Source organism: Mesobacillus maritimus (genome assembly GCF_023715205.1).
Lineage (GTDB): Bacteria > Bacillota > Bacilli > Bacillales > Cytobacillaceae > Mesobacillus_B > Mesobacillus_B maritimus_C.
Genome location: NZ_JAMBNR010000008.1, coordinates 1 through 57,671, shown reverse-complemented (window position 1 = coordinate 57,671; position 57,671 = coordinate 1). Strand labels below are relative to the sequence as shown.

Annotated in this window: 45 protein-coding genes and 5 pseudogenes; 33 read left to right on the top strand and 17 right to left on the bottom strand. The window is 38.3% G+C overall.

Annotated features, from left to right (window positions below; genetic code table 11):
* Window positions 1-112: 112 nt before the first annotated feature.
* Entirely contained in the window at window positions 113-562 is a 450-nt protein-coding gene (locus tag M3182_RS12700) for a CBS domain-containing protein (RefSeq protein WP_251427496.1), read from the bottom strand.
* Between the two features lie 603 nt (window positions 563-1,165).
* Between M3182_RS12700 and M3182_RS12695 the strand changes: the two genes are divergently transcribed.
* The 5 genes from M3182_RS12695 (at window position 1,166) to M3182_RS12675 (ending at window position 8,653) form a co-directional block, all read left to right on the top strand.
* Window positions 1,166-2,917, top strand: coding sequence for a sigma 54-interacting transcriptional regulator (locus tag M3182_RS12695; protein ID WP_432806708.1), 1,752 nt, complete (start codon window positions 1,166-1,168; stop codon window positions 2,915-2,917).
* Window positions 2,918-3,093: 176 nt separating this feature from the next.
* Window positions 3,094-4,290 (top strand): iron-containing alcohol dehydrogenase, encoded by a 1,197-nt coding sequence (locus tag M3182_RS12690; RefSeq protein ID WP_251427504.1) that lies wholly within the window; start codon window positions 3,094-3,096, stop codon window positions 4,288-4,290.
* 30 nt (window positions 4,291-4,320) lie between these two features.
* Window positions 4,321-5,673, top strand: coding sequence for a GntP family permease (locus tag M3182_RS12685; RefSeq protein WP_251427507.1), 1,353 nt, complete (start codon window positions 4,321-4,323; stop codon window positions 5,671-5,673).
* A gap of 28 nt (window positions 5,674-5,701) precedes the next feature.
* Window positions 5,702-7,162: a CoA-acylating methylmalonate-semialdehyde dehydrogenase gene (locus tag M3182_RS12680; protein ID WP_251558306.1), complete on the top strand. Its 1,461-nt coding sequence runs from the start codon at window positions 5,702-5,704 to the stop codon at window positions 7,160-7,162.
* A 381-nt stretch (window positions 7,163-7,543) separates the two neighbouring features.
* Window positions 7,544-8,653, top strand: coding sequence for an SGNH/GDSL hydrolase family protein (locus M3182_RS12675; protein ID WP_251558304.1), 1,110 nt, complete (start codon window positions 7,544-7,546; stop codon window positions 8,651-8,653).
* 74 nt (window positions 8,654-8,727) lie between these two features.
* Here the strand turns inward: M3182_RS12675 and M3182_RS12670 are convergent, their stop codons facing one another.
* Window positions 8,728-9,252, bottom strand: a complete 525-nt coding sequence (locus tag M3182_RS12670) for a hypothetical protein (protein WP_251427516.1) — start codon at window positions 9,250-9,252, stop codon at window positions 8,728-8,730.
* A gap of 272 nt (window positions 9,253-9,524) precedes the next feature.
* Here M3182_RS12670 and M3182_RS12665 point away from each other — a divergent pair, with 272 nt between their 5' ends.
* On the top strand, window positions 9,525-10,493 hold the full coding sequence (locus M3182_RS12665; RefSeq protein ID WP_251558302.1) for an alpha/beta hydrolase: 969 nt from the start codon (window positions 9,525-9,527) through the stop codon (window positions 10,491-10,493).
* Between the two features lie 223 nt (window positions 10,494-10,716).
* Window positions 10,717-12,771 (top strand): catalase, encoded by a 2,055-nt coding sequence (locus M3182_RS12660; protein ID WP_251558300.1) that lies wholly within the window; start codon window positions 10,717-10,719, stop codon window positions 12,769-12,771.
* Window positions 12,772-12,930: 159 nt separating this feature from the next.
* Here the strand turns inward: M3182_RS12660 and M3182_RS12655 are convergent, their stop codons facing one another.
* From M3182_RS12655 to M3182_RS26390, 4 genes and pseudogenes are all read right to left on the bottom strand, one after another.
* The gene (locus M3182_RS12655) at window positions 12,931-13,236 is read right to left on the bottom strand and encodes a monooxygenase (protein ID WP_251558298.1); all 306 of its coding nucleotides are present in this window, start codon (window positions 13,234-13,236) and stop codon (window positions 12,931-12,933) included.
* A 137-nt stretch (window positions 13,237-13,373) separates the two neighbouring features.
* Window positions 13,374-14,596 (bottom strand): annotated as a pseudogene (locus M3182_RS12650) (IS110 family RNA-guided transposase).
* 284 nt (window positions 14,597-14,880) lie between these two features.
* On the bottom strand, window positions 14,881-15,330 hold the full coding sequence (locus tag M3182_RS26395; protein WP_349775452.1) for a hypothetical protein: 450 nt from the start codon (window positions 15,328-15,330) through the stop codon (window positions 14,881-14,883).
* Window positions 15,275-15,598 carry a DsbA family protein gene (locus M3182_RS26390; protein WP_349775451.1) on the bottom strand — a complete coding sequence of 108 codons (324 nt, stop codon included), beginning with the start codon at window positions 15,596-15,598 and terminating at the stop codon, window positions 15,275-15,277. The genes M3182_RS26395 and M3182_RS26390 overlap by 56 nt, the downstream gene beginning before the upstream one ends.
* A 462-nt stretch (window positions 15,599-16,060) precedes the next feature.
* On the opposite strand from M3182_RS26390, the gene M3182_RS12640 reads away from it, so the two are divergent.
* The 4 genes from M3182_RS12640 (at window position 16,061) to M3182_RS12625 (ending at window position 18,638) form a co-directional block, all read left to right on the top strand.
* Window positions 16,061-16,633: a TetR/AcrR family transcriptional regulator gene (locus M3182_RS12640; RefSeq protein WP_251558296.1), complete on the top strand. Its 573-nt coding sequence runs from the start codon at window positions 16,061-16,063 to the stop codon at window positions 16,631-16,633.
* 321 nt (window positions 16,634-16,954) lie between these two features.
* Entirely contained in the window at window positions 16,955-17,140 is a 186-nt protein-coding gene (locus M3182_RS12635) for a type Z 30S ribosomal protein S14 (RefSeq protein WP_251558294.1), read from the top strand.
* A 212-nt stretch (window positions 17,141-17,352) separates the two neighbouring features.
* The gene (locus tag M3182_RS12630; protein WP_251427534.1) at window positions 17,353-17,568 is read left to right on the top strand and encodes a hypothetical protein; all 216 of its coding nucleotides are present in this window, start codon (window positions 17,353-17,355) and stop codon (window positions 17,566-17,568) included.
* A 380-nt stretch (window positions 17,569-17,948) separates the two neighbouring features.
* Window positions 17,949-18,638 (top strand): YetF domain-containing protein, encoded by a 690-nt coding sequence (locus M3182_RS12625; RefSeq protein ID WP_251427537.1) that lies wholly within the window; start codon window positions 17,949-17,951, stop codon window positions 18,636-18,638.
* Between the two features lie 88 nt (window positions 18,639-18,726).
* On the opposite strand, the gene M3182_RS12620 is transcribed toward M3182_RS12625, so the two are convergent.
* On the bottom strand, window positions 18,727-20,220 hold the full coding sequence (locus M3182_RS12620) for a carboxylesterase/lipase family protein (RefSeq protein ID WP_251558292.1): 1,494 nt from the start codon (window positions 20,218-20,220) through the stop codon (window positions 18,727-18,729).
* Window positions 20,221-20,465: 245 nt separating this feature from the next.
* Between M3182_RS12620 and M3182_RS12615 the strand changes: the two genes are divergently transcribed.
* Window positions 20,466-20,849, top strand: a complete 384-nt coding sequence (locus tag M3182_RS12615) for a cupredoxin domain-containing protein (RefSeq protein WP_251558290.1) — start codon at window positions 20,466-20,468, stop codon at window positions 20,847-20,849.
* A 197-nt stretch (window positions 20,850-21,046) separates the two neighbouring features.
* Here M3182_RS12615 and M3182_RS12610 read toward each other — a convergent pair whose 3' ends face one another.
* Window positions 21,047-22,450 (bottom strand): PQQ-dependent sugar dehydrogenase, encoded by a 1,404-nt coding sequence (locus M3182_RS12610; protein ID WP_432806707.1) that lies wholly within the window; start codon window positions 22,448-22,450, stop codon window positions 21,047-21,049.
* Between the two features lie 438 nt (window positions 22,451-22,888).
* On the opposite strand from M3182_RS12610, the gene M3182_RS12605 reads away from it, so the two are divergent.
* From M3182_RS12605 to M3182_RS12560, 10 genes are all read left to right on the top strand, one after another.
* Window positions 22,889-23,035, top strand: coding sequence for a hypothetical protein (locus tag M3182_RS12605; RefSeq protein WP_251427547.1), 147 nt, complete (start codon window positions 22,889-22,891; stop codon window positions 23,033-23,035).
* Between the two features lie 817 nt (window positions 23,036-23,852).
* Entirely contained in the window at window positions 23,853-25,016 is a 1,164-nt protein-coding gene (locus tag M3182_RS12600) for a DUF4317 domain-containing protein (RefSeq protein ID WP_251558286.1), read from the top strand.
* A 310-nt stretch (window positions 25,017-25,326) separates the two neighbouring features.
* Window positions 25,327-25,971 (top strand): GntR family transcriptional regulator, encoded by a 645-nt coding sequence (locus M3182_RS12595; protein WP_251558284.1) that lies wholly within the window; start codon window positions 25,327-25,329, stop codon window positions 25,969-25,971.
* 94 nt (window positions 25,972-26,065) lie between these two features.
* The gene (locus M3182_RS12590) at window positions 26,066-26,830 is read left to right on the top strand and encodes an enoyl-CoA hydratase/isomerase family protein (protein ID WP_251558282.1); all 765 of its coding nucleotides are present in this window, start codon (window positions 26,066-26,068) and stop codon (window positions 26,828-26,830) included.
* A gap of 36 nt (window positions 26,831-26,866) precedes the next feature.
* A complete protein-coding gene (gene dctP, locus M3182_RS12585; RefSeq protein WP_251558280.1) occupies window positions 26,867-27,934 on the top strand; it encodes a TRAP transporter substrate-binding protein DctP in 1,068 nt (355 codons plus the stop codon).
* Between the two features lie 176 nt (window positions 27,935-28,110).
* Window positions 28,111-29,106: a LacI family DNA-binding transcriptional regulator gene (locus M3182_RS12580; protein WP_251427561.1), complete on the top strand. Its 996-nt coding sequence runs from the start codon at window positions 28,111-28,113 to the stop codon at window positions 29,104-29,106.
* A gap of 206 nt (window positions 29,107-29,312) precedes the next feature.
* Complete coding sequence (locus M3182_RS12575) at window positions 29,313-30,716, top strand: sucrose-specific PTS transporter subunit IIBC (RefSeq protein WP_251558278.1); 1,404 nt, start codon at window positions 29,313-29,315, stop codon at window positions 30,714-30,716.
* A 33-nt stretch (window positions 30,717-30,749) separates the two neighbouring features.
* Window positions 30,750-31,715, top strand: coding sequence for a carbohydrate kinase family protein (locus M3182_RS12570; protein ID WP_251558276.1), 966 nt, complete (start codon window positions 30,750-30,752; stop codon window positions 31,713-31,715).
* Entirely contained in the window at window positions 31,712-33,157 is a 1,446-nt protein-coding gene (locus tag M3182_RS12565) for a glycoside hydrolase family 32 protein (protein ID WP_251427570.1), read from the top strand. The genes M3182_RS12570 and M3182_RS12565 overlap by 4 nt, the downstream gene beginning before the upstream one ends.
* Before the next feature lie 813 nt (window positions 33,158-33,970).
* Window positions 33,971-35,743 carry a glycoside hydrolase family 30 protein gene (locus M3182_RS12560; protein ID WP_251558274.1) on the top strand — a complete coding sequence of 591 codons (1,773 nt, stop codon included), beginning with the start codon at window positions 33,971-33,973 and terminating at the stop codon, window positions 35,741-35,743.
* Between the two features lie 193 nt (window positions 35,744-35,936).
* Here M3182_RS12560 and M3182_RS12555 read toward each other — a convergent pair whose 3' ends face one another.
* Complete coding sequence (locus M3182_RS12555) at window positions 35,937-36,083, bottom strand: hypothetical protein (RefSeq protein ID WP_251558272.1); 147 nt, start codon at window positions 36,081-36,083, stop codon at window positions 35,937-35,939.
* 197 nt (window positions 36,084-36,280) lie between these two features.
* Here M3182_RS12555 and M3182_RS12550 point away from each other — a divergent pair, with 197 nt between their 5' ends.
* From M3182_RS12550 to M3182_RS12515, 7 genes and pseudogenes are all read left to right on the top strand, one after another.
* Window positions 36,281-37,885 (top strand): catalase, encoded by a 1,605-nt coding sequence (locus M3182_RS12550; RefSeq protein ID WP_251427579.1) that lies wholly within the window; start codon window positions 36,281-36,283, stop codon window positions 37,883-37,885.
* A 262-nt stretch (window positions 37,886-38,147) separates the two neighbouring features.
* Window positions 38,148-39,098 (top strand): annotated as a pseudogene (locus M3182_RS12545) (ABC transporter permease).
* Window positions 39,088-40,044, top strand: a pseudogene (locus M3182_RS12540) (iron chelate uptake ABC transporter family permease subunit). Before M3182_RS12545 ends, M3182_RS12540 begins: the two co-directional pseudogenes overlap by 11 nt.
* Window positions 40,041-40,820 (top strand): iron ABC transporter ATP-binding protein, encoded by a 780-nt coding sequence (locus M3182_RS12535; protein ID WP_251558270.1) that lies wholly within the window; start codon window positions 40,041-40,043, stop codon window positions 40,818-40,820. The pseudogene M3182_RS12540 and the gene M3182_RS12535 overlap by 4 nt, the downstream one beginning before the upstream one ends.
* 203 nt (window positions 40,821-41,023) lie before the next feature.
* Window positions 41,024-42,060 (top strand): annotated as a pseudogene (locus M3182_RS26500) (siderophore ABC transporter substrate-binding protein).
* 458 nt (window positions 42,061-42,518) lie between these two features.
* Window positions 42,519-43,763 (top strand): DUF418 domain-containing protein, encoded by a 1,245-nt coding sequence (locus M3182_RS12520; protein ID WP_251558263.1) that lies wholly within the window; start codon window positions 42,519-42,521, stop codon window positions 43,761-43,763.
* Window positions 43,764-43,811: 48 nt separating this feature from the next.
* On the top strand, window positions 43,812-44,540 hold the full coding sequence (locus tag M3182_RS12515; protein WP_251558261.1) for a CPBP family intramembrane glutamic endopeptidase: 729 nt from the start codon (window positions 43,812-43,814) through the stop codon (window positions 44,538-44,540).
* A gap of 339 nt (window positions 44,541-44,879) precedes the next feature.
* Here M3182_RS12515 and M3182_RS12510 read toward each other — a convergent pair whose 3' ends face one another.
* The 4 genes from M3182_RS12510 to M3182_RS12495 form a co-directional block, all read right to left on the bottom strand.
* Window positions 44,880-45,044 (bottom strand): hypothetical protein, encoded by a 165-nt coding sequence (locus tag M3182_RS12510; RefSeq protein ID WP_251427591.1) that lies wholly within the window; start codon window positions 45,042-45,044, stop codon window positions 44,880-44,882.
* Window positions 45,045-45,235: 191 nt separating this feature from the next.
* Window positions 45,236-46,405: a Ger(x)C family spore germination protein gene (locus M3182_RS12505; RefSeq protein WP_251558259.1), complete on the bottom strand. Its 1,170-nt coding sequence runs from the start codon at window positions 46,403-46,405 to the stop codon at window positions 45,236-45,238.
* A gap of 1 nt (window position 46,406) precedes the next feature.
* Window positions 46,407-47,837, bottom strand: coding sequence for a spore germination protein (locus M3182_RS12500; RefSeq protein ID WP_251558257.1), 1,431 nt, complete (start codon window positions 47,835-47,837; stop codon window positions 46,407-46,409).
* Window positions 47,834-48,919 (bottom strand): endospore germination permease, encoded by a 1,086-nt coding sequence (locus M3182_RS12495; RefSeq protein ID WP_251558256.1) that lies wholly within the window; start codon window positions 48,917-48,919, stop codon window positions 47,834-47,836. The genes M3182_RS12500 and M3182_RS12495 overlap by 4 nt, the downstream gene beginning before the upstream one ends.
* 260 nt (window positions 48,920-49,179) lie before the next feature.
* Between M3182_RS12495 and M3182_RS12490 the strand changes: the two genes are divergently transcribed.
* Window positions 49,180-49,854: a hypothetical protein gene (locus M3182_RS12490; protein ID WP_251558254.1), complete on the top strand. Its 675-nt coding sequence runs from the start codon at window positions 49,180-49,182 to the stop codon at window positions 49,852-49,854.
* 83 nt (window positions 49,855-49,937) lie between these two features.
* On the opposite strand, the gene M3182_RS12485 is transcribed toward M3182_RS12490, so the two are convergent.
* Window positions 49,938-51,080 (bottom strand): NADH-dependent flavin oxidoreductase, encoded by a 1,143-nt coding sequence (locus M3182_RS12485; protein ID WP_251427605.1) that lies wholly within the window; start codon window positions 51,078-51,080, stop codon window positions 49,938-49,940.
* A gap of 495 nt (window positions 51,081-51,575) precedes the next feature.
* On the opposite strand from M3182_RS12485, the gene M3182_RS12480 reads away from it, so the two are divergent.
* Together M3182_RS12480 and M3182_RS26165 are read left to right on the top strand one after the other, a co-directional pair.
* A complete protein-coding gene (locus tag M3182_RS12480; protein ID WP_251427607.1) occupies window positions 51,576-51,674 on the top strand; it encodes a YjcZ family sporulation protein in 99 nt (32 codons plus the stop codon).
* Between the two features lie 105 nt (window positions 51,675-51,779).
* Window positions 51,780-51,851 (top strand): annotated as a pseudogene (locus M3182_RS26165) (YjcZ family sporulation protein); the annotation flags it as partial.
* A 1,144-nt stretch (window positions 51,852-52,995) separates the two neighbouring features.
* Here the strand turns inward: M3182_RS26165 and M3182_RS12470 are convergent.
* The 3 genes from M3182_RS12470 to M3182_RS12460 form a co-directional block, all read right to left on the bottom strand.
* A complete protein-coding gene (locus M3182_RS12470; RefSeq protein WP_251427611.1) occupies window positions 52,996-53,166 on the bottom strand; it encodes a hypothetical protein in 171 nt (56 codons plus the stop codon).
* Window positions 53,167-53,283: 117 nt separating this feature from the next.
* On the bottom strand, window positions 53,284-54,714 hold the full coding sequence (locus tag M3182_RS12465) for a hypothetical protein (protein ID WP_251427613.1): 1,431 nt from the start codon (window positions 54,712-54,714) through the stop codon (window positions 53,284-53,286).
* A 372-nt stretch (window positions 54,715-55,086) separates the two neighbouring features.
* Complete coding sequence (locus M3182_RS12460) at window positions 55,087-55,896, bottom strand: N-acetylmuramoyl-L-alanine amidase (protein ID WP_251427616.1); 810 nt, start codon at window positions 55,894-55,896, stop codon at window positions 55,087-55,089.
* 562 nt (window positions 55,897-56,458) lie between these two features.
* On the opposite strand from M3182_RS12460, the gene M3182_RS12455 reads away from it, so the two are divergent.
* A complete protein-coding gene (locus M3182_RS12455) occupies window positions 56,459-57,442 on the top strand; it encodes a S8 family peptidase (RefSeq protein ID WP_251427619.1) in 984 nt (327 codons plus the stop codon).
* Window positions 57,443-57,671: the final 229 nt, after the last annotated feature.

Sequence of the window (57,671 nt, the reverse complement as noted above, 5' to 3'; positions counted from 1 at the left end):
TGTAATGGGTTGGTAGGGCGTCAATCACAGTGAAAAACTTTCAAAAACTAATTAAACGAAACACAATGAGACCATTCGTAAATGGAAGTTTACGAATGGTTTTTTATCACAATTAAACAATTATTTTTTTCGTGATATTGTCAATTAAATCTCCTCTGCTAAGCACACCGATGACACGTCCAGCACCATTAACTACAGGGAGCTTTTTATAACGGTGCATCGATAATAACCGCATAATTCTTTCAAAGTCTTCGTCAGGGTGCACGGAAAGAATGTTTCTTTTCGTCATAATCTCTTTAACTGGTGTCTTCATTTTATCTTGAATGACATCCTCCATATCTCCATCCTCAATAATATAAACTAGACCAGCAAAACCAACAGGCTTAGGAGTAAGATAGCGTAATACATCTCCATCAGATACCATACCAACTAAATTTCCGTTATCATCAACAACGGGTGTCCCACCAATTCGATTTGAGTTTAGAATTGTTAACAGTTCCTTAATCGTATTAGAAGGTTTTACCGTAAAAACTCTTGTAATCATGAAGTCTCTAACTTTCATAATCAATCCCTCTCTTCGTGTTGAAAACGTATACATATCTGTTTAATCATTATTTTACCATAAATTCTACCCTTATGTTGGTTAGGATTGTGTCTATATTTTTACTACTCCGAAACAGCGTGCGAAGTGATCTTGTTTGTTTAGGAAGTATGGCCGCTGACTTATCAAACCTCAACAGATAATTATATAAGAAGGATCTAGTGATTTTATCAGAGTAAAGTGACAAATGGAAAGTCCAATATAAAATCCCTAACTGAACAATAGTCTGGTACAATAAAGCTCAGTAATGAAGCGTGAAATAACAATGGCTAAAGAAAAGAAATGGATCATGGGTACGCCTGAAATGCTGCTTCTAGTGATGGTTAGAGTAGTGAGCTTGAACTGTATTTTAGGATAAACATAGAATATTGTTTACTGAATTCTTCCATGTCATATTAAAGCTATGCTTCCTTTGTTTTCGATTAGGTTCATTAAGAATGATTAAAAATAATATCAAAACTTATGATATTGCTAGCTAAAAAGGAGGAGACGACCTTGAATCGACTCTACTATTCAAAACAAAACTCGCAAGAAAAGCGGGAACTCTTACAAGTGAAATATTGGATGACACCGAGTCCATATTGTCTTTGGCAGGGAGATTCCCTTCGTAAAGCAGTTGAGAAAATGGAAGAGCTTCATGTTGAGGGGTTACCTGTAGTAGATGAAAATCATCGTTTTGTTGGTATGGTGAGCTTAAGAGGAATTGTAAAAAGATTAATTCACGCTAAAAACCCACAAGATATTGTTGGGAGTGCGCTGACTCGAAATGTTCATAGCGTTCACGGAGATGACTCGATTTTTGAAGTGGTGTCACAATCAGAAAATGCGATGCCTGTGTTGGATGGGCAGGGCAGATTAATTGGTTTGATTACAGTTCGTGATGTCTTTGATGGTTTATTTAAATATCTTTATAAATTGGAACAAAAACAAACGACAACAGATGCTTTGCATGCGATTTTAGAGAGCGCTTACGAGGGAATAGCCGTCGTTGATGAAAATGGTGTGGTGCTTGAATTTAATGAAGCTTATAGCCGGTTTACTGGGGTAAAACGGGAGGACGCACTCGGCCGCCATGTGACAGAGGTGATCGATAACACAAATCTGCATGTGACAGTTAAAACGGGTCTCCCAGAGCGGGGAGCTGTGCAAAGAATCCAGGGACAAGACATGGTGGTTCACCGCATCCCGATTTGGCGAGATGGAAAAGTTGCAGGAGCCATTGGGATGCTTATTTTTGAAGGGGTAACCGAGGTGTACCGGATCTATGAGCGTCTTCAAGAAAATCATCTCAAGGAACAACCAGTAAACGAATTGTTAACGTTGAAAAAAGAGAAAGATAGCCGAGTTACCATTGATCAAATTATTGGAGAGAGCAAAGAAATTTTAACCGTGAAACGAATGGCCCGTCGTTCGGCACGAACCCCAGCAACCGTCTTGATTACAGGGGAAAGTGGCACAGGAAAAGAGATGTTTGCGAAAAGCATCCACCATCTGAGTCCGTTTTCAACTGGACCTTTTATCAGTGTCAATTGTGGAGCAATCCCCGAAGCATTATTTGAATCAGAACTGTTTGGATATGAAGATGGAGCTTTTACGGGAGCAAGGAAAGGCGGGAAGCCTGGTAAATTTGAGTTGGCTCAGAATGGGACTATCTTTCTTGATGAAATTGGGGAAATGCCGCTTGTGATGCAAACGAAACTTCTCCGTGTTTTACAGGAAAGGGAAGTTGAGAGAGTAGGTGGAGTCGAAAAATACAAAATCAATGTTCGGGTGATTTGTGCGACGAATCGAGATTTAAAAGCAATGGTAAGCGATGGGGCTTTCCGTGAGGATTTATTTTATCGCTTAAATATTATTCAGCTTCACATACCACCATTACGAGAACGCAAGCTAGATATTCCAATCTTGATGTCTCATTATTTAAAAGAAGTCTGTGAAAAGTATCAGATGCCTGTCAAGAGGTTTACGTCAGATGTTGTGTCAGCTTTTGTCCAATATTCATGGCATGGAAATATTCGGGAGATGGTGAATACGATTGAAAGAATGGTGACATTAGTGGATGGGGATGTCATTGATGTAAATCACCTGCCACAAATGATGAGAAATGATAAGTCCGTTTTTAAAAGCAAGCAAACTCAACAAACAGCTGAACAATCGTTAATTGAAAAAGCAAGACATGAAGGTCAGCAAAAAGAAAAAGAAGTCATTCTTGAGGCATTGAAAAAAGCGGGCGGAAATAAATCGAAAGCTGCTGAAATTTTAGGCATTCACCGGACGACTTTGTATCAAAAGTTACGAAAATATGAAATAAACTAATTAAATTATTTTTAGAGTAGTTTTGTGTCTGTGATGTAGTGTATCCACTACACTTTTCCTACAGTTGTAGTGTAGTGAATACACTTTTTTATGGTGAAAATGTTTATTTTATCGCTTTTACAAGTTGGCACACTTCTTGCAATTAAAAAAGTGAAAATAAACAAGGGGTGAAACACATGGAGAAATTTGCAATTTTACGAACACCACAAACCACTTATTATGGTCGCAAGGCGTTTGATAATGTTGGTACAGAAGCGGCTCTAAAAGGAAAAAAAGCGCTTATTGTTAGCGACAAGATTATGGACAGCCTTGGCTATGTAAAAGAATGCCAATCTTTGTTGCAAAAACAAAAGATTCAAAGTGAGGTCTATCTTGGCGTTAATTCCGAGCCTACCGATCAATATGTGGCAGAAGCGCTAAATGTTTTAAAACGCGAACAATGTGACATAGTCATTTCTTTAGGTGGAGGAAGTTGCATTGACACTGCGAAAGCCATTGCTGTTCTTGCTACAAACGAAGGGTATATTGGCGACTATATGGGAGGCAATAAAATCGCCGCAAACGATCCGGTTTCGCATATTGCAATTCCAACAACAGCAGGGACTGGTTCTGAGGCAACGGATGTAACCGTTATTACGAATACGAAGAATGATGTCAAGATGATGATTAAACAGCCAGCGTTTATGCCAGATGTTGCGATTGTTGACCCACTCTTGACACTATCGTCGCCAAAGAATGTAACCGCTGCCACTGGAGTGGATGCCTTGAGCCACGCGATTGAAGCTTATTTATCGAAGAAGGCTCATCCAATGACAGATACACTTGCTTTATCAGCAATGAAATTAATTCTGGATAATTTGTTGATCGCTTACAATGACGGCGAAAATGTCGATGCGCGTGAGGCAATGTCATTAGGTTCTTATCAGGCAGGGATTGCGTTTTCAAATGCATCGGTTTGTCTTGTTCACGGAATGTCGAGACCCATAGGAGCTTTATTCCATGTTCCACACGGAATTTCAAATGCGATGCTGTTACCTGCGGTTCTTGAGTTTAGTAAAGAAGCTTGCATTGACCGCTTAGCGGATATCGGGCGAATTTTCAAACCTGAAAGCGAAAGACTTTCCAACGAAGAAGCAGCTGAAATTGCGGTCAAATCGGTTAAAGAACTTTGTCAGCAATTAAATATTCCAAACTTGAAAGGATGGGGAATCGACCAGCAAGCCTTTGAAACTGCGGTTGATAAAATGGCAGTAGACGCAATTGATAGTGGCAGTCCTGCGAATAATCCAAGAGTTCCGACATTTAGTGAATTAGTAGATTTATATCATGTTTGCTACGAGTACCAGTTCAGCACCGAAGAAACAGTCAGTTAATAGACATCAAAGGGGTATAGGGGGAATAGTATGTTAGGGATGCTTGGTTTGATTGCTTCACTAATCCTATTAATGTATTTAACGATGAAGGGAATCAATATTATTGTTGCCGCAATCATTAGTGCAGTGGTTGTTGCGATTACAGGCGGTTTAAATCTTGAAACGGCGTTAACAGACCATTATATGACAGGATTTACCGGATATTTTAAATCTTGGTTTCTGATTTTCCTCTTAGGGGCGATTTTCGGGAAAATTATGCAGGAAACGAAAGCAGCTGATAGTATTGCCAATTGGGTGAAAAATACGCTTGGACCTTCTCGTGCTGTTTTCGCTGTTGTAGCTGCTGCAGCGTTGATGACCTATGGCGGCGTAAGTCTTTTTGTTGTAGGTTTTGCGGTATATCCGATTGCCGTTTCTTTATTTAAAGTGGCAAACTTGCCGCATCGTTTTATTCCAGCAGCATTAGTATTTGGATCGATTTCTTTCACGATGACGGCACCAGGATCACCTGAAATCCAGAACCTGATCCCAACTGAATATTTTGGTACAAAACCAACTGCAGGTGGCATCATTGGGGTATTAATGGCTTTGATAATCATGGTAGTCGGTGGTTTAATGTTAGGAAGAATGGTGAAAAAGGCTGTGGCAAATGGAGAAACATTCAGCTTGCCCAATCAGCCAACCGCTTCAAATGAAACGGCTTCCGCTTTGGCTGCAGAAGAACTGGAAGCACAAAAGCCAAGTTCAACCGCAAAGGGGCAGGAATTGCCAAATGTAGTGTTTGCGGTTTTACCACTTATATCTGTAATTGTCATGTTAAATACATTTTCAAATTTCACGTCTTCAACAGGAGCCGCTTTAATTTCGTTAGGAAGTGGAATTTTACTCGCTTGTGTATTGATGTTTAAGTTTTTACAAGAATTCTGGGCTGCCTTGGCGAAAGGTGCTCAAGATGCCTTAGTAGCGGCAGCAAATACATGTGCAGTTGTAGGTTTTGGAAGTGTGGCCGCCCAAGTCGCTGCTTTTAATACGGTTGTTGATGGACTCGTCAATCTACCTGGACCACCATTAATGGGACTAGCTATTGCCGTAACGCTTATTTGTGGAATCACTGGATCCGCATCAGGCGGACTGGGTATTGCGTTACCAATTTTGTCACCAATGTATATGGCTCAAGGACTAGATCCAGGAGCGATGCACCGTATTTCTGCATTAGCATCGGGGGGTTTGGATTCATTGCCGCACAATGGTTATGTAGTCACAACGATTCGCGCCATCTGTGGAGAAACACATAAACGCGCTTACGGACCAATCTTTATGCTCAGCGTTGTCATGCCGACGATTGTTTTAGCACTAGCTGTACTTTTATATTCAATTTTCTAAAAATACATTGTGAAGGGGAAATATTATTATGGCTACAACTACTACACAAACACTTAAAAATTTTGTCAACGGTCAGTGGGTAGAATCAAAAACAGAAAAATATGATATCGTTCCAAACCCAGCAACGGGAGAAGAACTTGCACGAGTTCCAATTTCGACTCGTGAAGATTTAGATGAAGCGGTTCAAGTGGCGAAAGAAGCATTCAAAACATGGAGCAAAACACCGGTACCAAGACGTGCTCGTATTCTATTTAAATATCAACAATTATTAGTAGAAAACTGGGATGAACTAGCGACTTTAATTACAAAAGAAAACGGAAAGAGCTTTAAAGAAGCTTACGGTGAAGTTCAACGTGGAATTGAATGCGTCGAGTTTGCTGCTGGTGCGCCATCGCTTATGATGGGAAAACAACTTCCTGATATTGCAACTGGAATTGAGTCTGGTATGTACCGCTATCCTGTAGGGGTAGTGGGGGGCATCACACCATTTAACTTCCCAATGATGGTACCTTGTTGGATGTTCCCACTGGCGATTGCTTGTGGAAATACGTTTGTACTAAAGCCTTCTGAGCGAACACCGATTCTTGCTAATCGTTTAGCCGAATTATTTAAAGAAGCAGGGCTACCAGATGGTGTTTTCAACATTGTTCATGGTGCGCATGATATTGTGAACGGCTTATTAGACCATGAAGATGTTCCAGCGATTTCTTTCGTCGGGTCTCAGCCAGTCGCTGAGTATATCTATAAGTCTGCTGCTGCAAATGGCAAGCGCGTTCAAGCACTTGCTGGTGCGAAAAACCACAGCATTGTGATGCCGGATGCGGATATAGATGCAGCGGTAAAAGAAATTATTGGTGCGGCATATGGTTCTGCAGGTGAAAGATGTATGGCTTGCTCGGTTGTCGTTGCGGTTGGTGATGTAGCAGACAAACTAATTGCTAAATTAAATGAAACAGCCAACGAAATTAAAATTGGTAATGGATTAGATGAAGATGTGTTTTTAGGACCAGTTATCCGTCAAGAAAACAAAGATAGAACAGCGAAATACATTGAAATTGGGGAGCAAGAAGGAGCGAAGTTAATCCGTGACGGTCGTAAAGATGAAGCATACCATGCAAATGGCTATTTCATTGGACCAACTATTTTTGATAATGTTAATCCTTCGATGAAAATTTGGAAAGAAGAAATCTTTGCCCCAGTGCTTTCGATCGTACGTGTTGATAACTTAGAAGAAGCAATTGAGTTAACCAATAAATCTGATTTTGGAAACGGCGCTTGTCTGTTTACTGACAGTTCAAAAGCAGTCCGTTATTTCAGAGAAAACATTGAAGTAGGAATGCTTGGAGTGAATGTCGGCGTTCCAGCTCCAATGGCTTTCTTCCCATTCTCTGGATGGAAAAACTCCTTCTACGGTGATTTACATGCAAACGGGTCAGACGGAGTTGAATTTTATACAAGACGGAAAATGCTAACTGCACGCTATCAATAAAAAGCAAAAAATCAGGTTCGGGTTAAAGGCAATATTTGACCGAAATATCAAAGCCTTCATCCCTTCCATCATTATTCATAAAGAGAGTTTCAAAGATTTCAATAAAAGCACCGCCCCTTTCAATTGTACTGACAAGGGGCGGTGTTTTTCGTTGTTGTAGACGTAGAAACCCGTGGAACAATGTGTTGTGAAACAAGATTTTTCGGGGCGTCACAGTGACTTATATAGGAATATAATACTATAAGTATACGATGAAGGCTGTGAGTTTTTTTCTAGATTTTGTTGTTTTACGGCATGTTTTGAGTCGTGCTAAAATAGGTAGACTTATAGTATGATGGTTTTCTATGTTTGTTGGTAAATTAGATTAGGATTTTACGATAGATGGTGGTGAGGGATGAAGTGGATAGGAGGAAAGCAATTACCTTTATTGTGAGTCTACTAGGACTTTGCTTTCTTATCTTTTTCTTGTTTGTGAATCTGAATCAAAGGTCTGCGCCTGTTAGTGTGAACAGGGAGGCATTGGTTCCGGCTGAACAACTTTCACAGCAGGTTTCAAATGGGGAAGAGCCGTTACTTGAAGATCTTGTGGAGGAAATGGAAAAAGAAGAAAAAGAAGAAACAGAAGAGGAACTGGTAGAAGATGGGCCTGCTGCCGTTGCTGAGGATGACGAGCTGGATGGAGTTGACGCTGAAAAAGAACATTCAATTCGAACGGAGATAAAGGAAAAAGTAAGGGAAGTAATTGAAGGTACTTTAAATCTATTTAAAAAGGAATTGAAAATAGTAGCAATCGGGGACTCGTTGACTCAGGGAGTAGGCGACGAAACGGAAAGTGGTGGCTACGTTGGGATCTTGAATCACACATTTGAAGACAATCATGTCAATGTGAGAATCGAGAACTATGGAAAAAGAGGAAACCGAACAGATCAATTGCTTAAGCGCCTAGAGCAACAAGAAATTGAAGCGTCTATTCGTAAAGCAGATGTCGTACTGATTACGATTGGGTCCAATGATATTATGAAAGTCGTAAAAAATAATTTTATGAATTTGACGCTTGAGCCGTTTGAAGAAGAGCGGGTTGAATATCGAAAACGATTGAGAGCCATCTTTGATAAAATCAATGAAATTAATTCCAATACGCAAATTTATTTAGTTGGTTTTTATAATCCATTTGAGGGTCATTTTGGTGAGATTGAAGAATTAGGTATGATCATGACAAACTGGAATGATACTGGTAAATCAGTTACTGAAGAATATGAGAATGTTGAATATATCCCTGTTGCTGATTTATTTGTCCATTCCACTCAAGATTTGCTTGCAGAAGACTATTTCCATCCAAATACTCGAGGATATAAACTGATGGCCCAACGAGTGCTTTATTTTATGGAAGAAATTGATGTAGAAGCTGAAGTTTCTTCTGATAGCATCGGAAATGAACCACCTGATCAACAGGAAGAAGCCTCGCATGAAGTTGGATTCACAGATTCATAGTTAAGAACTTAAGAACCAAGAGCGCCGATCGTAGAAATCGGCGCTTTCAATCGTATACATATATTTTAAACCTGTTACTCTAAGGGAATCACTTGCGCAATTTGAAGAATTCCATGTTCAAAAAAGCAAGACAAATCCATTTTTCGTTCATGTAGCTGTATATTTCTTATTAAAAATCCGTCGTATTTCTGTCCAATTAAATGTTTGCGAAAGTTATGGTTGGCCTCTGGCTTGTTTAACAAAATGCCTGGATCCTTCCAAGTCTGTTTTCGAAAATAGTCGCAGTAGCGGTCACGTTCTGCCATAAACATTTCGTAGGTTTCATAAACTTTCATTTTCGGGTCATCAATATAAACTTTATAAATATACCCAGTAACAGGACGTTCAATTTGGACGACTTTCGGTTCACCGTCTTCCCAAAATTCTGATGCTGATTTTTCATAACTCGTCATTGTGCCGATTGCAAAAGGTTTGGCTGCCTCAATGTCAGAAGTAAACCAGTAACCAATACTATCGATGTCATTTGGTAATGGTTGTTGCGTAATCATATCACTTGTAAACTGATCAATTCGTCTGGTTGATCCATGAAATACAATCATCAAATCTACCTCCTATTATAGGATAGCCAAATCGGGGGAGGTTCAAAATCTTTGTTGGCGAAACGAAAGCCTGATGCAGGAGTGGATTCTAAAAAATGAACGGTATCCTTCCAAACAGTTTAGGATAAAAATAGGAAAATAGTAACGTTTGAATTTGCGAGGCAACTTCCTGTTAGGTAAAATTTATATATGGGGGTAATAGAAAAGGTCAATTAAGACCACTAAGGTTAAACAAAATTCTGTTCAAAACAAAAGAAATCAGGAGAGAATCTATGAAAAAGAAAATAATCATTTTGGGGGCTTCATTGGTTATCCTCCTTATCATCGCATATGGGTTTGTAGGGAATTATTTTTATAATTTTGCTTTAAATGCAGATCAAGAAAAAGAATTCTTGGAAGGTAATCCACATTTACAGGAAAGTGAGGCTGTGCTCGCCTCGGTTGCAGAAGAAGCGAAACTGGCAGATGATCGATTCAGTAAAGAGCACCCATCTATTCAAATGCAAGTGACCTCAACAGATGTCCTTCAGCTTAATTTAAATGCTTTTGTCTACGAAAATGATCCTGCTGAACACAAGTGGGCGATTGTTGTGCATGGATACACAAGTAAAGCTAAACATATGACAAGATATGTTCGGAACTTTTACGAACAAGGCTATCATGTATTAGCGCCTGACCTTCGAGGGCATGGGGAAAGTGAAGGAGACTATATTGGCATGGGGTGGCATGATCGAAAGGATATGTTGTTATGGATCGATCAAATTCTTCAAAAAGATCCAGAGGCAGAAATCGTTCTGTTTGGTGTTTCCATGGGTGGTGCTACTGTAATGATGAGTTCTGGGGAAGAGGACTTGCCGGAAAATGTGAAAGTGATTGTTGAGGACTGTGGATATGCATCCGTTAGTGATGTATTTATTTATCAACTTGATGATTTGTTTGGTTTACCTGAATTTCCAGTAATGAACGCAGCCAATACAGTAACCAAGCTGCGGGCCGGTTATGATTTGTATGAGGCAAGTGCAGTAGAGCAAGTTGCAAAAAGCACTACACCGATGTTGTTTATTCATGGAGATCAAGACACGTTTGTTCCGTTCGAAATGGTAGATGAGGTATATGAAGCAGCAAATGTTGAAAAAGAAAAACTGATCATACCAGAAGCAGGACATGGAGACGCTGAAAAGGTCGACCCCGAAACGTATTGGAATACAGTTTGGGAGTTCGTCGAGAAGTATATAGAATAGTGTAGAAGAAGAGTTATAGTCGGAGGGGACTATAACTCTTTTTTAATGAGAGTTTAAAGACCTTTGTTGATTTGAGCAAGTCAGTGAAGAAGAGATTTACAACAACGGATTTACATAGCCTATTTGTAAAAGAGCGGTTAATGTTGGCTATAACAGAAAACTGTACTTTTATGGATATCGAGTACTGAGAGTTCATATTATCTAACGTAAAGGAGGAGATCTTGTGAGTGATCAACGTAATGGCGATCGAAATCGGAAGGATGAACAACTTGAGCTTTTCCGAGTGAACGATAAAGGTAAAAAGTTGACAACCAATCAAGGGTTAAAAATGTCGGAAGATGAATTCTCGTTAAAAGCTGGTGAGCGTGGCCCAACACTAATGGAAGATTTTCATTTCAGAGAAAAATTAACCCATTTTGATCATGAACGGATACCTGAACGTGTCGTCCATGCCCGTGGCTTTTCAGCTCATGGAGAATTCCAAGTCTACGAAAATATGAAAAAATATACGAAGGCGAAATTTCTACAAGATCCTACAAAAAAAACACCGGTGTTTGTCCGCTTTTCAACAGTAGTCGGCTCCCGTGGATCCGCAGATACGGTACGGGATGTGCGTGGGATTGCAACAAAGTTTTATACGGAAGAAGGAAATTATGACTTAGTAGCCAACAATATGCCTGTTTTTTTTATACAAGATGGAATTAAATTTCCAGATGTGGTTCACGCAATTAAACCAGAACCGCATAACGAAATTCCGCAAGCTTCTTCTGCCCATGATACATTTTGGGACTTCGTGGCAAACAACCAAGAATCGGCACATATGGTCATGTGGTTAATGTCAGACCGAGCAATTCCAAGAAGTTTTAGGATGATGGAAGGGTTTGGTGTTCATACCTTTCGATTTGTCAATGAACGTGGAAAAGCCCATTTTGTCAAATTCCATTGGAAACCGAAACTAGGGGCTCATTCACTTATATGGGAGGAGGCACAAAAAATTTCTGGGGTAGACCCAGATTATCATCGCCGAGATTTATGGGAGAATATTGAAAAAGGAAATTACCCTGAATTTGAACTTGGGGTCCAGATCATTCGGGAAGAAGAAGAATTTAAATTTGGGTTTGATATTCTCGATTCGACAAAGATTTGGCCTGAGGAAGATGTTCCGGTCCATTTGATTGGGAAAATGACTTTAAATCGAAATGTCGATAATGTGTTTGCGGAAAATGAACAAGTGGCGTTTCATCCTGGTCATGTGGTACCAGGGATTGATTTTACCAATGACCCTCTTTTGCAAGCTCGTCTATTTTCCTATACAGATACCCAATTAATTCGGTTAGGTGGACCGAATTTTCACGAAATCCCTATTAATCGACCTGTTTGTCCTTTTCATAATAATCAGCGCGATGGCTATCATCGCCAAACCATCAATGTAGGGAAAGTTAGTTATCACAAAAACTCTCTAGCTGGAAACACTCCAACTCCTGCAAGTGTAGAGGAAGGTGGATTTGAGCATTATCAAGAAAAGGTAGAAGGCAAAAAAGTTCGCGCAAGAAGCGAAAGTTTTAAAGATCATTTCTCACAAGCTACATTATTTTGGAACAGCATGAGTCAACCTGAAAAACAACATATTATCGATGCCTTTAGCTTTGAACTACAAAAAGTAAAAAACAGATGGGTAAGACAGCAAGTCGTTGAAATGTTTGCAAATGTTAGTCTTGAATTAGCGACCACTTTTGCTAAAAATATCGGTGCAGCTCCTCCAAAGGGAGGCGGTTCAAACGTAGTGAAGTCCTCGCCAGCGCTTAGCCAAATGAATACGAACAAAACTGCTGTCACTCGAAAAGTAGCAGTTATTGTCACAGAAGGTTTTCATGGATCAGAAATAAAGTTTGTTTTGGATCGATTAAAAGATAACGGTTTACAACCTGAGATTATTAGTGAAAATCTAGGAAGCATTACGGGACATGATGGAACAGAGTTGGAAGTAGACCATACGATGTTGACTGCCGATTCGGTAATATTTGATGCGGTATATATTGTGAGAGGTAGCGCTAAAAGTTCGCGGTATAATAAGGATGCTAGTCAGTTTGTATATGAAGCCTTTCAGCATTATAAAACAATTGGAGCAACGCACGATGGGAAAAGTTGGCTAGAAGAAGAGGGCCTCGGACAAAGTGAAGGAGTGATTTTAAATGATAACTTAGAAGTGTTTGTGGATAAATTTGTAAACGGTATCGCAAAGCATCGTCATTGGGGAAGACAGGTTGATGCATATTAGGTCGAATAGGTATAACGCATGTATCGTAGAGAACAAAGGGATGTTTCATTAGCTTGTCGCTTGTTTGGCCAATTGAAAAGTGTATTATTTGGATACAGAAGCAAAGCACTAAGGGGAAAGTAGTTATGAACAGTTTCATAACTACTTTTTATATTAATTTTATTCAAATGGTCCTTTATTAATCGAAGATAACGATTCGTTTACTAAGAAAATTTTCCCGCGAATATCGGTAATACCGAAGCTTTGAAGGCGTTGTGTGTGCATCGTTAAATAGTTTTCAGCATCCATTTTTGTTTCAAATAGGTATATACCTCCCGCTTCTTTTTCAGCTTTATTTTCTGTCCAAATCTTCCAAAGAAAACCTTTCTCATTATTGATGCTTTTGGCTAAGTCTGTGAATGCTGTGACCATGTCCTCTCCAAAGGGGCCATCCATTTTAAAGTCGACTTGCAGCACATATCTCATTTTTTCTATTCCTCCATCTTTTTAATAGGCACTTTTCTCAAACTACCCTGAAAATCTTTCTTAAAAAAGGCAATAAGAAAGTAAGGGATTCGTTTATCGTTTTTTTGAATCCCTTATTCAGGATATAAAATCTGGATTTAAGCAGTTTGTGGCGACAAAACTACTTCATATCCTAACTTCTTTAAACTCTTTAACGCCTTGTTCTTTTTAATTTCTATCGCTTGGTTTTTATAATGACCGGAACCTAATTCTTGATATTGTTCTTTTCTAGTTAATAAATGATAAACAATAACTAAAAGTTGACGGGCAATGGCAACAGCTGCTTTTTTACTACCACGCCTTCGTTTTATACGGTGGTATTTAGCCTGAAGGTAACTATCTTTTTTTCTTATAATGCTATTTGCTGCTTCAATTAGAGCACTCCGAAGATGTTTATTCCCATTCCTTGTTTTGGCAGGTCTTTTTTTCCTGCACTTTCATTTTGACCTGGAGCCATCCCAGCCCAGGAGGTCAAATGATTAGCTGTTGGAAATCGAGTCATATCTGGTCCAACTTCAGCTAATAATTGTTCAGCTGTTTGTCTGCCTATTCCAGGTATGCTATCCATATACCTTATATCTTCTTCAAAAGAAGATGTTCTTTTTTTAATTTCTTCATCCAATTCGGATATCTGCTCTTCCAAAAATTCTATATGCTCTATTTGTTTTTTAAGCATAAGACGTTGGTGGGGACCAATTAGTCCATTCAAGGATTGTTCTAATAGCTCTTTCTTTTTTCTAAGTTTACCTTTAGATAACTCAGCTAATTTAGTTGGTTCAATGTTGCCTTTAATTATTTCGTTAATAATAGCTCTCCTAGAAACTCCTAGTACATTTGAAGCAACGGAACCAAGTTTTATATTGGCACCTTCTAACACTTTTTGTATGCGATTAGCCTCTCTTGCTTTTTCGTCAATTAAACTTCTGCGATAACGAACAAGTTCGCGTAGTTCTCTCTGCTCTCTTGATGGAATATAGCTCGGTTTTAAGAGGCCATGTTTTAAGAGTTCTGCTATCCATTCTGCATCCTTAACGTCCGTCTTACGACCAGGTACTTGTTTAATATGCTGCGCATTGACAACATAAGCTTCAATATCAGGTTCCAACTCAAGAAGATTATAAATTGGTTTCCAATAGACCCCTGTACTTTCCATCGCCACATGAGTACAGTTATGGGAGCGAATCCAATCTATAAGTAATATAAGATCATCTGTCATGGTCCCGAAGGTTTCGATATGTTTTTGATTAGGCAGTAGCACACATGCAGTTATGCTTTTCTTGTGGACATCTAAACCACAGACAAAGTTGCTAATTATACGCACAAAAAATACCTCCCCTGTTTAAAAAACAGCGAACATAGTTCGGGAGCTTACTGTGTAATCTACCCTACGTGCTTCTCTAAGAGAGCGACAATACATGGTACACTTGCATTCCGACGGTCCGTCTTTGTTACGAGCTCGTTGACATCACGTTTGAACGACCTCTGTTTATGCACCGCTGCTATTATTCTTTATGGGCAGGGGACAGCCATTTTCATGCATCATGGTGCGATATTTTTTGCATGGATGTCTTTGTTGCTTTTGAACCGAAAATACAACTGCATGAGCTAGTTTTTATCCCATAAAGGTTTCATTAATGGGAAAAGAGCTTTCAAACTTAATTCAACATTCGAAATGGCTACTATCGTCAAAATCGACTTTATGATTTTATCAACAATCTTTACGAAAACAGCCCTTTTAATAAAATTAGTTTCTCCAAGTAATTCGTGTTGTTCATATGATCCTGCAGGTAATTGGCTTCCAACAAATCCTTGAAAGTTGGTTTGTTCAACATCATACATAACTTCAATTTCCTTGGCAAAGAGAAGGTGCTCTTTTTCAAGTAAGGTGGCTAATAGCGGTTGGGGGGTTGCTTGCACTTCCTTATTAAGTATGCCTGATAAACCAGAAACATAGGTATCTAGCGAGCGAGTGCCAACGATTTTTGCTGCTATCGATTCCCTATTTACCCTTATAAACGTCGGGAAACTTCGGACTCCAAGTTTTCCTGCTAGCATAAGACCTCAGTTTATAAATCTTGGCCAAGCTGGCTTTCTGCCCTGTTATAATTCTTTCTCGATCGAGCCCAAGCTGGTTTACGATATTTGTCATAACAGAGTTTTCAGCGATATTTTCATTGAAAGCAAATAATGCTTCACGAGCACGTCGCAAATATTGTTCTGCCTTTTCAGAGCCATAATCCTTTTGAATAAGCTTATACACACGAGAAGGAGGGTAGGAGGATTGCACTGGATTCTCAATCATAATGGTTCCAACTATCGGCATCCGTGAACTTTCCCTCACATCGCGCCAATGTCCTGCAACATAGCTGGGCCAAAAATGCCGTTAGCTGGGTCCACTGGTTTATCTCTCCAATTTTCAAGCAATCCTCCCATAACAATATGAAAATTAAAATAATGTCCGTACTCTTCTTTGAAGCGCCTTAATTAAGGTTCTAATGCCCAACAATGTGAACAAATTGGATCTGTCACGTAATATAAATCAATCGGTTTTATTTTGTCATCTCCGGCCGGTCCGCAAACACCTTCTAAATCACAAATTAAATTATTTGTTGTTACATAATCTTTCACCCTTCCTATTTTTATTTCCCATTAAATTAGAGCATTGAAGTTGCTTTACAATTTGATTTTAGGCCATAATGAGAACCAAACCTACCAATAGATTTAGATATTTGTCGTTTACCCACACATTCATTTAATTGTTGAAAAAAGTAGGAGGGAGAGAAGGATGAGTCAAGCAAAAACAGATCCTCGAATACTACGAACTCGAAAATTCATCATGGATGCGTTTATTGAACTTTCTGGAAAAAAAGAGTTTAAGGATATTACGGTAAAGGATATTACGAATGAAGCAAGGATTAACCGCGCCACTTTTTATTATCATTTTCAAGATATATATGACTTGTTAGAGAATGTGTTATCTGAAGTGTTAGCGGTTAATTTGAATCAAGAGAACTACGAAAATAGTGAGTTAACTGAGAAGACATTTTTGCAAACTTTCAAAGCGATCACAAACTTTCAAAGCTCTTTATCGAACCGTTGTCATCGCGGGTATGAAGATACGATTGCACGAATTATTCGCGATCAGCTTGAAATTATTTTTTTAAGAATCTTGCGGAAACGATACCCAGAAGAGGATGAGCATGGGCTCCAGGTGACGGCAGTGATGTTAAGCTGGGGAATTTATGGGGCATCAGTTGAGTGGAAAAGAAAAAGTCAAGCGTTGACACCGGAGGAATTTATCAAGTCGGCCATTCCTTATATTCAGCTTGGGGTATATAGAAATATAAAGAACAATTAAGTGTTATTAAAGCGTTTACCCTAAGTCTAAGCAATTAGCTGAATTTCAGGACAACACCTTGGCTAAAGGCTTGAAAGTGTATAGCGTTAGCACCAGCGAAAAGAGGTTCGATAAAAAAATATGGCTGTGTTTTGATCTAGCTCCTCTTTGCATCTGTTGCCCAAATACTCTTTTACATAATCTAGTTCTTCTACTAAGGCTTTTTTCTAGAAAATAAGCTATTTTATCAGTATTACATTGGTAATCTGACATTATGTACCAAGGACAAGAACGGTACCTCGTGGTATACTATTCTACTAGCGAAAAAAGGAGGAGGAGCAAATGGCGAAAAAGTCTTTAATCAATAAATCAAAGCGTGAAATGAAATTTAAAGTTCAACAATACTCTCGCTGTGAAAAGTGCGGACGACCTCATTCTGTATATCGTAAATTTAAACTCTGCCGCATCTGTCTACGCGAGCTTGCCTATAAAGGACAAATTCCGGGACTAAAAAAAGCTAGTTGGTAACAACTTGTTGATATATATATTTACTGTAAGACTTAGCTTAAATTGGCTAGGTCTTTTTCTTTAGATGAATTTTCTATTCCTTAGAAGATAAGATTGATTAATCGTTAAGGAATAGAGCCTCATTTTCATATGAATAGACAAGGTCCTTTTTTAATACGATTACATAACATGAAGGAGAAAAAAGTGGTAAATCTCATTCTTAGGAGGAATCCATGAAGATTGAACAAATGATTGCTGATGAGTTACAGGGAATGTTTTTAGAAGGAAATCTCAATGGAATTAATGAGGTAGAACTCAATACTCTTACAAGAAAATTACGGGTAGGAGCCGTTACCATCCATGAACTAATTAGAGACCAACCATTACTTGAAGAGAAAATCAGTGTCGCAAGACAGCGAATTTTAACAACAGGATACCATAGGTGGTAAAAGAAGGACTCAAAATTGTATGAACCGACTCCAAGTTGAGCTGCAACACAAATCACAACAATAAACAGATAAAAAACGCTGTTGAATGAATAAAACAACAGCGTTTCTTGTTTTCGCTGATTTTAAACACCTAATGATAAATCAATACAGAAGCGGTAATGAAGCAAATATTAAACATAAACTGAGTTTTCATCCATCCCCATCTGCTCTAATCACAACAAACCAATTATAGTTAGCAATCGGCATATTAATTTCGAAGTGAATATAATTTACGGTACTAGTTATCTTAATAGATAACACCTAAGGATCAGTATAAGAGGAAAAGGTAGAGGATAGAAGGGCGTTTTCGCTCTTAAAAAATATCGTAGATGAGGACTTTAATGGATATTTATGAGTTATTTTTAAGAATTACATTAGGTTTTCTAGTTTTATTTGGATTAGCAAGAATAATGGGAAGAAAAGAAATTAGCCAGATGACATTTTTTAATTTTGTTTCAGCAATGGCGATTGGCTCGATTGCTGCAAATTTAGTTGTTAATCAAACCCTGTCAATCCGTTACGGTGTTCTTGCTCTAGTGGGCTGGACAATTTTTACGCTAGCAATGGACTTTATCGATATTAAATCAAAAAGGGGCAGAAGAATCACGACGGGTGACCCGATCATTGTCATTAAAGATGGGCAAATCGTTGAGCAAGCCCTTCGCAAAAGTCGATTGGATATGGACTCGTTAAATTCCATGTTGAGACAAAAGAATATTTTTGCGCTTGCAGACGTCAATTACGCCATTTTTGAGGCTAATGGGAAGCTTTCTGTCATGCCAAAAGAAGCCAAAACACCCGCAACAAAAGAAGATGTGAAATCAATTACTATGACTAATGCCATCTATCCAATGGCGACACAAGTCATTTCTGATGGACATGTAATCACGAATAATCTAAATAAATTACATTTAGATGAAAATTGGCTACAACAGCAACTTAAACAAGCTGGTTTTGATTCCGTAGAAGATGTATTTTTTGCTGAAGTACAAAAAGATGGTTCACTCTTCATTGATAAGAAAGAGAATTAATTACATTAATCCTTGCGTGAAATTGTTAAAAGCAGGGAGCCATTTGAGACGGCTCCCTGCTTTTGTTGGTACATATTTGAAACGCTGATTATTGTTTCAGCGCCATTGCGATTTGTTCCCATTTGAGTCTTTCTTCTTGATTAGGGTCATTCACCGTTTTGCTTTCGATATTAAAAATCATTGTAGCACGTTGTTTCACGTCATACTGTGGCCATTCTGGAAGGTCGTCTGTATTTGGATTACCATTCCGGGCAAAGTTGATCCAAGCCTGATGCATTTGGTTCGCGACAATTTGCCGATCTGGTTTGTCGCCGGTAAAATTAATTGTGTTTGGCAAATCAAGCGTATTCCAAACAAATGGAATTTCCAGCGCATGCGTTGCTTTTAAGGCGCCATTAAACACGGGTGTTTCCCAATCAAATCGGTACATCCAAACAGGTGCACCTTGAGCGTTTTGCAATTCGGCTAGTATTTGTGCCGGGTGAGTGAATATTGTAATCGTTACCAGTTTATTAAATAATTCTTGTGTTAACTTTCCGTTCTGAGTGAAATGCTGTTGGACAACTGGTACTAATGGACCGAAATTTTTTTCAAACAACGATTTAATTTTAGCTTCATCAGCGTCTTTCCATTCTGGGTCAAATGCTGTGAAAATGTTGAATTCATCTTTGTTTGTCCCGATTAATACGGTCACTTCTTTAGACATCCCTTCTGCAATCGCTTCTTGTGGGTGTTTTGGAAGGGAAACTCCATCAATGACTGGCTGTAAGCTCATTGATGGAAGCAGGTCAGCAGCTTGAAGAAGCTGTTCGACAGGCAATTCCTCTAATTTTGCAAGGTTGGTTGGTTCAATTTGTAAGGCGGCTAATACATGTCCAGCAACTTTTGTTGCCGTTTCCGATGGATGGGCATTTGCCGCTGCGCCACTTTGGAGGATGGCTTTTTGAAAAAGACCTTGAGCCGAAGGGAATCCTAGTAAAACGCCAATGCTCATTGCACCGGCAGATTCACCAAAGATTGTTACATTGTTAGGATCACCACCAAATTTGGCAATATTGTCTTGTACCCATTGAAGTGCGGCAACCTGATCTAGAATTCCGCAGTTACCAGAAGTTGCATATTCATTACCACCAATTTCGCCAAGGTGTAAAAAACCTAACACACCAAGTCGGTAGTTGATGGTTACAACAACAACATCACCTTGCTCCGCAAAGGAAGCCCCGTCATACCAACTGCTAGAGCCGGAACCAGTAACAAACGCTCCTCCATGAATCCAGACCATGACAGGACGTTTCTTGTCATCGGCAGAAGGGGACCAGACATTTAGGTAAAGACAATTTTCATTCACATTAGAGACATCGTTACCGAAAAACTCCATAATTTCACGCTGTGTCTGTGGAGCAACTGGCGAAAATGAAGTAGCGTCTCTGACTCCTTCCCAAGTATCTGGAAGCTCCGGAGCACGAAATCGTAGTGGCCCAACTGGAGGTTTTGCAAACGGAATTCCTTTCCAAGCATAAACACCGTCAACCTCTTCACCCCGGAGTTTTCCATAGGTACTTTCGACAATTAGATTAGACATTCACATTCTCCTCTCGATTTTAACTATTTCTTTTTGCCTACGAATCATAGTTGTTAGTAATGTGTATTCGAGAAGATGGGACTGCTTTCCTGTTATTTTCCAGAAAATGAAATGTATATGATGAATTTTTGGAAAAACTGTAATCTGATGACTTTCCCGATTAGTAGCAAGTCCGAATTTTTCTAGTAATAATATTTTTTTGAATGTAAAAAATAGTGATTAAGAATGAAAGGGGGGGTTTATGAATGTTTGTGAAAAATAGGATATCAGGATTAATCGTTATGCTTGCAATGATTGTGACTACACTAGGCTCTCTTAGCGTCTCTGCCGCAACTGTCGTAGAAACAAATTCGATGGAGACAGTGAAACCGATTGTGGTCGAATTAAACGATCATTATTTTAACCCGAAAAACATCACAATTCCAGAAGGTACAAGCACAACATTGATACTAAAAAACAAAGGTAAGGTTGAGCATACCTTTACAGTAGAAAATCTTGAAATTGACGCCGAGGTTCAGCCAGGAAAAGAAAAAACCATTTCCGTGAAACCGAAACAATCCGGTACATATGAACTGATATGTAGGTATCATGTTCAGCAAGGAATGGTTGGAAAAGTAATCGTTAAATAAAATGGCAGATCTAGCTGTGTTCCATTTATTGATTTAAGGCGTGAGAAGACGAACTATAAATTTCGTCTTCTTTTACTTGCATTCCTTTTTAGCTGATGGCTTTCATTTTCTTTAAAGAATAAAATGATAAGTCCAGCCTTTTATATTTATTTTCGATTCGTTTAATCTAAAAATAAAGAAGAATTAACTGCGATGGTTTATGGAACGATTTCAAAAATTGTACCTTGGTTAAAATCACTTACTTTCATAGAACGATAAACACCTAGATACAATCTCGTTTGATTCAGGTTAGTTCCTAAATTTACAAAAAAAGCTGGTTCAGAACCGAAATGATAATTGGTTTGAATGACATGATAATCATTTGGTTGAGCATTTGGTTTTACAAATGTATAAGCTAAGGCACCTTTAACCTGAGAATGGGAACCTTTTTGGGCAAGATCGATAAAAACAACACTTCCTGTTAAGCCAGGAATACTTCTTCCCATATATGCTTGAACTCCTGTAAGAGCAGTTCCTTCGATTTTATCGGGTCGATTGTCTTTATGATAATAACTTGTCAAAGGCTGAAGACGGCTTTTTGAAAGTGTTATTGCTTCATTATAAAAAGCTGTTGTTTTCTCAGACAAAGCTGGATTACTTGAACAGTTCTTAACACTTGAAGTAGGAAAATCACCTTCCCAACCTCGCCAACCAAAGTTAATATATCCCTCTTTTTCTAGTATAGTATTCATAGAAGTGGCTTGTATAAGCTGAGTAACCGGTATTGGTTTATAATGAACGAATGAAAAAACGGATTCGACCAAATCTTGGCCAACATTTCCCGTATATTTAATAAATTGATTTTTGTATCTTTGAAATGAAATGCCTGGTATATTGCGAACACCCTTCGCCATGACCGAAAGCGTTTCCTGAATTGTTATAGGAAGTTCAGTAAACCGAGTGACAATCGGGGGATTATTGAGATAAGTATTTTTACTTACATCAATTTCAATTATTTTACCAGCAATTTCTAAATCATCTTGGCTTAAGTTAAATGGATCGTAGCCTGAACCCCCGTCTCCAGTTGTTAACACAAGTTTTCCTGTTTCAGGTGAAAAATTTAAGCTATTGACACCATTATGATTTGAAAATGGTCTTCTTAAATTAAGTAAAGTCCGTCTTTTTTTGGGGTGGCCATTAGATTGTAGGACCCATTCTTCAATTGTATCTATATGATCATATTGTGATTCTCTATTTTTCCATTTTAAATTTAAAGTGTTAAGGTCACATGGGTTTGGGTTATATGATTCGGGAAGAGCACCTGGTCCTTGTGTTCCTGCAACTGAATAATGAAGGTAAAATAGGCCATTATAATAAAATTGGGGATGAAACGCTAGCCCTATCAATCCCCGTTCATCATAGCCGCCACTAGAATCGCCAAGTTTTAGAATACGTTTCCGAATATCTAAAAAGACCCTTAAGTTTGAATTTCCTATGTAAAAGATTTCTCCTACTTGAGTCGCAATAAATAGTCTTTCAATGGAGTCACCCGGAAGTATGGCGGTTTTTAAAACAGTAGGTAAATTCACTTTATTTACAATAGGACGTAAACCCACCTTCATATTTATCAACTGTTTTGCACTCCTTTTTTTTTGTTTTCTTTTATCTCGCATTAACTGACAGTAAGAAAAAAGGATAAGAGGGGAGATCAACTATAGGTCAAAAGCCTGATTGGTGAAAAATCAGTTAGGCTATGCGTGACTAACATTCAGTAGGGGCTGATTTTAAAAAACCATACTGAATAAAGTTTGACTTTATAAGATATGATTAGAATAGTCTATTAGTACCAAAACATCACTGGAGTCTTACACGTACGAGTAACCTTGCTCAAAAGCGGACTACATCAAATAACGGTAATCGGCTTTAAAAGGGTTAATATATTTTCGTATAATTCAGGATTATCTTGCTATTCCGCGAATAATGAAGGCGCTTCAATAACAAGGTTTTTAAAGATATAATGAATGTATAAGTAATCCATAAACCGAAATGGAGGAATCAAGATGCTAACTGAACTGTTTCTTGAATTCAAGCATTGGTGGTCTGGAGAGTTTTTAAACGAAGAAAAGGAAGAGTTTGAACGGATTGAATCAAAGCATACACGAGTTCATTTTGATGAAGATATAGAAGAGGTTATTCGTGTTCATTAAATTGAAAAGCTTGTCTTTAGGCGAAGACTTTTTTATGAAGTCTTCTTTTTTTATGAGGCTAACAAGAAATTATAATTCTTGTCTTATTGAAAAAAAATCTGATATAGTTAACAAGCGGGTTTTGAACGTATTGATTTTCAATCAGTTGTCATTCAGTTTGCATTTAGAACAAAAAAAATGGTATCACAAAGTGCTGAAAGAAGTACGAGTGGGTGAAAGAGTGTGACTCGCAGGGAGAAGTTTTTTCTGCGAAGACCTGTATGAGAAAATAGTACTCTCTCTCTATATATTGAATAACAGAGCATCAATTCTTTCTCCTGGTTATTTTCAATACATATACTAACGAAATCAATTGCCGTTCGTGAAAGAACCTTTTGCGAGTGGTTTATTTTTTAGGCTCTTTCTTAAGACCTGTTCTTGAACAAAAATACGAATTAAAGAGACAGCAAACTTAATTTAACCATTACGAAATGGGTATAGTTGCGTTAAAAAATTTCAACGAAAACATCCATTTTTTTGAACCGCTTAATATCAATATCAAATTTTAATAAGGCTCTTTTCTAAAACTTTGTTGCTTTTGACTCGAAAAAACAACTGTATGAGCTAGTTTTTATCCCAAAAGGGTTTCATTAATGAGAAAAGGGCTTGCAAACTAAATTAAACCATCCGAAAAGGCTACTATTGCGTTAAAATCGGCTTTAAGATTTTAACAACAATCTTTACGAAAACAACCTTTAATAATATTCACCTTAAATTAGAGAAAAAGGACTCTTATAGATAGTAGGTTTCTAATACTCAAGAATGGGAGCATTACTTAATGAATAAAAACGACATCGCTAATATCCGAAAAGAATTCAAATTGAATAACGCAAAGATGAACATCCGCGAAATTTTCACTGTTTATGTTCAAAAAGAAACGGGTGAGATTTACCATCACATGAGTCAGCCATTTGAGATGTTGGATTTAGAAGCACAAGAATTATTTTTAGCTAATTTTAAAAAAGTGCTGACTGGGAATCTAGATACGAAATTATTTGAATTAAGATTTCAACGTGAAGGTGAATTTCACACTCAAGCGATTCTTTATGAGGGAATACATGCAGAATCGACGGACGAGTGGAAGGAAAATATGCTCGACATCGTCGCAAAAATGTTTTCGCATACAGTTTATGATTTTGATACAGTGGTAACGTTCATTAGAGGCGAATACCGAAAACATACAAGGAAACGCGATCTGGAATCAGAAGAAGGTGGGGATGATGAGGTTTTTTCAAATGAATTTATACTTTGTAGTTTGAATAAAACAGACCAACCGAAAAAGGCGCTGCTGTTCGATTATGTTGAAAAAGCTTTCAAGCCCAATAATGTGTTTGATCCAATCATAAATTTAGCGGCTCCAATGTCAGGCTTCTTGTTTCCTGCTTTCAATGACAACGCCGCGGATGTAAACCACATCCTATATAATGCTGGGAAAAATAATCAACCAGATTATACTTTTATTGAACAAGTGCTTAATTGTGAAGAAGTGATTACCGCTGAAGATGATAAAGTGAGCTTCGAACAAATTTTAATTAATGTAATGGGTGATGAAGTAGACTCACGCGTGATTTCTAATGTTTACGAAGAGATTGATAAAATCGTCCATGAAAACGAAGAGAGTGAAGAAAGTAGCGAAATTCCGAGGTTGGATTATCGCGACGTCGAGAGAATTCTTGAAGTAAGTGGTGTTGAAAATGTGGACACCGAAAAAGTAGAGCATGCTTTTAAGGATGTACTTGATGATGAAAAACACGAGTTTAAAGCAAGTAGTTTAGTTCCCAAAAAAGTGAAAATCAGCACTAATATCGCCACAGTAACCCTCAATCCAAAAGACTTAAAAAACTTAAAATACATTACGTTTGATGGCAAGCGCTGTCTACTTTTAGAAGTGGAAGAAGACGTAGTTGTGGAAGGGTTTAAATTGGAGAATGGAACGCTATAATCCTTAACATTAAAAAATTAATTTATGATAAAAGATTGTACAAAGAATATATGGTAACAAAAGTTGGCTCCTATCTAAAATTAGGAGTCAACTTTTTTCGAGGTAGGATGCAGATTCTGTTTTAGAATTAGTATAGAGTATAGTGTTAAAATCTTAAGTTCGAGTGAGGATAGCTTTAAAATAAAGAAAATTTAGAATATTGTCAACAATCTGTTGATTCTGTACTGAAGTATCTTTATAATAACGGTAACTAAATCTTATCCTTTCTTCGTCTTTGTGAAAAATTGTTAACAATTTGGTTCGAGGTGTTATGATGCGCGAAAAAACCCATTTGCCCAAAATGATTGCTAGTCAGATTGTCATGGATATCGTGAATAATAAACTTGTCCCTGGCTCAAAAGTAATTGAAGAGAAATATGCGAATACATTTGGAACAAGCCGAGGACCAATTAGGGAAGCATTGTATATGCTTGAGACAGAGGGATTGATTGAGAGGATTCCAAAAAGGGGGGCTTTTGTAAAGAAGTATAATAAACAAGATCTATGTGATTTGTTTGAGGTTAGGATTGCACTTGAAATTATGTCAATCCGACGACTAAAATATCCATTGCCTGAAAATAAGATAAACGAGATTGATCGAATTATTGAAGCTATGTATACCGCTAACCAAGAAGAATACTCCATTTTAAATAATGACTTTCACTATAAAATATTGTGTTTATCAGAAAATGAGATTTTCAAAAACTTTTACTCTCGCTTAGGAGCTCCTTTAATTGCCTTACAAAAATTTGTCCTCGAAACCCCTGAGAACATTCAGCATTCTCTTCAAGAACATCAGTTGCTATGGAAAGCAATTAAAGAGAGAAAACTGAATATTGCAAAAGCAGTCTTGGAGGATCATATGGAAAGTGGCAAAAAGCGATTTCTAATGGGAATTGAAAAGAAAACAGGTTGATAGGATTTCGTTTTTTTTTGATATTGTCGCAGAAACAAGTATGTTTTCTGTTAATTAGTTATTTAAAGGCAAACGAAAGATAGGTGGAGCTAGTATGATTTTTGAAACCATTTTATTTGAAGTGAATGATAGAGTCGGTTATCTAGCCTTTAATCGGCCAAAAGTTCGAAATGCCATTAATATGAAAATGATAGATGAAGTTGAGCTTGTTGTTGGCGAGATTCAAAGGCACGGTAATGTTGATGTACTACTGATTACTGGAACGAATCATTCTTTTTGTGCGGGTGCGGATACGACGGATTTTTTAAACATGACTGTAGAAGAAAATCAACTTTTTCTAAATCAGTTTGGAAAAATGGTTAAAAATATTGAAAATCTATCCATCCCTGTTATAGGGGTTATCAATGGATACGCTTTTGGTGGTGGAGCAGAAATAGCTTTAGCTTGTGATTTTCGAATTGCATCTCCACAAGCATCTTTTCGATTTCCCGGTGCCTCTTATGGACTAGTGGTGAGTAGTCGCAATTTACCGGTTATTGTTGGAGCTTCGAAAGCAAAAGAACTCATCTTTCGTTCATGTGTTGTTTCTTCAGAAGAAGCTTATCGAATAGGAATAGTTGACCAACTGATAGAAGAACAAGAGCTTGATGCATATGCCAAAAAAGTCTCAAGAGAAATCCTAGGCAATTCAATGACGGCGGTTAAAAAGGTGAAGGAAGCAATTAACCTTGGCGTAGGTGCCTCGATGGAAAGAAGAATGGAAATAGAGAATGCAGCAAATGATTATTTAGTTCATCAAACAAATTACCGGGAAACCTTCTCCTCTTTTGTCGATCAAAGGAAAAAACGAAAAGTATAAGCGTTCTATTTTAATAGAAAAGTAGGGGGAAATCTTATGTGCAAAATGGTTACATTGAAAAAAATCGCTGTTTATCTTATTTTTGTTTTACTTTTAGGTTTAATTGCTGGGTGTGGAGATAATCAAAGTGCTAGCTCCAGTGAGGGGGATGGAAATTCTAAAAGTGTTACACTAAAATTGGCACATCAGTGGGCAGGTCCACAAAATGGTACAGGGGATTACCGCTCTCTTTTAGCTGAACGGTTTGCTGAGGAAGTGGAAAAGGCTAGTGATGGAAGCATAAAAGTTCAAGTGTTTCCGGCAAATTCTTTAGTGAAAGCAACAGAACAATATGATTCTCTCAATTCTGGGGCAATTGATATGGCTATTTGGGCGCCTTTTTATGATGCTGGAAAGGTTCCTGAATTTAGCATCACTTTATTACCAGGCATCATTCAATCGTTTGATCAGGCATGGCAGTGGAAAGACGAAGAGGTGGGGAAAGAATTTAACACATTGTTAGAAGATAATGGTGTGAAAAATCTCGTTTGGGGATGGGGAACAATGGCAATAGCTACCAAAAACAAAGAGGTCATATCCCCCGAAGATTTAAAAGGATTAAAAATTAGAGGTGCCGGAAAAGATACTGAAAAAATGTTGAGTCAGCTTGGAGCGGGTATTACGAGTATGGCTTCTTCCGAAATCTACAGTGCCCTTCAGACAAATACGATCGACGGAACATTAACATCCTTTGATTCCTTTTTATCTTATCGAATTTATGAAGTTGTAGATTATTTTAATTACACAGGCGGTAACTCCTTTCTATATTCAGCTAATCCGTTAGTAATAAGTAACCATGCTTGGGAAAATAAATTGTCTTCAGAACAGCAACAAATCATAGAAAAAGTTTCTGCCGATCTGCAGGACTGGGTAAAGGAAACGGCCATTGAATCGAACAGTGAGACGGTCCAAGTGTTCCGTGATAATGGAGTAAAAGTGCATGAAATGACACCAGAAGAATCACAAGAATGGTTTGATGCGGCGCAGCCGATCGTTGAAGAGTTTGCTCAGACTTCTGATACAGCAAACGAACTAGTAGAAGCTGCGAAAAAGCTGCACAAATAACTCAATCGTTTCTATAATAATGATAAAAATGGAACATAACAATTCCACCCTAAAATTGGCCTCTAACTTTTGTGGAGTGCCAATTTTTTTGCGTTAGGTAAACAGTCACTGTGACCTTATCTCCTGTTTGTGGTATGATTTCGGTAGTAAAGTTCTAGAGGATGGGGGTTTCTAGGTTGTTGACGATTAAGGAGATTGCGGAGATGGCGAGGGTTTCGCGGTCGACGGTTTCGCGTGTTTTGAATGAGTCTGGGTATGTGAGTGAGGAGGCTCGGAAACGGGTTCTTGAAGTGGTGGAGCGTACTGGTTATGTTCCGAGTCAGCATGCTCAATCCTTAAGAACGAAAAAGACGCGAGTGATTGGGGTTGTGCTTCCTAAATTGGGTACGGAAACTGCAGGGCGGGTTGTCAATGGGATTAATGAGATTCTAAGTGAACAAGGTTATCAAATCTTGTTAACGAGCACGAATCTTCAAGCTGAGAAAGAGATTGAGTATTTACGATTGTTAAAAAGCAGGCAAGTGGACGGGATCATTTTAAGTGCGACAAATATCAATGATAATTTGTTGGCAGAAATCAAACAGTTGAAATTACCATTTGTGGCAATTGGTCAGGATATTCCGAGCGTTTCTAGTGTAACTTATGATGATTTTCATGCCGCAAAAGCGATGACAGAGCTGATGATCAAGAAAGGACGCAGTAAGATAGCATTTATTGGGGTGGACGAAGCAGATCAAGCGGTTGGGGTTATGCGTAAACAAGGATTTCTTCAGGCGATGAAGCAAAATGGTCTACAGGTACGGAAAGAGTGGATGGTCACAGCTGATTTTGATATTCCCTCCGGTTCCCGAGCAATGGCACAGATATTGGCTGAAACCACTGAGGGCAATAAACCAGATGCCATTTTCTGCGTAACCGAACGAATTGCGGTAGGAGCGATGCAAACTCTGAAAGAAACTGGTTTCAAAATCCCAGCTCAAATTTCAATTACAGGAATTGGCGCTTCCGACATCTCTAAATATGTGGATCCAGCATTAACAACAATGGATTATGAGAATGAGACAGCTGGGAAAGAAGCAGCTAAAATGCTATTAGCTCAAATTGAGAAAAATATACTTACTCATAAAAAGATTGTTTTAAATGGTAGACTGATCATCAGGAATAGTATATAATCAGTGTGAAATCGATTTCATATTGTAAAATAAGAAATGGAATAAATCTTTTTCGTTCTATATTGGATTTAATTCCTTTTTTATTTCTATGTTGTGGAATCGATTCCACGTTTAACTTTAGATGGTATGGAATCGATTCCATAGTCTTGATTTCTCATAAACTTAATGTTTTCGGGAAGGGTAACAAATTAAAGGAGGGTCTGGTAATGGCCAACAATCAAGAAATTGCAAAACAGATCATTGAAGCTGTTGGTGGCGACGAAAATATTGTATCTGCTGCCCACTGTGCAACAAGATTAAGAATCATGGTTAAAGACAAAGAAAAAATTAACCAAGATCAAGTTGAGAACATTGAAAAAGTAAAAGGTGCTTTTTACAACTCCGGTCAGTACCAAGTCATTTTAGGAACTGGTACTGTAAATAAAATTTATGAAGAAGTAACCAAGCTGGGAATCGATGCTTCGAGCAAGGGTGAACAAGCAAAAGAAGCAGCAAAAAGCGGGTCGAGGTTTCAACGTGCTATCCGGACGTTCGGGGACGTTTTTGTTCCAATCATCCCTGCACTTGTCGCAACTGGTTTGTTTATGGGATTACGTGGATTGGTCATGCAAGAGCAAATTCTTGCGTTGTTTGGGATGTCACCAGAAGACATTTCGCAGAACTTCCTTTTATTCACAGAAATTCTAACAGATACAGCGTTTGTTTTCTTACCTGCCCTTGTGGCATGGTCAACTTTCCGTGTATTTGGAGGGTCGCCAATCATTGGGTTAGTCCTTGGACTTATGCTGGTTAGCCCTGCGTTGCCAAATGCCTGGGGTGTGGCTGGAGGAAGCGTTGAACCGTTAATGTTTTTTGGCTTTATTCCTGTTTTAGGGTATCAAGGTTCTGTTCTTCCAGCCTTTATTGCTGGAATCATTGGGGCAAAATTAGAAAAACAAATTCGCAAACGTGTACCAGATGCGTTTGATTTAATTGTAACGCCATTTTTAACATTACTGATTATGATTTTCCTTGCTTTATTTGTTATTGGTCCAGTTTTCCATACGGTTGAGGACTTAATTTTAAGAGGAACTGTTGCAGTATTAGAGTGGCCGTTTGGTATTAGTGGTCTATTAATTGGTGGCTTAAACCAAATCATTGTTGTTTCCGGTGTCCATCACGTCTTTAATATGCTTGAAATTTCATTGTTAGAAAACCTTGGATACAACCCATATAATGCGATTGTTACATGTGCCACAGCTGCACAAGGTGGCGCGGCTTTAGCAGTTGGATTAAAGTCAAAATCAACAAAGCTAAAGGCTCTTGCTCTCCCGTCATCTTTTTCAGCGTTCTTAGGTATAACTGAACCTGCCATTTTCGGTGTGAATTTACGTTACGGAAAGCCATTTATTATGGGACTAATTGGGGGAGCAGTTGGTGGTTTCTTCGCTAGCATCTTTGGCTTAAAAGCTACAGGAATGGCGATCACCGTAATTCCAGGTGCTTTGCTTTACCTGAATGGCCAAATTTTATTGTATTTGTTGGTTAATCTTATTGCAATTGGAACAGCATTCGCTTTAACTTGGATGTTTGGATATTCCGATAAAATGTTAAAAAACCAGCAGCAGTAACCGGAATCTACAATGAAAAGAGGAAAGACCATCATGACGAAAAATGGATTAATCACACTTGGAGAAGCGTTGATTGACTTTATTCCTGTTGATGCAACAAATATAACTTATCAAAAAAGCCCTGGTGGTGCCCCCGCAAATGTAGCGGTTGGGGCAGCCAGATTAGGGATGAAATCTGCGTTTATCGGTAAATTAGGTCAAGATGTGTTAGGTGAATTTCTCATCGAGACCTTAACGAACTATGGAGTGGATGTTTCATCTGTTGCTCAAACAGCTGATTATCGGACAGGGCTTGTGTTTGTTACACTTGACCAAACGGGAGAACGTAGTTTTAGTTTTTTTGTAAAAGAGAGTGCGGATCTATTTTTAGAAAGTACTGAAGTAAATGAAATTCCTTTTAAAAACCATAAAATTTTCCATTTTGGTACAATTTCAATGCTGCAGAACCCAGTGAAGCAATCAACATTAACAGCTATACAATTTGCAAAAAAACATGGAATGATTGTGTCATTTGACCCCAATGTACGCCTGAGTCTATGGAAAGATGAAAAGCAATTACGAGACACAATCTTTTCTGTTCTGCCAGATGTCGATGTATTTAAGCTCTCGGATGAAGAATTAGCTTTTTTAACAGGGGAAGCGGACACGGCAATCATTGAGGACTGGATAAAAACCTACAATCTTAAGCTTGTATTCTTGACCAAGGGTGCAGAAGGAAGCATTGTGTTTACCAAAACAGGGTCAGTTGAGGTTTCTGCTTTGAAAGTGAAAACTGTTGATACGACTGGTGCGGGCGATGCCTTTGTTTCAGGGTTTCTTTATCAATTGAATCAAAGACAAGCCGACCTTGCTGATTTAACATTAGACGAAGCTAGGGAGATCGCAAAATTTGCTTCTGTTTCTGGTGGACTTGCAGCCTCGGAGAAGGGAGCGATGACAGCTCTACCCACTTTGTCAGCCGTGAACAAAATCATGACAGGAAATGGGAGTATAGAATGACTCAACAAGAATTACTAGCAAAGGCAGCTAAAAAAGTTACTGAAAATCAAAACAAGATTGAAAAAGATTCTAACCGGTTACAGTTTCATTTAATGCCACCGGTGGGGTTATTGAACGACCCTAATGGACTGATCCATTTTAATGGTGTATATCATGTGTTTTATCAGTGGAATCCTTTTGAAACTGCACATGGGGCAAAGTTCTGGGGACATTATACTTCATACGATTTAGTGAATTGGCAGGAACAACCACCCGCGCTTGCTCCAAGTGAATGGTATGAGAAAAATGGCTGTTATTCGGGTAGTGCCGTCGAGGCAGATGGGAAATTGATTTTGTTTTACACAGGAAACGTAAAAAACGAAAACAATGAACGAGAAACATATCAATGTATGGCAGTTTCAACCGATGGGATTCACTTTGAAAAAAAAGGTCCTGTTGTTTACTTGCCAGAAGGCTATACTGCTCATTTTCGTGATCCAAAAGTTTGGAAACAAAATGGGATTTGGTATATGGTACTGGGAGCGCAAACGGAGAGTGAAGATGGCCAAGTTGTTTTGTACGAATCCAATGACCTTGAAAATTGGAAATTCAAAGGCCCCATTGCTGGTGGAAATCTAAATGGATTAGGCAAATTTGGTTATATGTGGGAATGCCCGGACTTATTTAGATTGAGTGGGAAAGATGTTTTATTAATTTCTCCTCAGGGAATTGAAGCAGAAAAGCATCGTTATCAGAATTTGTTTCAGTCAGGTTATTTTGTCGGTAATTGGAATTCTGAAAAAAATGTGTATGAACATGGGGCATTCGTTGAACTTGATCATGGCTTTGATTTTTACGCACCGCAAACGTTCGAAGATGCACAAGGAAGACGTATAATGTATGCATGGATGGGTCTAACAGATGAACATGAAGCCTATCAGCCAACGATTAAGAACGGTTGGATTCATGGATTGACGCTGCCGCGGGAGTTAGCACTAAAAGGCAATAAACTTTATCAAAAACCTGTTGAGGAACTCAAGCAGTTGCGGAAATCAACAGATTTTAACGGTCAGGTTTCGCTTGAAAATGAAAAATGGTCGGATTTAACTGGATCGATAAGTGAACTTGCTATCGATATCCAACAATTAAATGTAAAGATGCTATCCATTACGATCCGCGACAATCTGAAGCTAATCTATCACCAGGATCAGGGCTTGTTGAACCTTGAAAGGAAAACGTTTAAGGACGGAACTCCGGAAACTCGCTCATGTGAACTTGCTAGTCTCCGCAAGCTGCATATCTTTATAGACACCAGTTCTGTTGAAGTGTTTCTGAATGATGGCGAAGAAGTGATGACAGCGAGGTTTTTTGCGGACCCTGCTGAACAGAAAATTTCTGTTTCCGCGAATGGGCAAGTGGAGATGTTTATTGAAAAATGGAGTCTTCAAGCCTTTCCTAAATAGTAGTTCTATATTTCAGACCTCAAGAATTATACATCTTGAGGTCTGTTTACTTTTAAGAGCTGAAAGTAAATGTTGATTCTTCCTCTTTTTTGTTCGGAAAAAGTAGAAAAGTGCCCGAAGTGACACTTACAAAGGATCGTTATTATGTGGTCATAGCCAAACTCGAAAGGGTAGCTGCTGTTGAACTGTATTTAAATGAACAACAGATGGTGGAACAAGCTCTTTAGAAACCAGTGCTTGTCCTTAGTATGTCTAAAACCAAGTTGGATAAGAACAGGAGCAGTAGAAGAAACAACAAAGTCCTCATAACCAGCAGAGATAGCGATAGGAGCAGTAGTAAAGCTTTTTTCTTTTTTGTTGAACATGGGTCAGGTTGCGAACGGTCCCATTATATCTCTATTTCAAAAGTCCTAGCTGCAAAGATACCAAGTTTTGTAAAATAGTTCCATTGAATGAATTTTCTGATATCTTTGTTTGTTTGATAGACAAAGATAGTAATTGCTTGCTAATATGTAATAAAAATATTTGTTTAACATTTATTATGCTACTTAGCGGGAGATTTAATTATTCTGATGGAATACTCAATCCCAAAAACTGTGTGAAGTATAGATTAAAATTGTTTTTTTGTTTCCCAATGGCAGCGCTTACTATACTTTGGTTTAGAAAAATTTTTAAAATATTTCGTTAATACTCCAATCACCAAACAAACCTAAGATAAACTAAATTTTGTCATTCAACTTCAATTCGTGGTAGCAACTTCGTCATACTAGACGAATTGTTATAAAAAGGTAGAGGAGAGGGGAGAAGATAATATTGACTAGCAAAGTGAGAAAGGTTTTAAGTTTATTTTTAGTGTTTACTTTGGTATGTGCCCTCATTCCATTTCGGGGTGTGCAGGCACAAGAGCAAAGCGCTAGCACCACAATCTATTGGGATGATGTCAGGCAAGAAATTGATGGCTTTGGTGCGTCAGGTGCTTTCCAGCAGGCTAAACATCTAATGGAATTCCCTGAAAAGGAGAGGCAAGAAATTCTTGACCTGTTGTTTTCAACTGATGAGGGAGCCGGCTTTTCCATTGTCCGTAATATGGTTGGCGACGGTGGTATTAATGAATGGGGGAACGAAATGGATGGTCCAACCCCAACAATTTGGCCAAAAGAGGATGGGCCTTTTGTTTGGACCGGAGATGAAGACCAGATATGGCTGATGAACCAAGCGAAAAACTATGGGGTCGAAAAATTTGTAAGTACCGTTTGGAGTCCTCCAGCATGGATGAAAACAAATAATAGTGTTATCAGAGGAGGAGAAGTGCGAGAAGACAAGTATCAGCAATACGCTGATTATCTTTCCGCATATATTCGAGGATACAAACAGCATCATGGAATTGACATTTACGGCATTTCTCTAGCGAATGAACCTGATTTTAATGCCTCCTATTCATCCTCTCGATGGACTGGAAAACAATTTAAGAAATTCATCAATGAAAATCTAACCCCTACATTTGAGGAAGATGGAATTAACTCAAAGGTTATTCTTGGTGAGGCGATGGCATTCAAAGAAGATCCACATATTGTTGTTCCAGTTTTAGAAGATGAGCAAGCCCGCGAACGAGTAGACATTGTCGCTGCACATGCGTATGGTGGCGATCGTGGATTGGGTGCAACGTTTCCAACAGTGAAGAAGTATGATAAAAAACTCTGGGAAACAGAAACCTCAAACTTAGGAACCAATGATCCTACTATTAAAGATGGATTGTATTGGGCAAAGCTTCTTCATCACCATATGACGGTTGCAGAAGCTAATGCATGGTTCTACTGGTGGTTTGTGTCCTTCAAATTGGATAAAGGTGAACCTCTTATTAACTTAGACATCGAAAATAAAGAATATCATCTCAATAAAAGGCTGTTTACAATCGGAAACTACAGTCGATTTATACGTCCTGGGTACAATCGAATCAACACACGTACTAATGGTGGTTCAGGGATCTATGTTTCTGCATATAAAAATGCTGAAACAGGGGAATATGCGATTGTTGCCATCAATGAAAATGATTCCTCTTCCAAGTTAAACCTAAATTTTGATGGATTTAATGCGACCATGGTAACAGATTCTGTTACATCATACAGAACGTCTGAAACAGAAAACTTAAAGCAGCTTGATGAACTAGCAGTAAAGAATGGAGAAGTGACAACAGAACTTGCGGCAAAGAGTGTCACTACATTCATTGGAAAAGCAAAGGACGTTTCAAGCTCAGTATTATCTCCAATCAAAGTAGATGAAGTCAATTCCATTAAGCAAGGTAGCAAGCTCCCAGTTAAAATGAAATTAGTGGATTCAGAAGGGACTTCGATAGTAGGTGCGGAAGCAAGACTATTTGTTGCAGAGATAGTTAATGGAGAAGTTAGATCTGAAGTGGAAGCGAAATCTCCGGGCAATGCAAATAAAGGGAATCTTTTCCGATATGATGAAAAAGCAGGATACTATATGTTCAATTTTGATTCAAAACCACATTCTAAAGGAAATTATCAGCTTCGCATCGATATTGGTGGACAAACAGTTAATAGTATTCAAGTAAAACTGAGGTAAATAATCGAGAAAAATAGAATAATTAGGAGGGCATGCAAGGAAATCATTGCATGCCCTTGTTAATAGGTTAGATACATTCAAATGATAAAGCAATTTTTATCAACTTTTAAAAAAGGGTAGGTGTAAAGGCTCTTTTTAAATGGAAAGCCTGTTTACCAACTGGCTAAAGAGGCTTCTCTCACATTGTTCCATATTATTCCATATCTTCTGTCACAACTTGTCCATGGATGTGAGATTTTGGAGCTTTGTCTAAGTGAACCGTTTCTTTCTGTTCTTTTTCCATTTCATATGAATTTTGTTTAAATTGCTTTTGCTCTTGTTGGTTTTTGTTGTAAGTCATGTTCCACCTCCATATATACTATTTGGGTATGCTAGGTTGTTTATACATGAGTTCGTTAAGTGAGGAGGCTTGTTAATTTCATTTATTCACTTAGTCGCTATCACACTACATTCCTTTTTTTATAACCATTACATAATTTCGGTTCTACTGGATAAAACTGATAAAGGGTTTTTCCAAAGTTATGGAGGTTTATAAAAATGGAAGAAAGTAGAAATCAAAACAACAAATTAGGGACTGGTGAGAGCCAAGATTCGCTAACGAATCGTCAGGGTCATCCTGTCACAGATAACCAAAATATCCGTACTGTTGGAAATCGTGGTCCGTCGACTCTTGAAAATTATGATTTCCTCGAAAAAATGTCTCATTTTGATCGTGAACGTGTACCGGAGCGTGTCGTACATGCTCGTGGCGCTGGAGCACATGGCTATTTTGAATCCTATGGAACAGTTGGTGATGAGCCAGTTTCCAAGTATACACGTGCTAAGCTTTTCCAGGAAAAAGGGAAGCGAACACCTGTGTTTGTCCGTTTCTCAACAGTTGCAGGAGCAATGGAATCTCCGGAAACAGCACGCGACCCACGTGGGTTTGCAGTGAAATTTTATACCGAGGATGGAAACTGGGATCTTGTTGGCAATAACCTAAAGATTTTCTTTATTCGTGATGCAATGAAATTTCCTGATATGATCCACGCGTTTAAGCCGGATCCTGTTTCAAATGTTAGCGACCCTGAGCGGATGTTTGATTTTTTAGCAAAAACTCCTGAAGCAACACATATGGTAACCTTCTTATTCTCTCCCTGGGGAATTCCGGCAAATTATCGCCAAATGCAAGGTTCCGGGGTTAACACCTACAAATGGGTGAACAGTGAAGGGAAGGCTGTGCTTGTTAAGTATCACTGGGAACCGTTGAATCAAGGAATTAAAAATTTAACCCAAAAAGAAGCCGAAGCGATTCAAGCGAAAAATGTTAGTCATTCAACCCAAGATTTGTATGAAGCAATTGAGCGCGGTGACTACCCAGAATGGGAGTTTTGCGTCCAAATCATGGAGGATGGGGAGCATCCTGAGCTTGATTTTGATCCACTGGATGATACAAAACTATGGCCAACTGACAAATTCCCATTCTTAAAAGTAGGAAAGATGGTATTAAATAAAAACCCAGAGAATTATTTTAATGAAGTGGAACAAGCAGCGTTTGGTACAGGTGTATTGGTGGACGGTCTTGACTTTTCTGATGATAAAATGCTGCAAGGTCGAACATTCTCTTACTCTGATACACAACGTCACCGTGTAGGCACAAACTACTTACAGTTGCCAATCAACGCCCCGAAAAAACGTGTTGCTACAAATCAGCGTGGCGGTCAAATGTCTTATTTTGTGGATACAGCACCAGGTAAAAATCCACATGTTAACTATGAACCATCTACGCGTAACGGGTTAACAGAAGCAGAACAGGTTGGCAAGGTCCATGAGCCAGAATATAACGCGAAATTGGTTCGTGAAAAAATTGATCGTACCAATGATTTTGGCCAAGCTGGTGATACGTATCGGAATTTAGAGGATTGGGAAAAAGATGAGTTGATCAGCAATTTGGTTGATGCATTGAAAGTCTGTAACGCCGAGATTCGGAAGAATATGATTGAATATTTTACAAAGGCAGACGAGGACTATGGTCGTCGTGTAAAAGAAGGCGTGGAGCAAGCAATGGCAATGATGAAAGACAAAGATCATACAGCTTCTGCCGCCGCAGACGAGGCAAGTGATGCGGCGAAAAATATGGGGAAAGAAGCAGATCCATATTAAGTTTGGGCGGATGAAAATTCCTTATAAAGTATTAACAAGAAGGTGAACAGACTTACTTACTGTTCGCCTTCTTTGTTGAAAACTTTGTGGAACATCATTTCTGTGAAACAAGAGAATTCGGGGCGTCCCTGTGACTCTAAAAGGAAAATATCAAAAAGTGATGCTTGCTTTTTTCTGATTGGGTCAGATATAATGAATTTTCACTAATAATGATAATCATTATCAATTAACCGAGAAATTAACAGACGTTAAGAGGATGAGTATGAAACTATGGATGTTAAGTATTGCTGCCATCGTCCAGTCTATTGTATCTTTATTTATCGGTGCGATTGATATTGGGATAACGGACTTATTCGATTGGGAGTCGGATAAGACACAAATTTTCTTGATTAGCCGCTTGCCGCGTTTATTGGCGATTATTTTGGCAGGGGCAGGAATGAGTATTGCCGGTTTAATCATGCAGTCTTTAAGTCGAAACAAATTTGCCTCACCGACACAACGGGTACATTGGATGCTGCGAAACTAGGAATCTTAATTTCAATGTTGGTGTTTACAAAGGTCACCTATATGCAGCAAATTGTTTTTAGCTTCGCGTTTGCGTTACTAGGAACCTTTGTTTTTATGCAAATCCTAGACCGGATCAAGTTTAAAGATGTTATTTTTGTTCCATTAATCGGGATTATGTACGGAAATATTTTATCATCCATTACGACGTTTTTTGCGTACGAATCCGATTTAATCCAAAACATCTCTGCATGGTTAATGGGAAGTTTCACATTAATTATGTCTGGTCGTTATGAATTATTGTACATAAGTATTCCTGTCGTCATATTAGCTTATTTATATGCTAATAAATTTACCGTTGCTGGAATGGGTGAGGATTTCACAAAGAATTTAGGTTTAAGCTATAAACTTGTCCTCAACATTGGCCTTGTTCTCGCATCAATCATTTCAACTACTGGGTCTTAACAGTCGGAATCATTCCATTTTTAGATTGATTGTACCGAATATTGTTTCCATCTATTTAGGGGACAATTTGCGTAAAATCATCCCGCACACCGCCCTTTTAGGTGTGGTATTTCTATTAATCTGTGATATTATCGGGCGCATTGTGATCCATCCACATGAAATCCCTGTTAACATTACTGTCGCGGTTATCGGTAGTGCGATCTTCTTAATTTTGTTATTTATGGGGAGAGCATATGCGAAGTAACAGGGCGAAGTTGATTGTGTTGGGAATTGTCGCCATCATCAGCATTGTACTATATGCTTTCTATGATATAAAAGGTGGATTTGACTATGCGTTTCCTAAACGTTTAGTTCGAATTGGTGCAATGGTAGTAACTGGAATTGCGATTGCATATTCGACTGTTGTATTCCGAACCATTACCCATAATCGGATTTTAACTCCTTCGGTAATGGGGATTGATTCGATGTATGAGGTTGTTCAAACATTTATCTACTTCTTTGCTGGTTCAATGTCGATATGGATTCTTAATAAATATTTGAATTTTGGGCTAGCAATTGGAGCGATGGTTCTTTTTGCTCTACTGCTATATCGGTTTTTATTCCGTGCAGATAAGCATCCAATTTATTTTTTGCTTATTATTGGTTTGATATTAGGAACACTGCTAGGTAGCTTTGTCACGTTTTTACAAGTCTTGATCAGTCCTACGGAATATTTGAGTTTGCAAACCCTTTTGTTCGCAAGCTTCATCAATGTCAAAGCAGATTTGTTGTATATTGCGCTAGCAATTTTGGGGATAAGCTTTATTTATGGTTATTTCATTATTGATTAGTTAGATGTTATGTCACTTGGTCGGGAAAATGTTATGAATCTAGGTATCAACTACGACCGTATGGTTATGAATATTTTAATTTTATCAGCGGTGTTGTTTGCAACATCCACGGCACTCGTGGGTCCGATTACATCCCTAAGTTTAATTGTATCCAATCTTGCTTACCAATATATCAATACCCATAGGCCTTCTTTGTTAATTGTCGGGGCTAGCTTGATTAGTATTATAGCTTTAGTGGGTGGCCAATTCCTTGTTGAGCATATTTTTGAGCTGCGGACAACATTAAGTGTTATCATTAACTTTATCGGTGGGTTGTACTTTATTTACTTATTACTAAAAGAAAGTAGGGCAGCAGGATGATTGAAATCAAAGGCTTAACGAAACGATTTGGGAAAAAACCTGTTGTGGAAGATGTATCGGTTACGATTGAACCGAGAACGATTACGTCGTTTATCGGGCCAAATGGGGCCGGGAAGTCTACGCTTCTTTCAATGGTGAGTCGTTTATTGGAGGCAGACACTGGGGAAGTATTAGTAGACCGTAACGATGTGAAAAAATGGAAGTCAAACGAATTTGCTAAACGTGTCTCCATTTTAAAACAATCAAATCATATGAATGTTCGGCTAACGGTACGTGAACTCGTTTCATTTGGCCGTTACCCATATAGCAAAGGTCGTCTTACGCAAGAAGATCGAAAGTTTGTTGATCAAGCACTAGAGTACATGAATTTAACCGAGATGCAGGATAAATTTTTGGATGAACTATCTGGTGGTCAAAAGCAGCGCGCGTTTATTGCGATGGTCATTGCTCAAGATACGGAATATATCCTCCTAGATGAGCCGTTAAATAATTTAGACATGAAGCATTCGGTACAAATTATGAAAATACTGCGCCAACTTGTCGATGAGTTGGGCAAGACTGTTGTCATAGTTTTGCATGATATTAATTTTGCCTCTTTCTATTCTGACCGCATTGTCGCGTTGAAAGACGGAAAATTGGTGAAAAATGGACCGACCCACGAAGTGATTCGGTCTGATTCCTTACGAGAAATCTATGAAATGGATATCCCTGTACAAGAACAAGATGGATGCCGCCTTTGTGTCTATTTTAATTCTTGTTCAGCAACAGCGAACTGATTGGTGATTATAGCCTAGGGGAAGCGAAGTGAAAAGCTTTGTTTTCTCTAGGCTATTTTTATTATAAAATTCGAAATTGTTTCCAAAAAGTGTTAGCAGAAAAATTTTCTCGTCCTATAATGAGAATGGTTATCGATGATAATGATTATCATCCCCATTAAAAGTGCGAAAAATAGTAACATTTTGAAGGAGAGAAAAGGAAAATGAAAAAATGGAAAATTGCAAGTGCATTCCTAGCTTTATCATTGATGCTAGCAGGTTGTGGCTCTGACGAGGAAGCTCCTACAAAGAAGAAACGAACGTATCTGAGACGCAAAATATTGAAAGTGAAACAGAAACGAGTGAACAAGCTGCCGTTTATCCGATGACAGTTTCGTCAACGGTTGCTTCTACAGAAAATGAGGAAAAAGGAAAGATTTTTTTTGAAGATGTCACATTCGAAACAATGCCCGAAAAAATTGCCGTGTTTGATTATGGCTTTTTAGACACATTAGATGCATTAGGTGTTGAGGGAGTAGTTGGGGTTGCCCAAGACTCTAGGTTGCCGAGTCACCTAGAAAGTTATGCATATGACGATTATACGAATGTCGGAACATTAAAGAGCCCGCTGCTTGAAGATCTTGCCGAGCTTGATCCTGATGTTATCTTCATTTCAGGACGCCAATCAACTTTTTATGAAGAATTAAAGGAAATTGCTCCTGTCGTATTCGTTGGTACAACATCAGAAGACTACTGGAACACATTCTTAGCTTCAGTAGACGTTGCAACTAAAATGTTCGGTAAGGAGGCTGAAGCAGAAAAATATCTTGCTAAATTCGATACATTTTGAAGAAATTCAAGCTTTAGCTGGTAATTATGAAACTTCATTAGTTACGATGTACAACGAAGGCAATTTATCTGGATTTGGACCAAAGTCCCGTTTCGGTTATATTTATGACTTATATGGATTCCAAACGGTTACAGGAGATATAGTAGATTCTACACGACACAGATCTAACTTTGGTTTTTTGAAGCAATTTTAGAATATAATCCAGAAGTTTTATTTGTAATTGACCGTACTGCAGCAACTGGCGGGGCGTCAAATATAGCAAAAGATATGGAAAATGACATCATTAAACAAACTTAAGCTTACAAAAGTAGCCGTATCGTATATTTAGATGGTGCACTTTGGTACTTAGGTGGTAGCGGATTACAATCCGAGTTAGCGAAAATTGAAGAAATACTAGCTGAATTAAAATAATGGTTGATTAAGTAGAGGAATACCCCCCTTTGGATTCTCTATTTTAATCCTAGATGAAAAAGTTGGCTTCTGAAATAGAGGAGTCAACTTTTTTTGACTGTTAATGTTGAAAAGGATGGATAAAATAGAAGATAAAACTGTAGAAAGGAGCTTCTGATGAAACAGCCGTTTGACTATAATTCAATACTATATAATGAAGCAATATTTTATTTAGAACAAAAATGGCAGCGATCACTTAATGATCACGAAAAACAAATTCTGATTGAAGGCTACAAGTTCGGCAGGTTGGTTGAGACTGAAAACCATTGCCAAATAGGTTTCTCCGAGTAGGGGGACCTATTTTTTTAGGTTAAAACGTTAAAAGAAAATTTTTTATGAATTAGAGATACCTTCTGAACTCGTGTGTATAATGTAGAAGTGCTAATATTTTCCATGAAAATAAGGAAGGGAGAGAAGTTATGAACAATTCGCCAATCACGGGTAAGGATCGCATCATGACAATCGACATCATACGAGGCTTCGCATTGTTTGGGATTTTTTTAGTGAATATGCCTGCGTTTCATTCTCCAATATTTATGAAATCCCGTTATGGGCAGGGTATGGAATACTCTGGTGTTGATTACTGGCTAGATGTGTTATTTGCGTTATTTGTTGAAATGAAATTTTTTACGATTTTCTCGTTTTTATTTGGCCTAGGCTTTTATATTTTTATGAACCGTTCTGAAGAAAAAGGGCTCAAATGTAAAGCACTCTATCTTCGCAGGATATTTGCTTTGTTGTTGTTTGGTTTAATTCACGTTGTTGCTCTCTGGTTCGGCGATATATTGCACACATATGCTGTAGCTGGTGTGTTTCTATTATTCTTTTATAATAGGAAATTGAAAACCATCCTTATCTGGGCGTTTAGTTTGTTGGTTGTATTGAATCTGTTATTTGCACTAAATTTATTCATTCCTCGTGAGATTATCACAGAAATGGAGGAATCAACTGCAGGAGGATTTGCAGGGAGTCTGGAGAAGTATGTTGAAGTATATCAGCAAGCAGGGTATTTAGAGTGGGTGTCTTATCGTCTAGGAACAGAAGTAGGCTTCGTTGCAGTGAATTTGATCCCAGCATCCATTCCGGTATTTGCCATGTTTCTCTGCGGTTTAGCAGCAGGGAAAGCAGGTTTGTTTCATCATGTAAGCAGTCATTTGGCGTTTATAAAAAGAATTAGGTTGATCACCCTATTGATAAGCATTCCGCTTATCGCTGTGCTCGCACTATTGAAAATGGATATTCTCGATTTCGGAGTTAAGCAACTTTATGCAGTTCAACTGTTTAAGAGTTTAACAGGAACATCACTATGCTTTTTATATATAAGTGTATTGACTTTAATGCTCCAAAAAGAAACTTGGCAGAAAAGATTACGCTCGCTCGGCTACGCAGGGCAAATGGCGTTGACCAATTACTTAATGCAAACCATTGTTTCAATTGTCTTCTTTGTTGGATTTGGTTTTTATGGAAATGTCAGTTTGTTAACGGGAAGTATTCTCTGTATTTTAATCTTTGCTTTGCAAATGCTGTATAGCACATACTGGCTAAAGCATTACCGCTTCGGCCCATTTGAATGGCTGTGGCGCTCCATTACCTATATGAGATTTCAACAATTGAAACAACCCGAAGAAGTGCCTCTAAATCAGAATCAAAACACACCGATATAAGGGAAAGTCACAGTGACGCCCCGAAATTTGTCGAATGGGAGGTTAGAAGTGGAATCCGTTTATTGGTTAGTGATTCTTTTTGCCTTGATGTACGAACCGATTTTTGGCTATTTTGATTTTCAGAGGTTCAAAAAAGAAGTGAAAAATAATACAAATGCGAGGATTCAGTACTATCTCAATTGTTTGGTTAGCCTTTGGGTACCGACGCTGTTTATATTTCTAATAGTAGCCTTTACGGACCTTACATTTGCGAAAATTGGGGTCAAACTTCCGATAATAAACATCGAAACATTCGGACCAGTGATTACCTATATGGTGATTGCCTTGGCTCTCATATATTTCTTTGGTATTCTCTATTATCGGATTGGATATGCATATAGCGAAAAAATTCGAGCAAAATTAGCCGATGCAAAAGAAAAGGAAATAAAAACCGCCCCGTTCTTTATCATCCTACCGGAAACGGTCAAAGAAAAACGCTTATGGAATTATGTCTCGCTGACAGCAGGAATCACAGAGGAAGTAATTTATCGCGGATTTCTTGTTTTTGCGGTGTCGTTTTTATTTCCGGAACAATCCATTTGGCTGGTGATTTTTTTCGCATCTTTCTTATTTGGTCTCGCTCATACTTATCAAGGGGTTATGGGTGTTGTCAGAACAACTATCGTTGGACTATTCTTTTCAATCTTATATATCGGTTTAGGTTCCATTTTACCTCTTATCATCCTTCATTTTTTGGTTGATTATATTGCTAAGTTTGGGGGAGAAGAAACAGGATAACCTTTGAGTAAGGAAGGCGCTTGAATGTCAAGCGTTTTTTTGTGGAATAAGATTATTCTTTTGGTTATAAGCCCTTAAAATTCAATCAGGCTATACGTGACGAGCACCCAGTGTGGGATGAAGAAAAGCCCACTGTATAAAGTAACACTTTTAATAAAGAGGAAGCAATCGAATTCTATAATTTCACAATGTGCTAAATTCACAAATAAAAATGTTTTTTGTGCTCGTACATTTTCATGAAATTCCTTTGTTCTGACTCGTCGTGTTACTTTGAAAAGGGATTAATGTGAAAAAAAGTAGAAAACTCACCAGTTTTGGTGAGTCTTTTTATTCGTCTAATTATTGTTTAAAACGCTCATTATTCTGTCGGGCAAATGCACCGCCTTCCCGAAGAGTTTCAGCTAATGCGCGTTCAGCAAGCATTTCCATACTCATTTCTTCATTATATTGTGGTTTAGGAGATGTGTTTTTCTGCTCATATTGAGAATTTTTCTTTTCTGTCACAACCATTCCTCCTTTCTCTTGTTAGTATGTTCTTTTTAAGTAAAATAAACAAAAACAATTACAGGATAAGTCGATATGGTTTCTATATATTTTTTAGCCATTGTACTCTACATTCTTAACGATCAAAAAGGATCAAAAATAAAGAAAAAGAGGACTCTGTACGTTTGTAGCGAAACATTAGCACAAAGTGATTATTCTTTAATCTTGATTTTCTGATTTTTAAATGACCCCGAATGTTCTAGCGTGATATGTGTTTCAATTGACTTAATACTGTCTTCTCGGAGTAGGATATCTTGATCTTTCAACCTTTTCCAATTATGATTATATCTCCGGTATAGTTGATGTTCCAAGTTTAAAAAATCGATATCATGTTCTAAACCTAATTGGTATAATTGCCTCACTTCAGAAATGATTCCATCTTTAACGAATGCTTCCATGGCATCCACATTGATTGTTTTGTTTTTCATGCGATTACTTACAACCCCGTTAGCCAGGTAAAGTATGGTAAAGCGAAAGTTACCATCTTGTCTTTCGGGATTGATTTTTACGACCTGTTCTTCAAGGACCGTAATAAATTCAGGGGCTTTTTCGCTCGGCAAAAGGAGGGAAGCACGGACTGTTTCTGGCGTTAACCATCTCATCCCTTTTAATTTCTCATAGGGAAAATAACCTTTGTATTTTTGGTTTGCTAGAAAAAAAGCTCCATCAATTGTTAATTTTGCTTCCTTTTCTTTGTTTTTCTTCCACTGTGTGTCATCAATTGTCAGTGAAGGAATATAAGTTGTGCGCGCTGGGTCAAAAAACTCTCTAGCAAATTGGTTTAACTTTACTGGCTTGATAGTAGAACTTTGTTCGTATGAACTTTCTGGACTATGAAGAATCGTATTTAATGAGCTTTGATTAAAAAATCCAGTGGTTGAAAGGATATCGGTCATTTGATTTTTTGTCGCAAAAATCCATGGAGTTGATCTAAACTCGTAATAACGCGTCAAGCCATCAAAAATACTGCCCATTCCTTTTTCTAGCGCAGCTTCGCTTAAAACAATTGAAGTGACATGTGCCCAGAGAATGCGTTCTTGCGCGGTATGATAAGCTTTAAAAAAAGCATCAATAAACGTCTTCCCACTTGTCTCAGAAACATAAACGTCAGCGGGCCCTTTTTCACCACCTTCGCTTTTTGCAACTGAAGTTAATCCTAACATTTGAATATACACATAATATTCTCCATCTCGATAATCGACGCCGATGGCGGTAGCGAAGTTTTGATTTTCAATTTCACCGATGTCATGTTCACAAGCTGTAACAAAGAGGAGACAAAGAAAAAGAATAACCGAACAAGAAATGACTGATTTTCGTTTCATACTATTTTCTCCGCTTCTGAATGAATGAGATCCCAAACTTTTTCCGATCAAATGGATTCACAAATAAAGCTGCTAAATATTCTTTAATGGTTAACGAGGCAATAGGTTCAAGGTAAGCTACTTTAAATGACTCCAGATTGGATAAATAAATAAGAATACTAAAGAATCCGATAAAAAGCCCATACACACCTAAAAAAATAGCTAGTAATAAGGTATAGAGACGGAGAATACTTACAGTTCCAACCAATGATTGATTTACTAGCGTATAGCTCGCAACGGCTGTTAGTGCAATGATAACAATCATCGTTGGAGAGGCAAGACCAGCACGAATCGCCGCATCACCAATAATGATACCGCCGACAATTGAGACAGTTTGGCCAACAACGGTCGGCATTCGAACTCCCGCTTCTCTAAGTAACTCAAACAGCCCAAGAATAAAAATCGCTTCAAGTCCAATTGGTAATGGCAAACCTTCACGCGAAACAACAACGGTGGCCAATAAAGCAAACGGGAGTTGGTCAATATTCACAGAAGCCAACGACACCCAAAATCCCGGAAGGAAAATTGAAACCACTAAGCCGACAATTCGAATACATCGACCAAACAAAACAAAGTAATAAGGGAAATGAACATCCTCTGGGGATTTTATTAACTCAAATACATTGATTGGCCCAATTAATACGGAAGGAGATCCATTCACAATTAAAATAAATCTTCCACGCAACATCGATTCGATAACATAATCCGATCGGGTAACATAATCAAATAAGGGAAACAAAGAAAATGAGCGATCGGACAGCCATTGTTCTAATTGCCCACTGCTGACAACACTTTCACCGTTAAAGTCTTTAAGTCGCTTTCTAACTTCACTAATGATATCCTTATTGGCTTTATCATTTAAGTAGAGTAAGGATACCTGTGTTTTACTCAGTGAACCCATGTTAAAAGACTCGCAATAAAGCTGCTCCGTCTTCATTCTTTTCCGAATCAAAGAGATATTTACATACATTTCTTCTGTAAAACTGTCTTTCGGGCCTTTAATCGAAACTTCTGTCGTTGATTCTTGCGGATTTCGTTGTGGTACTTTGCTAATATCAAACACATGAAAGAACGGTGTTCCTTCCCGAAATATAATTAAGGATCCTGAAAATACAAGATTCAACATATCTTGCATGTTATGAATATGCTGAACAGGTGGAAGTACTTCAGAATGTCTTCGTGGTTCATTCTTACTGATACTTAAAAGAATCCGGTTAAAATACTCATTTAACTGCGTTGAATCAAGCATTCCTTTGCAATAAAAAGCTTGGAGATTATCGTCTTTTTCAATTGGAATAAATTCAATATCTGCATAGTGTTGAAAGAAATTTTTTATTTCATCGCAGGTTAATATTCCTTTTGCTAAAAAATGATTGTATTGTTTTGTGTTCATATGTTTTGGGTTCCCTTCTTCATTGGCAGGTAGCTAATAATCAATAATACTAACGAAACCAACACGGCAAAAATGAAAGCAGCTGGATAAAAGAATTTACCGACCATTGTTTGCACCCACATGTCACTTAAAGGGATTAATGTTAGTAATCCTAAAAGTAGTGAAGCGACGGCAAACACATGCTTTTTTTTAGAAGCTGGCAAATGTCCTTTTGCAATATTTGCTAGTAAGTATAGGCCCAATGAAACTCGGATAATCTCGCCACTTAGTAACTGGAATACCGCCAAAAAGTCAACATGGGAAATGTATTCTCCCAAAGTAATGAGTCGCCACTGTTCAAATGCCGGGAACCGCATATCAGCCGCAATTGCAGGACCAAATGAAGACAATGTTCCCATGGTAGGTCCAAGAATCAAGCCAACTAAAATGGAAATGAGTAAGAAAAGGTTGCCTAGCGTAAATGTTTTTTTAAAGTGATGCTGAAGAAGCAAAAGTACAAGCAAATCTGCGCTTCCACCAAGAATAATAATGGTCCCTTTGACAATAGGGGAATAGCCATCAACAAGGACAGGGAAAAGATAGGAATAGTCTTTTTCAGGAAAGGTAAACCATGCAACAAACAACCCAAGCATCCAAACAATCGGCAATAAAATTGCAGAAACATAGACAATTGATTTTAAACCACTATAAGCTGACCACGCACTAATTAGCAGGAACGGCAGCATGACAACAAAAGATGGGGTTCGAGGTAGAAAATAAATATTAACGGATTGAACTAAATCATAAAAGGAAATTGCACTAATTGCGAAAACGTAAGACGCAAGCATCACAATTACAAAGCGAGAAATTACAATTCCTGCACGTGCTTCGATCCAGTTAGATAGAGAGTGGTGCTGTTGATTCTTATTCATAATTAAATAAAGGACAAAACCCCAAAACAGTAAAAATGCATAAGCAACCAAAACGCAGATCCATGCATCCCGTTTTCCAGTTGTTAGGAGGTGAGGAAGGATAAGTACATGATTAGAAATACCTATAAAAAGAATAAGTACAAAAAATAACTGAACACGAGAAAATTGCACGCAAACACCACCAAATAAATTCCGTTGCTGTTAGGTTTTGTTGGGCATGGAAAAATATACACATCGTTTCAATGGATACATCCTTTTCTTTTATTAGAAAAGGATATATGTAGTATGTGAAAGAAAATACTTTTTTCCTTAACCTGGCTATACTTTTTAGTTTCACAAATATGACAATTCCTCCGGCTGATACATACAGGTAAAAGAAAAATTATCTAGAAATAATAATAGCTATGAAATTGCTTGAAGGAGGAAAACAGGTGAAAAAAGTATTTAGAAGGATTGGTACTCTAATTACTACATTGTTTCTTCTTATTGTAATGGCAGTAATTGTGGACATTTCAAACGATGATGACACAGATGTCACTTCCGAAAGTATGGGGGAACAAACAGTGGAGAATACAACAATTCCAATTGAAGAAAAGCAGCAGCAAGAAACCGAAGAGCAAGTTGAAGAGTCTAGTTCGGCAGAGGAGGAGGAAGTTGTAGAAGAGCCTAAGGCAAAGTCTGAAGAAAAACATCTAGAAACAATAGTATTTACAAATAAGATAGGCGAATTAGAAGCGGAAGAAGTTGCTAAGAAGGTGAAAGAAAGAGCAGAGGCTGATTGGGGAAGTGATTATGAGATGGTAAAATATCAAATGGAGAATCAAACAGCGGCTTATCAACATCTACTAAGCTTAGAGATTGATGAAGAGCACGAAGAAGTCTTATTAACAGACGCCTACCAAGAGTGGATTGGAGAATTTGACTTTGAAATGATTGAATACCAGTATGATAATCAAATGGCAGCTTATGAATGGGTACAAAATCTTAATATCGATACAGATGTAAAAAAAGAAGTGTTGAAGAATGCCCAGACCAATTGGGGAAGTGACTATGAAATGGTGAAATATGAATATGAAAACCAAATGAAGGCATATGGAGAATTATGATTTTTAAGAGTTAGAAACTTGATTCAAAGAATGAAAAAAAGACCTCACCGATACAACAATAAGTGAGGTCTATCTTTTTTACCTTATACTCCTGGGAACCAACCTGGAGTATGAATAATCGCATTCCATAATGGATCTGGAATGACTAATTCGTCTTGTTTGTTTTTGTTTATTTCAGTTATAATTTCCTTTTCTTTGCCTTCAGCGACTTTTTGGACCCAATCGGGATCAATAATGAGTTCGCGCCCAATTGCGAGTAGAGGGACACCTGTTTCAAATGCCTTGCGTGCATCTTCAGCTGTGTATATGGAACCAACACCAATCAATGGAACGCGGTTATTAATTTTTTCAAGAAGATGTTCGATTCGAGTTTTATTGAGATTCTCAACACCTCTTCTAGGTTTGGAGAAGAAATCATTTAAAGACACATGTAGATAAGCTAGGTTTTTATCGGCTAATCTATCTACTAATTGTAAGGTATCTCCCATCGTAATTCCTGGTGTTTCTGGCTCTTCGGGGGAGAATCTATATCCAACAATAAAGGATGATGATGCATGTTCTTTAACCACTTTTTGAACCTCGTCAACGACAGCAAGTGGAAATGTCATTCGTTTTTCTAAACTTCCTCCAAAGCGATCCTCACGACGATTAGAATGTGGGGAGAAAAATTGCTGAATCAAATAGCCATTTGCTCCATGAATTTCCACACCATCATATCCGGCTTCAATCGCACGGCGAGTCGTTTCTCCAAACGCTTTAATCATGTCTTCTACTTCAGCTTCTGTTAATGGTCGTGGTATGACATTCGGTTCTTCGGTTGAAACTCCGCCACTTTCAGCAGGCACATCACTAGCACTGACAAGTTCTCCGTTTGGAACTAGGTTTGGCGGGCACATTCTACCACCATGGAAAATTTGCAGTATTGCTTTTGCGCCTTGTTCTTTTATTGCACTAGCCAAGCGCTTTAAACTCGGAATCATGTCGTCATTGTCACCGGCAAATTCCCCAGGGAACCCTTTTCCATTTGGTGTGACATATGTACAAGCAGTGATGACCATACTAACACCACTTGAACGGCGAGCATAATAATTAACTTCAGCATCTGACACGGAACCATCTGAATTAGATGAAAAATTAGTCATCGGAGCCATTACAATGCGATTTTTTAATTCAACGCCATTGGGAAGCGTAAAGCTGGTAAGCAATAATTGATTATGTTGAGTCATATATACGTTTCCTCCAAATTCTTATAAATCACAGGAGAAATGGGTGAAACCATTTCCCTTTATTAACTTTAACAATTCATCTTCATCTTATGAAATCATCTGCTTGAGTCAATTTTTTAAAATATCAGCTTTGATGAAGAGAGTTACTTACACATTGTGCTAAATTCAAATAAGAAAGTGCAAAAAAACTCGCTCATCATGGATGCTTCATACTTTTATAAACTCCCGTTCCAGCAGTTAAGAAAGACAAATAGCGTGTTTTACGAAGAGATTGACACAAAAATCGTTTGAAAAGGCAAGTGCCTAAACAACTATTGCGTAACTTACATATGATTCAATAACTGCTACTATTTTACAATTGTGGCAGTTCGTATAATGAAGAATAGGGAACCCCTTTTCAACAAGAGCCCATTTTGAAATGAAATGGGCATTTGCCATTTCGAAATGGACGGAATTTCATATAGTAATAACAAAGAAATAAGGAGGTGTTGTTAAATGAGTGGTGGATACGCAGGAGGAGGCTTTGCCTTAATTGTCGTACTATTTATCCTCCTTATTATTGTTGGATCAGCTTACGTTGGCTTCGGTTACTAAAACGAGACTAAACAAATAAAAAATTATTAGGAGGGTGTTATAATGGGCTTCGGATATGGTCCTGGTTTCGGCTGCGGTGGTTACGGCTATGGTCGTGGATTTGGCTACGGCGGTGGCTTTGCGCTAATCGTTGTATTGTTCATCCTTTTAATCATCATCGGTGCAGCTTGGCTGTAAACAATTAAAGCATAGAGAAGTTTCCTAAACAAATCCCGGAACCATAATAAATGGATTCGGGATTTGTTATTTTGAAATTGGCGATAAATCGCTTGTTTATCGTTTTTTTGCTGGAGTTTTAAATAAAGATAGAAAATTCCTCGCGAATAAATTGAATAGGTGGGAGTGGGAACCGCGGTGGGATTTTTGATAAAAGCGTTAAAAGAATAGGTTAACTAGTTTGTCTTGTAAAATTAATAGGAGCAGCCGCGTGAAATCAAACCGTCTATAGGATAGAAAGAAGACCGGGGAAAAAGTCTAACCAACCAACGTTTGTATGACAGACAGAAAGCAGAGTTCCCGCGAGAAAACGGTCTCCTAACTAGGGTTTGAAAGACAGAAAGCAGAGTTCCCGCGAAGAAACAGTCTCCCAACCAACGCTTGAAAGTCAGAATAAAACGCTAGCGAACAATACTACTTATAATAAGTATTTCTTTTGTTCCCCATCATGTTATAGTCTTTTTGCAAAACCCGGTTGATTGTTTTTATAGATAGTTCTGAATTACACCATTCGTAGGCACTTTGTGTCGTAATTTTATGGTCGGGGAATAGTAGTTTTAATTCTTGTACATTCCGAAAAACCGCTTCTTGAATTTTTTCTTGGCCCCCACAAACCTCTCAAACAATATAACTTTACCTTAATACTGAAGGATTTACATAATTTGCAATAAATGCCTTTTTGTAATTGCTTATATTCGTATTCCGGTAAGAGTGAATAAGGATTCTTATGTTGATGTAGTGCAAATAATGTTTGAGCAAGCTTTTTGTGTCCATCATTTAATTTAGAGGGTGCTTTATTTAACTCAGCCACGAAACGTGAGACTTGGGTTGGGAAAACAATTGGTAAATCTTTGGGGGCTTGATACAAAGTGAATACTGGATTGATAAAAATAATGGAAGGATCAACAAGGTGATTTTGCTTGTGGATTTGAAAATTGACGGAATAACGTTGTACTCCTTATTAATTGATCTACTGGATTTTTGCGCTCATGGCCAGTCGTCAAAGAATATAGTTTGTTCGCTTCCATGAATTGTGCTTTGGGTAATAATCAACTTATCTAGTTGGATAAAAGAGTTATTCACTTCTAGTAGCATGTCGTAAAAATTAACTTTCTTGGTTTAAACCATCTACTAATCGATCAAACTTTACCTCGCCCTCGTAACCCTTTTCAAGATTAGTATAGAAAAACTTTTCCTTTTCACTTAACTTCATCCTGGTGTTTACACTCTGCATAATTAGTAAGTCTAAGGATTCACAACGGTCTTTTAGTAACATATGTCACTTCCTTTATTTATGTATAATCTAATCTTATAAAAATAGGTCTCTTAGAGTATGTAGTTATTACAATTAATATAAGAGTAATGGGCACGCAACCCATTACTCTATGCAAATCTAAAATATCCACAAACCTATCAGTGTCGACAGAATCAACCCGACCATTACTGGTACGAAACTTTTCCTTACGAGTTCCATGACGGGAACCTTGGCGAAACCGGCTACAGCGACGAGGGAAGACCAAGCGATTAAGGTTCCGCCTCCTACCCAAATTGAGCCCATTTGGCCGATGGCCGACAATGTTTCGGGGGCGACGCCAACACTGTTGCCTAAAGCGCCCGATAAAGAGCCTACTAGCGGTAGCCCTGAAAATCCGGAACCGTCTAATCCGGTGATGATCCCAATTAACAGGATGCCAAATCCCGAAATAAAAGCACTTTCTGGAATGAACTGTTGTCCTGCAACAACTAGATCAAATAAAAAAGTAGGCGAGTCACCTTCGGTGATACCGAGAATTCTACCTGAAAGTTCACCGCTTCCGATAAAGAAAAAACCGGCAATTGGGATGACAGGACCCATCGCTTTAAAAGCGAATAAGAAACCTTTAATGATATTGTTACTAACGTTATCAAGTGAAGTTCGAGGATTTTTAAACATGGAAGCAGCGATTAACAGTAGTGCCGAAGCTCCTCCAATTAACGCTGCACCAGTTCCCCCTTCAACCGATGGAATAATGTCAGAAAACTTCGCGAGAAACATGTAACCAATGATGATGAGAAACGTAAGCGGTACTAGGATTGCAAAGAGTAAACTGTATTTGCTTTTTTGAGTATCCAACGTTTCAGCTGTTTCATCCAGTTGTTCCTCTGACTGATCGAGTTTTTCCCAATTTGTTAGGTGCTCATTTGATGGTGGTAAAATTTGTTTCCTTAATGTCAAATAGGCAATGACGATTGCAACAATTCCGGTAATGATGGATAAAACAAACGCTCGGTCGGCGACAGCGCCAACACTAACTCCAGCTGCTGTTGCTGTTAGGGTTGGCGCAATTTGGATGACATAATCCGAAGAAAGCGCCATACCTTGACCTGCTAGGGAAATCGCAATCGCAGCCCCAACTGGGGGCAGACCAGCACGAATTGCCACTGGAATCAGCAAGGCACCCACTAATGGAACGGCTGGTGTTGGCCAAAAAAACAAGGAAATTGCGTAGGTAACGAAAATCAGTGTCCAAAACGAGATATGGCCATTTTTCATCACTCGTTGAAATGGGGTAATCATCTGTTTGTCTGTACCGAGAGATTTCAACGAATGTAATAAAGCAGTCATGATGGTGATAATGAGGAAAATATTGAATAACTCGCCTGCAGCAACTAAACTCGCATTAAAAATGGACTGCAATCCAGTGGTCAAAGACCCAGTGAAAATCCACCCAACTAAAAAAGTAACAATAATCGAGGGTACCACTACATTTTGCCTTAGCAGCATTGTTAGAATTATGATGCATGTTCCAATTAAATACATCCAATGTGCTGCTGTTAATTCCATTTATATAAACCCCCCAGAGAAACTAAACTAGCAAAAAATCTACCGTAAAACAGCATATGCTTTTAGCTGGGCGGAGGTGAATGACGAGAAAAGAAGGTGGGGAATAGCTTAGTATGTAAAAAAATAACGGAGAGGTAGAATAGGATTCCTTTTAAAAAAGAAAAACGATAGTAGTGGTAAGTGATTTCACACGAATAATTGATAGCAGAAACGAGTGTTGGTATGAAAAAAGTAACTTTTATTTCCTCATATCTAGTAATAATTGACAGAACAAAACACTTTGGACTTTATAAGCCAAAGCGTTTTGTTCTAGATTGTCCAAATAATAGGGAATTGTGGATAACGACAACACACAGTAGTAGAGAATGAATTTTATTCAGCTAGTATAAAGGCGTCCGTGATTCCTGCCTTTTTAACTTCTTCCAACCTACGCTCAGCATTTTCTCGATTCGAAAAAGCGCCTGCTTGGACTCGATACCATATGTCTCCTGAAACAGAAACGGTTTGGACAAAAGATTCAATTCGTTTTGAACGCAGAAAGTCAACACGGTCGTCCGCATTCACTTTTGCTTTGAAAGAGCCTGCAATGACTTTAAAGACCGTGTCATTTCCCGGATCGGTTCCTCCACTTTCTTTATGCTTCAAATTAAATGCTTTGGCGATGCCGTTAGCATGGGCTTGAGCCACTTTTTGACGCCAAGACGACTGTTTCATCAAAGCAGCATCTTGGGCGTTATCGATAAACCCATTTTCGGTTAATAGGGCATCCATACTTGACTCTCGCAAAACATGATAGTCTGCTTTTTTCTTGCCACGATTAGGTAATTGATTCAACTTGATTACCTCAGCATGAATGATATCCCGGTAACGGGCTGTTCGCGAAGAATTCGACAGGCTTGAATGAATATAGTCTTCATAACCCCTAGCTGTACGATTAAAAGCATTACAGTGAATTGATAAATAAAAGTCGGCACCCCAAGCATTTGCTTCATTTGTACGCTGATTAAGGCTTTTGGTGCTATCCCCTGTGCGACTCATCCTAATTTGAACATTTTCATATTGATTTGTAAGAATGGAGCGAATTCTTAACGCAATATCTAAAGTGATGTCTTTTTCCTGTAATCCATTTCCCTGTGCCCCTGAATCAGAACCACCATGTCCTGGGTCTAAATATATTTTCACCGTATCCCTCCATTTTCGGCTAAATTAAACACTTACCCTATATATATATGGCAAATTAATCATAATGGCTTGGACAGTTGCGCACTTTTATTAACTTACCTAGTTAATAAAAGATTTTAATTCAAAAAACAAAATGGTGTTTAATTCAATATTGGGAAACTTTTACATTAACATCAGGTCAATCTGGACTGAAATAGCAATGGTTTTTGAAGATTCATGAAACCAACTGAACAGTAGATGAGGCTTTAAGAGATTTTGTTGAAATGAAATATAGGCAATTATAACCATTTTTTTGAATTAACTGAAAACTATCTATGAACGCAAGAGGTTTTCTGGTATGATACTAGTAATAGAACAAACGTTCTTTGGAGGGTGGTGATTATGGCATTTTACCTAAGTGTTCATAAGTATGGAAGATACTATATTTAGAGAACCCATAGGAAAAAACGGTGTTTTATGGCACGTATTTTGAAAAAAGATATTTTTATAACCCATTCTTGTCCCTTTTAAGAAACACTTTCATATTTATATAGTGAATATCTTTTAAAGGAGGAAGAGTAAAATGATAGAAAAACAAGTAAAGTTAATTCCCTATACGGTTCAGTCCATTGTCGAACATACAAATGAAACACCTGTAGGAGTAAAATTGGTACAAGCACCTGAAATCTGGGAGAAAAGTAAATATGGAGATGGAGTGGTAGTTGCTGTTATTGACACAGGTCTAGACACTGGCCATCCTGATTTAAAAGACCGGATTATCGGAGGGAGAAATTTCACAACCGACTACCGAGGAAATGAAGCTCAATATGAAGACAATAACGGTCATGGCACCCATGTAGCGGGGACCATTGCGGCTAGTTTGAATCAGCAGGGAGTTGCAGGGGTTGCTCCTAAAGCACAACTTTTAGGTTTGAAAGCATTAACTGGTACTGGTTCAGGGAATTATCAATGGATTATCAATGCAATCAACTATGCAGTAGAATGGCGTGGTGAACAGAATGAAAAAGTCCGAGTGATTTGCATGTCACTGGGTGGCCCGGAGGATGTTTCTGAACTTCATCAAGCGATTCAAAATGCTGTAGCGCAAAATATATCGGTCGTTGTCGCAGCAGGAAATGAAGGGGATGGCCAAGAAGAAACATATGAGTATGCTTATCCTGGTGCTTATAATGAGGTCATATCAGTCGGGGCTGTGAGCATGGATTTACAATTAGCTCCGTTTACGAACACACATGATGAAATTGACCTTGTTGCTCCTGGGGTTGAAGTGATGTCAACGTACCCTGACAATAAATATGCGAAACTATCAGGAACGTCGATGGCAGCCCCACATATTGCAGGTGCTATAGCGTTGCTAATTAATTTGTGTGAAAAAGAGTTTAATCGGTCTTTGAGTGAGGCTGAGATATATGCTCAACTCATTCGCCGGACGTTGCCACTTGGTTTCCGGAAAAGTTCGGAGGGAAATGGCTTCCTGAAGCTCAATTTGTTAGATCAAATAACTGAGCGGATGAATATGGAAGAAGGGACAAGTAGTGTTTCTTAATAGAAAAGGATTTTAGTTTTAAACCACTAATTTAGTTTAGTGGTTTTTTGTGCGACGGGCAGTCGCATTGAGTGTTGACTGAAGTCAACACTCTTCTTGCAGTTTCGGACAGAGACGTCATTTCGATGAAACGACTGAAAGAAGAAAATGTAATAGAATCCCAGATGGTGAAAGTCCATCCCCGAGGAGACTGACCTAGCTCGGGAAGCTTAATCTAGGGCAGCACCCG

Excerpts from the sequence above, each read along its gene's own strand:
- M3182_RS12700 (WP_251427496.1), bottom strand. The coding sequence starts at position 562 with ATGAAAGTTAGAGACTTCATGATTACAAGAGTTTTTACGGTAAAACCT.
- M3182_RS12695 (WP_432806708.1), top strand. The coding sequence starts at position 1,166 with ATGACACCGAGTCCATATTGTCTTTGGCAGGGAGATTCCCTTCGTAAA.
- M3182_RS12690 (WP_251427504.1), top strand. The coding sequence starts at position 3,094 with ATGGAGAAATTTGCAATTTTACGAACACCACAAACCACTTATTATGGT.
- M3182_RS12685 (WP_251427507.1), top strand. The coding sequence starts at position 4,321 with ATGTTAGGGATGCTTGGTTTGATTGCTTCACTAATCCTATTAATGTAT.
- M3182_RS12680 (WP_251558306.1), top strand. The coding sequence starts at position 5,702 with ATGGCTACAACTACTACACAAACACTTAAAAATTTTGTCAACGGTCAG.
- M3182_RS12675 (WP_251558304.1), top strand. The coding sequence starts at position 7,544 with ATGGTGGTGAGGGATGAAGTGGATAGGAGGAAAGCAATTACCTTTATT.
- M3182_RS12670 (WP_251427516.1), bottom strand. The coding sequence starts at position 9,252 with ATGATTGTATTTCATGGATCAACCAGACGAATTGATCAGTTTACAAGT.
- M3182_RS12665 (WP_251558302.1), top strand. The coding sequence starts at position 9,525 with ATGAAAAAGAAAATAATCATTTTGGGGGCTTCATTGGTTATCCTCCTT.
- M3182_RS12655 (WP_251558298.1), bottom strand. The coding sequence starts at position 13,236 with ATGAGATATGTGCTGCAAGTCGACTTTAAAATGGATGGCCCCTTTGGA.
- M3182_RS26395 (WP_349775452.1), bottom strand. The coding sequence starts at position 15,330 with ATGCTAGCAGGAAAACTTGGAGTCCGAAGTTTCCCGACGTTTATAAGG.
- M3182_RS26390 (WP_349775451.1), bottom strand. The coding sequence starts at position 15,598 with ATGCCGATAGTTGGAACCATTATGATTGAGAATCCAGTGCAATCCTCC.
- M3182_RS12640 (WP_251558296.1), top strand. The coding sequence starts at position 16,061 with ATGAGTCAAGCAAAAACAGATCCTCGAATACTACGAACTCGAAAATTC.
- M3182_RS12635 (WP_251558294.1), top strand. The coding sequence starts at position 16,955 with ATGGCGAAAAAGTCTTTAATCAATAAATCAAAGCGTGAAATGAAATTT.
- M3182_RS12630 (WP_251427534.1), top strand. The coding sequence starts at position 17,353 with ATGAAGATTGAACAAATGATTGCTGATGAGTTACAGGGAATGTTTTTA.
- M3182_RS12625 (WP_251427537.1), top strand. The coding sequence starts at position 17,949 with ATGGATATTTATGAGTTATTTTTAAGAATTACATTAGGTTTTCTAGTT.
- M3182_RS12620 (WP_251558292.1), bottom strand. The coding sequence starts at position 20,220 with ATGTCTAATCTAATTGTCGAAAGTACCTATGGAAAACTCCGGGGTGAA.
- M3182_RS12615 (WP_251558290.1), top strand. The coding sequence starts at position 20,466 with ATGTTTGTGAAAAATAGGATATCAGGATTAATCGTTATGCTTGCAATG.
- M3182_RS12610 (WP_432806707.1), bottom strand. The coding sequence starts at position 22,450 with ATGAAGGTGGGTTTACGTCCTATTGTAAATAAAGTGAATTTACCTACT.
- M3182_RS12605 (WP_251427547.1), top strand. The coding sequence starts at position 22,889 with ATGCTAACTGAACTGTTTCTTGAATTCAAGCATTGGTGGTCTGGAGAG.
- M3182_RS12600 (WP_251558286.1), top strand. The coding sequence starts at position 23,853 with ATGAATAAAAACGACATCGCTAATATCCGAAAAGAATTCAAATTGAAT.
- M3182_RS12595 (WP_251558284.1), top strand. The coding sequence starts at position 25,327 with ATGATGCGCGAAAAAACCCATTTGCCCAAAATGATTGCTAGTCAGATT.
- M3182_RS12590 (WP_251558282.1), top strand. The coding sequence starts at position 26,066 with ATGATTTTTGAAACCATTTTATTTGAAGTGAATGATAGAGTCGGTTAT.
- dctP (WP_251558280.1), top strand. The coding sequence starts at position 26,867 with ATGTGCAAAATGGTTACATTGAAAAAAATCGCTGTTTATCTTATTTTT.
- M3182_RS12575 (WP_251558278.1), top strand. The coding sequence starts at position 29,313 with ATGGCCAACAATCAAGAAATTGCAAAACAGATCATTGAAGCTGTTGGT.
- M3182_RS12570 (WP_251558276.1), top strand. The coding sequence starts at position 30,750 with ATGACGAAAAATGGATTAATCACACTTGGAGAAGCGTTGATTGACTTT.
- M3182_RS12565 (WP_251427570.1), top strand. The coding sequence starts at position 31,712 with ATGACTCAACAAGAATTACTAGCAAAGGCAGCTAAAAAAGTTACTGAA.
- M3182_RS12555 (WP_251558272.1), bottom strand. The coding sequence starts at position 36,083 with ATGACTTACAACAAAAACCAACAAGAGCAAAAGCAATTTAAACAAAAT.
- M3182_RS12550 (WP_251427579.1), top strand. The coding sequence starts at position 36,281 with ATGGAAGAAAGTAGAAATCAAAACAACAAATTAGGGACTGGTGAGAGC.
- M3182_RS12535 (WP_251558270.1), top strand. The coding sequence starts at position 40,041 with ATGATTGAAATCAAAGGCTTAACGAAACGATTTGGGAAAAAACCTGTT.
- M3182_RS12520 (WP_251558263.1), top strand. The coding sequence starts at position 42,519 with ATGAACAATTCGCCAATCACGGGTAAGGATCGCATCATGACAATCGAC.
- M3182_RS12505 (WP_251558259.1), bottom strand. The coding sequence starts at position 46,405 with ATGAAACGAAAATCAGTCATTTCTTGTTCGGTTATTCTTTTTCTTTGT.
- M3182_RS12500 (WP_251558257.1), bottom strand. The coding sequence starts at position 47,837 with ATGAACACAAAACAATACAATCATTTTTTAGCAAAAGGAATATTAACC.
- M3182_RS12485 (WP_251427605.1), bottom strand. The coding sequence starts at position 51,080 with ATGACTCAACATAATCAATTATTGCTTACCAGCTTTACGCTTCCCAAT.
- M3182_RS12480 (WP_251427607.1), top strand. The coding sequence starts at position 51,576 with ATGAGTGGTGGATACGCAGGAGGAGGCTTTGCCTTAATTGTCGTACTA.
- M3182_RS12470 (WP_251427611.1), bottom strand. The coding sequence starts at position 53,166 with ATGTTACTAAAAGACCGTTGTGAATCCTTAGACTTACTAATTATGCAG.
- M3182_RS12465 (WP_251427613.1), bottom strand. The coding sequence starts at position 54,714 with ATGGAATTAACAGCAGCACATTGGATGTATTTAATTGGAACATGCATC.
- M3182_RS12455 (WP_251427619.1), top strand. The coding sequence starts at position 56,459 with ATGATAGAAAAACAAGTAAAGTTAATTCCCTATACGGTTCAGTCCATT.